This is a genomic window from Ruegeria sp. CH6, from assembly GCF_056537005.1.
Genome location: NZ_JBQFQS010000010.1, coordinates 1 through 57,671, shown reverse-complemented (window position 1 = coordinate 57,671; position 57,671 = coordinate 1). Strand labels below are relative to the sequence as shown.

42 protein-coding genes and 1 pseudogene (1 of these 43 running past the window's edge) are annotated in these 57,671 nt (G+C 54.8%); 23 read left to right on the top strand and 20 right to left on the bottom strand.

Going from position 1 to position 57,671, the window contains the following annotated elements; all coding sequences use genetic code 11:
• Positions 1–677, bottom strand: the 5' portion of a protein-coding gene (locus tag ACR0CW_RS17455; RefSeq protein WP_480788761.1) for a LysR family transcriptional regulator. Its footprint begins 286 nt before the window's first position; 677 of the gene's 963 nt are visible here — the first part of the coding sequence; it begins with the start codon at positions 675–677; its stop codon lies beyond the left edge, outside the window.
• A gap of 80 nt (positions 678–757) precedes the next feature.
• Here ACR0CW_RS17455 and ACR0CW_RS17450 point away from each other — a divergent pair, with 80 nt between their 5' ends.
• Positions 758–2,284 carry a trimethylamine methyltransferase family protein gene (locus ACR0CW_RS17450; RefSeq protein WP_480788760.1) on the top strand — a complete coding sequence of 509 codons (1,527 nt, stop codon included), beginning with the start codon at positions 758–760 and terminating at the stop codon, positions 2,282–2,284.
• On the opposite strand, the gene ACR0CW_RS17445 is transcribed toward ACR0CW_RS17450, so the two are convergent.
• Positions 2,278–3,021 (bottom strand): sulfotransferase-like domain-containing protein, encoded by a 744-nt coding sequence (locus ACR0CW_RS17445; protein WP_480788759.1) that lies wholly within the window; start codon positions 3,019–3,021, stop codon positions 2,278–2,280. The genes ACR0CW_RS17450 and ACR0CW_RS17445 overlap by 7 nt on opposite strands.
• Positions 3,022–3,068: 47 nt before the next feature.
• Between ACR0CW_RS17445 and ACR0CW_RS17440 the strand changes: the two are divergent.
• From ACR0CW_RS17440 to ACR0CW_RS17425, 4 genes and pseudogenes are all read left to right on the top strand, one after another.
• A pseudogene (locus tag ACR0CW_RS17440) lies at positions 3,069–4,078 on the top strand (NAD(P)/FAD-dependent oxidoreductase); the annotation flags it as partial.
• Positions 4,079–4,081: 3 nt separating this feature from the next.
• Positions 4,082–5,434 (top strand): glycine cleavage T C-terminal barrel domain-containing protein, encoded by a 1,353-nt coding sequence (locus ACR0CW_RS17435; protein ID WP_480788815.1) that lies wholly within the window; start codon positions 4,082–4,084, stop codon positions 5,432–5,434.
• The gene (locus ACR0CW_RS17430; RefSeq protein ID WP_480788758.1) at positions 5,431–7,809 is read left to right on the top strand and encodes a GcvT family protein; all 2,379 of its coding nucleotides are present in this window, start codon (positions 5,431–5,433) and stop codon (positions 7,807–7,809) included. The genes ACR0CW_RS17435 and ACR0CW_RS17430 overlap by 4 nt, the downstream gene beginning before the upstream one ends.
• On the top strand, positions 7,806–9,119 hold the full coding sequence (locus ACR0CW_RS17425; RefSeq protein WP_480788757.1) for an aspartate aminotransferase family protein: 1,314 nt from the start codon (positions 7,806–7,808) through the stop codon (positions 9,117–9,119). Before ACR0CW_RS17430 ends, ACR0CW_RS17425 begins: the two co-directional genes overlap by 4 nt.
• A gap of 188 nt (positions 9,120–9,307) precedes the next feature.
• Here ACR0CW_RS17425 and ACR0CW_RS17420 read toward each other — a convergent pair whose 3' ends face one another.
• The 6 genes from ACR0CW_RS17420 to ACR0CW_RS17395 all read right to left on the bottom strand — a co-directional run bounded on the left by ACR0CW_RS17420 (position 9,308) and on the right by ACR0CW_RS17395 (position 15,969).
• The gene (locus tag ACR0CW_RS17420; protein ID WP_480788756.1) at positions 9,308–9,994 is read right to left on the bottom strand and encodes an ABC transporter ATP-binding protein; all 687 of its coding nucleotides are present in this window, start codon (positions 9,992–9,994) and stop codon (positions 9,308–9,310) included.
• Positions 9,991–10,740, bottom strand: coding sequence for an ABC transporter ATP-binding protein (locus ACR0CW_RS17415; protein WP_480788755.1), 750 nt, complete (start codon positions 10,738–10,740; stop codon positions 9,991–9,993). The genes ACR0CW_RS17420 and ACR0CW_RS17415 overlap by 4 nt, the downstream gene beginning before the upstream one ends.
• Positions 10,733–11,719, bottom strand: coding sequence for a branched-chain amino acid ABC transporter permease (locus tag ACR0CW_RS17410; protein WP_480788754.1), 987 nt, complete (start codon positions 11,717–11,719; stop codon positions 10,733–10,735). The genes ACR0CW_RS17415 and ACR0CW_RS17410 overlap by 8 nt, the downstream gene beginning before the upstream one ends.
• Positions 11,716–12,636: a branched-chain amino acid ABC transporter permease gene (locus ACR0CW_RS17405; RefSeq protein WP_480788753.1), complete on the bottom strand. Its 921-nt coding sequence runs from the start codon at positions 12,634–12,636 to the stop codon at positions 11,716–11,718. Before ACR0CW_RS17405 ends, ACR0CW_RS17410 begins: the two co-directional genes overlap by 4 nt.
• A gap of 51 nt (positions 12,637–12,687) precedes the next feature.
• A complete protein-coding gene (locus ACR0CW_RS17400) occupies positions 12,688–13,818 on the bottom strand; it encodes an ABC transporter substrate-binding protein (RefSeq protein WP_155147650.1) in 1,131 nt (376 codons plus the stop codon).
• Positions 13,819–14,373: 555 nt separating this feature from the next.
• Entirely contained in the window at positions 14,374–15,969 is a 1,596-nt protein-coding gene (locus ACR0CW_RS17395; protein ID WP_155147648.1) for a GMC family oxidoreductase, read from the bottom strand.
• A 109-nt stretch (positions 15,970–16,078) separates the two neighbouring features.
• Here ACR0CW_RS17395 and ACR0CW_RS17390 point away from each other — a divergent pair, with 109 nt between their 5' ends.
• The 4 genes from ACR0CW_RS17390 to ACR0CW_RS17375 all read left to right on the top strand — a co-directional run bounded on the left by ACR0CW_RS17390 (position 16,079) and on the right by ACR0CW_RS17375 (position 20,204).
• Complete coding sequence (locus tag ACR0CW_RS17390; protein ID WP_155147646.1) at positions 16,079–17,317, top strand: TRAP transporter substrate-binding protein; 1,239 nt, start codon at positions 16,079–16,081, stop codon at positions 17,315–17,317.
• Positions 17,318–17,383: 66 nt separating this feature from the next.
• Entirely contained in the window at positions 17,384–18,049 is a 666-nt protein-coding gene (locus ACR0CW_RS17385) for a TRAP transporter small permease (protein ID WP_155147644.1), read from the top strand.
• Positions 18,049–19,407 carry a TRAP transporter large permease gene (locus ACR0CW_RS17380; protein WP_480788752.1) on the top strand — a complete coding sequence of 453 codons (1,359 nt, stop codon included), beginning with the start codon at positions 18,049–18,051 and terminating at the stop codon, positions 19,405–19,407. Before ACR0CW_RS17385 ends, ACR0CW_RS17380 begins: the two co-directional genes overlap by 1 nt.
• Before the next feature lie 11 nt (positions 19,408–19,418).
• Complete coding sequence (locus ACR0CW_RS17375; protein ID WP_480788751.1) at positions 19,419–20,204, top strand: IclR family transcriptional regulator; 786 nt, start codon at positions 19,419–19,421, stop codon at positions 20,202–20,204.
• A gap of 279 nt (positions 20,205–20,483) precedes the next feature.
• Here the strand turns inward: ACR0CW_RS17375 and ACR0CW_RS17370 are convergent, their stop codons facing one another.
• From ACR0CW_RS17370 to ACR0CW_RS17360, 3 genes are all read right to left on the bottom strand, one after another.
• On the bottom strand, positions 20,484–22,061 hold the full coding sequence (locus ACR0CW_RS17370; protein ID WP_480788750.1) for a serine hydrolase: 1,578 nt from the start codon (positions 22,059–22,061) through the stop codon (positions 20,484–20,486).
• Positions 22,062–22,397: 336 nt separating this feature from the next.
• Positions 22,398–24,332 (bottom strand): RiPP maturation radical SAM C-methyltransferase, encoded by a 1,935-nt coding sequence (locus ACR0CW_RS17365; protein ID WP_480788749.1) that lies wholly within the window; start codon positions 24,330–24,332, stop codon positions 22,398–22,400.
• Positions 24,333–24,338: 6 nt separating this feature from the next.
• Positions 24,339–24,620 (bottom strand): hypothetical protein, encoded by a 282-nt coding sequence (locus tag ACR0CW_RS17360; RefSeq protein ID WP_155147633.1) that lies wholly within the window; start codon positions 24,618–24,620, stop codon positions 24,339–24,341.
• A gap of 172 nt (positions 24,621–24,792) precedes the next feature.
• Here ACR0CW_RS17360 and ACR0CW_RS17355 point away from each other — a divergent pair, with 172 nt between their 5' ends.
• Entirely contained in the window at positions 24,793–27,699 is a 2,907-nt protein-coding gene (locus ACR0CW_RS17355) for an ATP-binding protein (protein WP_480788748.1), read from the top strand.
• Between the two features lie 448 nt (positions 27,700–28,147).
• Here ACR0CW_RS17355 and ACR0CW_RS17350 read toward each other — a convergent pair whose 3' ends face one another.
• Both ACR0CW_RS17350 and ACR0CW_RS17345 read right to left on the bottom strand, forming a co-directional pair.
• Positions 28,148–29,773 (bottom strand): N,N-dimethylformamidase beta subunit family domain-containing protein, encoded by a 1,626-nt coding sequence (locus ACR0CW_RS17350; RefSeq protein ID WP_480788747.1) that lies wholly within the window; start codon positions 29,771–29,773, stop codon positions 28,148–28,150.
• Between the two features lie 9 nt (positions 29,774–29,782).
• On the bottom strand, positions 29,783–32,257 hold the full coding sequence (locus ACR0CW_RS17345) for a CoA transferase (RefSeq protein WP_480788746.1): 2,475 nt from the start codon (positions 32,255–32,257) through the stop codon (positions 29,783–29,785).
• 124 nt (positions 32,258–32,381) lie between these two features.
• Between ACR0CW_RS17345 and ACR0CW_RS17340 the strand changes: the two genes are divergently transcribed.
• Complete coding sequence (locus ACR0CW_RS17340) at positions 32,382–32,639, top strand: type 1 glutamine amidotransferase family protein (protein ID WP_480788745.1); 258 nt, start codon at positions 32,382–32,384, stop codon at positions 32,637–32,639.
• A 45-nt stretch (positions 32,640–32,684) separates the two neighbouring features.
• The gene (locus ACR0CW_RS17335; RefSeq protein ID WP_480788744.1) at positions 32,685–33,338 is read left to right on the top strand and encodes a GlxA family transcriptional regulator; all 654 of its coding nucleotides are present in this window, start codon (positions 32,685–32,687) and stop codon (positions 33,336–33,338) included.
• Between the two features lie 223 nt (positions 33,339–33,561).
• Here the strand turns inward: ACR0CW_RS17335 and ACR0CW_RS17330 are convergent, their stop codons facing one another.
• Entirely contained in the window at positions 33,562–34,518 is a 957-nt protein-coding gene (locus ACR0CW_RS17330; RefSeq protein WP_480788743.1) for an isopenicillin N synthase family dioxygenase, read from the bottom strand.
• A 335-nt stretch (positions 34,519–34,853) separates the two neighbouring features.
• On the opposite strand from ACR0CW_RS17330, the gene ACR0CW_RS17325 reads away from it, so the two are divergent.
• A complete protein-coding gene (locus ACR0CW_RS17325; protein WP_480788742.1) occupies positions 34,854–35,756 on the top strand; it encodes a LysR family transcriptional regulator in 903 nt (300 codons plus the stop codon).
• Here the strand turns inward: ACR0CW_RS17325 and ACR0CW_RS17320 are convergent.
• The gene (locus tag ACR0CW_RS17320; RefSeq protein WP_480788741.1) at positions 35,753–36,634 is read right to left on the bottom strand and encodes an SDR family oxidoreductase; all 882 of its coding nucleotides are present in this window, start codon (positions 36,632–36,634) and stop codon (positions 35,753–35,755) included. The two genes, ACR0CW_RS17325 and ACR0CW_RS17320, sit on opposite strands and share 4 nt — an antisense overlap.
• 420 nt (positions 36,635–37,054) lie before the next feature.
• Here ACR0CW_RS17320 and ACR0CW_RS17315 point away from each other — a divergent pair, with 420 nt between their 5' ends.
• The 3 genes from ACR0CW_RS17315 (at position 37,055) to ACR0CW_RS17305 (ending at position 40,954) form a co-directional block, all read left to right on the top strand.
• A complete protein-coding gene (locus ACR0CW_RS17315; RefSeq protein ID WP_480788740.1) occupies positions 37,055–38,977 on the top strand; it encodes a DUF3604 domain-containing protein in 1,923 nt (640 codons plus the stop codon).
• A gap of 160 nt (positions 38,978–39,137) precedes the next feature.
• Positions 39,138–39,968: a peptidyl-prolyl cis-trans isomerase gene (locus tag ACR0CW_RS17310; RefSeq protein WP_480788739.1), complete on the top strand. Its 831-nt coding sequence runs from the start codon at positions 39,138–39,140 to the stop codon at positions 39,966–39,968.
• Positions 39,965–40,954, top strand: a complete 990-nt coding sequence (locus ACR0CW_RS17305) for a HupE/UreJ family protein (RefSeq protein WP_480788738.1) — start codon at positions 39,965–39,967, stop codon at positions 40,952–40,954. The genes ACR0CW_RS17310 and ACR0CW_RS17305 overlap by 4 nt, the downstream gene beginning before the upstream one ends.
• A gap of 194 nt (positions 40,955–41,148) precedes the next feature.
• On the opposite strand, the gene ACR0CW_RS17300 is transcribed toward ACR0CW_RS17305, so the two are convergent.
• Positions 41,149–42,051, bottom strand: a complete 903-nt coding sequence (locus tag ACR0CW_RS17300) for a LysR family transcriptional regulator (RefSeq protein ID WP_480788737.1) — start codon at positions 42,049–42,051, stop codon at positions 41,149–41,151.
• Positions 42,052–42,182: 131 nt separating this feature from the next.
• On the opposite strand from ACR0CW_RS17300, the gene ACR0CW_RS17295 reads away from it, so the two are divergent.
• Both ACR0CW_RS17295 and ACR0CW_RS17290 read left to right on the top strand, forming a co-directional pair.
• Positions 42,183–43,046, top strand: a complete 864-nt coding sequence (locus tag ACR0CW_RS17295) for an MBL fold metallo-hydrolase (RefSeq protein WP_480788736.1) — start codon at positions 42,183–42,185, stop codon at positions 43,044–43,046.
• Between the two features lie 567 nt (positions 43,047–43,613).
• Positions 43,614–49,334 carry a beta strand repeat-containing protein gene (locus ACR0CW_RS17290; protein WP_480788735.1) on the top strand — a complete coding sequence of 1,907 codons (5,721 nt, stop codon included), beginning with the start codon at positions 43,614–43,616 and terminating at the stop codon, positions 49,332–49,334.
• Between the two features lie 422 nt (positions 49,335–49,756).
• Here the strand turns inward: ACR0CW_RS17290 and ACR0CW_RS17285 are convergent, their stop codons facing one another.
• Entirely contained in the window at positions 49,757–50,104 is a 348-nt protein-coding gene (locus ACR0CW_RS17285; RefSeq protein ID WP_480788734.1) for a winged helix-turn-helix transcriptional regulator, read from the bottom strand.
• A gap of 59 nt (positions 50,105–50,163) precedes the next feature.
• Between ACR0CW_RS17285 and ACR0CW_RS17280 the strand changes: the two genes are divergently transcribed.
• Complete coding sequence (locus ACR0CW_RS17280) at positions 50,164–51,282, top strand: NAD(P)/FAD-dependent oxidoreductase (RefSeq protein ID WP_480788733.1); 1,119 nt, start codon at positions 50,164–50,166, stop codon at positions 51,280–51,282.
• 72 nt (positions 51,283–51,354) lie between these two features.
• On the opposite strand, the gene ACR0CW_RS17275 is transcribed toward ACR0CW_RS17280, so the two are convergent.
• The 3 genes from ACR0CW_RS17275 to ACR0CW_RS17265 form a co-directional block, all read right to left on the bottom strand.
• Positions 51,355–51,561 carry a dodecin gene (locus tag ACR0CW_RS17275; RefSeq protein WP_155147607.1) on the bottom strand — a complete coding sequence of 69 codons (207 nt, stop codon included), beginning with the start codon at positions 51,559–51,561 and terminating at the stop codon, positions 51,355–51,357.
• Between the two features lie 345 nt (positions 51,562–51,906).
• The gene (locus ACR0CW_RS17270; protein WP_480788732.1) at positions 51,907–53,790 is read right to left on the bottom strand and encodes an amidohydrolase family protein; all 1,884 of its coding nucleotides are present in this window, start codon (positions 53,788–53,790) and stop codon (positions 51,907–51,909) included.
• Between the two features lie 163 nt (positions 53,791–53,953).
• Complete coding sequence (locus ACR0CW_RS17265; protein ID WP_480788731.1) at positions 53,954–54,793, bottom strand: LysR family transcriptional regulator; 840 nt, start codon at positions 54,791–54,793, stop codon at positions 53,954–53,956.
• 103 nt (positions 54,794–54,896) lie between these two features.
• Here ACR0CW_RS17265 and ACR0CW_RS17260 point away from each other — a divergent pair, with 103 nt between their 5' ends.
• From ACR0CW_RS17260 to ACR0CW_RS17245, 4 genes are read left to right on the top strand one after another with little or no spacing between them, the layout of a single operon-like run.
• A complete protein-coding gene (locus tag ACR0CW_RS17260) occupies positions 54,897–55,940 on the top strand; it encodes an LLM class flavin-dependent oxidoreductase (protein ID WP_480788730.1) in 1,044 nt (347 codons plus the stop codon).
• Entirely contained in the window at positions 55,937–56,449 is a 513-nt protein-coding gene (locus tag ACR0CW_RS17255; RefSeq protein ID WP_170335958.1) for a flavin reductase family protein, read from the top strand. Before ACR0CW_RS17260 ends, ACR0CW_RS17255 begins: the two co-directional genes overlap by 4 nt.
• On the top strand, positions 56,440–56,634 hold the full coding sequence (locus tag ACR0CW_RS17250) for a 2-hydroxymuconate tautomerase (protein WP_480788729.1): 195 nt from the start codon (positions 56,440–56,442) through the stop codon (positions 56,632–56,634). Before ACR0CW_RS17255 ends, ACR0CW_RS17250 begins: the two co-directional genes overlap by 10 nt.
• 10 nt (positions 56,635–56,644) lie before the next feature.
• Positions 56,645–57,427: an alpha/beta fold hydrolase gene (locus ACR0CW_RS17245; protein ID WP_480788728.1), complete on the top strand. Its 783-nt coding sequence runs from the start codon at positions 56,645–56,647 to the stop codon at positions 57,425–57,427.
• Positions 57,428–57,671: the final 244 nt, after the last annotated feature.

Sequence of the window (57,671 nt, the reverse complement as noted above, 5' to 3'; positions counted from 1 at the left end):
ACTCTATCCGGTTCAAACCGCAGCCTGCGAAGATGTTGGGCAATCTGGCGGCCCGCGTTTGTTGTATCTCTAAACCGAACCAAAGGTAGCTTTCTTTGGATCGCCTCAAGGCTGCTTGTTGGGCCGTCATAGTCAGCGGGTAGAACCAGCAAGTAGTCTTCTTTCAATATGTGATGCCGCTCCAGCCCGTCCATATCGAGGAACGGGTTCGAGGTTATCGCAAGATCGGCCTGTTTTGTGCGGAGAAGATGCTCGTGATTGCCACTCTGTCCTGCGTGAAGGGTGATGTCCTCGACCCCAAACTCCTGTTGGGCCAGCGTAACCAGCGACGGCGTCAAGGTGGTAGCGATCGAAGCTTGAATACCCACGCGCAGCAGATTGATAGAGCCTTCCCCAATGTGGCGTAGTTCAGATTCCATATCGGAAAGGGCATGCAAAATTTTCTGGGCTCGATTGTGCAGCCGCATTCCGGCGTGGGTCAATCGTGCTGGCCGAACACTGCGATCAATCAGCTGGGTGGCAAAGGCCTTTTCCAACGCGGCTATATGTTGCGAAGCTGCGGGTTGGGACAGGCCCAACAACCGTGCGCCAGAACGCATTTGCCCAGTTTCGGCGACAGCAATAAAGACCTCGAGAGAGCGGATCAGGCCAGGTGATAGAGTTCGACGGTCGGGCATGAGATCATCATTAGTATAAGAATACCTAATACTGTGCGAATATGATTGGAAACTGTCAATCCGGCTGCGACGTTGCGCACATGGAACGTCAACGAAGACATAAGCGCCGAGATGCGAAACGAGCCCCCGCAGCCGAGCCTCGTACTCCGTTTGTCATGCGAAAACTCTCGACGTTCAATGTTCTGAGCGAAGCGGGATTGGAGCAGATTGAAGCCAATGCCGATCGCATTCTGGCAGAGACCGGGATGGAGTTTCAGGACGATCCAGAGATTTTGAAGATTTTTGCCGACGCGGGGTGCGATGTTTCAGGGACAAGGGTGCGTTTCGCCCCGGGGTTCTGCCGCAACAAGATCACAACCACTGCTCCGTCCGAATTTGTTCAGCATGCGCGGAATCCAGCGAACAATGTGCAACTTGGCGGAGACGCAACTGTCTTGTGCCCGTCTTGGGGGCCGCCTTTCGTCCATGATCTGGATCGGGGGCGGCGCTACGCCTCCTTCGATGATTTCACCAATCTTGTGAAACTCCATCACAGCCTGCCGTGGCTTCACCATTCTGGCGGAGTTGTTTGTGAGCCGGTCGACCTGCCAGCCAACAAACGACACTTGGATATGCTGTACGCCCATATCCGATACTCTGACCGGGCATTCATGGGAGCGTTTATCGGAGCCGAACGCGCGGGCCATGCAATTGATATGGCGCGTATTTTGTTCGGCGCAGATTTTGTCGCCGAAAACCCGGTTTTGTATTGCGTTTCAAATACAAACGCTCCGCTGGTGATGGATAGCCATATGTCCGGAGCGTTAAAGACCTATGCGCGAGCGGGACAGCCCGTCGCTTGCACGCCTTGGGTTCTGACCGGGGCGATGTCACCCACAACAGTAGCGGGGACCCTCGCGCAAGTGCTTGCTGAAACCATGGCGGCCATGACGCTGGTTCAGCTTGTCGTGCCGGGCGCGCCCTGCCTGATGGGTAGCTTTGCGTCAACGATGTCGATGAAATCAGGTGCGCCCACATTTGGCACGCCCGAGGCTGGATTAATGGTATTGGCCGCCGGGCAGCTGGCCCGCAGACTGGGCGTGCCATTGCACACTGTCGGAACGCTCAGTTCATCAAAAGTACCAGACGCACAAAGCCAGCAAGAGGCAGCCTGGGGTTTGATGATGTCGATGTTCGCAGGGGCAAACCTGATCAATCATGCCACCGGCTGGCTGGAAGGAGGATTGGTCACGTCCTTCGAAAAAACGATCATCGATCACGATCTTTGCGGTAAGGTAGCGCGTTTCTTTGACGGGATTGACCTGAGTGAAAATGCACAGGCCATGGAAGCAATCGCAGCCACGGGACCGGGGCAGCACTTTCTTGGATCAGAGCACACTCAAGCCAATTTTATGACGGCCCTATTCCGACCCTGGACACCTGACGACAGCTCTTTTGAGCAATGGCAAGCCGACGGATCGAAAGACGCCGCCAAACGCGCCAACACAATCTGGAAGGAACAGCTCCAGAATTACGAAGATCCTAGTCTTGATCCGGATATAGATGCCGCGCTGAAAGACTATATCGCGCAGCGGAAATCGGAAAAACCTGATCAGGATTACTACTGATGGGCCTGCATTTCTGCGATCTCCCGCATCTCTGCATAAAACGGCTCATGATGGGCCGAGATTCCAACGTAAGGCTCGCCAAGCGCGGCAAGCTGGTCTGCGGCATTCGTTTGCGTTGGTTTTCGTATCGCGCCGCTTTGCAAAACTTCGCGATGCCAGCCTTTGACGGCCTCCCATCCTGCAGGTACCCGATCATCCCAGGCAAAAGCGTGGCTGGCGAAATCCAATCCGATATGCGCCCAATAGCGGCGCAGGGTTTTCTCTGGGTCGTCTCGCAATTGATCAGCCGTCAGGACCAGCGGATCCTGCCCCAAAGAAACCAGCGCGTGATACATGCGATGCTGCGCCTCATGTCCCAGTTCGGTCCGTGTGAACGCCGGATCGCGTCGGGCATAGGACAACGCCGCTTCGGTCGGATCACGCAGCAGAAATGCGTGGCTCATCTGTCCGGCAAAGTCCCGATCCTTCGGCAACGTTTCAGCGACATAATACGCCATATCTTTGAAGAACACCGGGCTGGCTTGCGCCTTTTCGCAGATCATCTCACGAATGTCGGCATAGGTGGTTGGATGCCCCGGTTCAGGCGCAAAGTCAGGAAACAACCTGTCCGTGGTGGTCAGATAGTGATGGTACATGAATGGCTCATGCAGCACGGTCAGATCGCCTCGTTCACGCATAATACGTTCGAAGGCCGTGGAGACCGATCGCGGATGACACCAGAGAGCGTGAATTTTCATAAGGCAAAATCTGGAACAAGACGCTGCAGCGGTCAACGGAGTATTGCATGAGCCGCATACTGATCATCGGCGGCGGGGCCATCGGGTTGAGCCTTGGTTATCACCTGACCAAACGTTGCGCGTCTGACGTCACTCTGCTGGAGCGGAACCAGCTGACATCAGGCACATCGTGGCATGCGGCTGGGATCGTCGGGCCGCTGCGCGCCACCCCGAATATGACGAAACTGGCTATGGCAGCGCTGGACGTCGTTCCCGAGCTGGAGGCAGAGACAGGCCTTTCTACAGGTTACAAACGAACCGGCGGATACTGGTTGGCCCGTGAAAAAGCGCGACTGGACGAGTTGCACAGGATTGCAGATCTGGGGATCACTCAGGGCCTTTCGCCCCGTGTGGTCAACGCCTCGGACGTTCCATTGCCAATGCTCGACCTCAAGAATCACGCCGGGGCGCTATACGTCCCGGAAGATGCGAACGTAAACCCGGTCGATCTGTGTATGGCATATGCCCGCGCGGCCGGGATCGGGGTCTGAAAATACGCGAAGGTGTTCAGGTCAAGCGATTGCTGGTCGTAAAAGGTAGGATCAGCAGTGTGGAATTGTCCGACGGATCGCAACTGGCGGCGGATCATGTTGTTCTCGCCACCGGTGCGTGGTCTCGTGAACTCGCCGCAACCGCAGGCGTCGCCCTTCCCCTACAGGCTGTTGAGCACATGTATGTGGTTACTGAGCCCATACCGGATCTACCCAATCCGTTCCCAGTCATCCGGGATCTTGATCGCGGCATATACATCAAGGGAGACGCGGGCAAACTGGTAATCGGTGGTTTCGAACCCAATGCAAAGTGCTGGGATGCCTACGGGCCCGAAGGCGACCGGGCCTTTCTTGAACTCGCTGACGACTGGGATCAGTTTTCCCCGTTCCTCGAAGCTGCGCTGGAGCTTTGTCCGGATTTGGAGAGCGTCGGCATCCAGCATTTCATGAACGGCCCCGAGAGCTTTACTGCCGACACGCGCCCGCTGGTTGGAGAAACATCCGTAGATGGGCTTTATGTTGCTGCCGGAATGAACTCGGTCGGTGTGATGAGCTCCGCTGGCATCGGTCGTGCTTTGGCGGACTGGATCATCGATGGACATCCGTCGATGGACATGTGGGAGGTAGATGTGGCCCGGGTTGACCCCAAAACGGCAACCCCTTCCCATATGGAAGCACGCATGGAAGAGGCTGTTTCTGATCTGTTCGCGCTGCATTGGCCTTACAAACAACCAACGGCCGGGCGGGGGCTACGCAAGACCGCGCTGCATGACAACTGGGCAAAGGCTGGCGCCATGTTTGGCGCTACAGCGGGCTGGGAACGTGGTTTGTGGTACGGCGATCCGCAACCGTATTCGGTTGGTGCTCAGGGTTGGTGGCCCATAGTTCGAGCCGAAGCAGCAGTCATGGCTGAAGGAACAGCTTTGATTGATCTGAGTCCGTTCACCAAGCTCGACATTACCGGGGCTGAAGCGCTCGTGGGATTAAACCGGTTGAGTACGGCGCAGCTGGATGTAGAGTTCGGGCGCTCAGTCTATACTCAGTTGCTGAATGCGCGCGGTGGGATAGAGATGGATGTAACGATCACTCGGATCGGAGCGGAAGCCTTCCATCTTACCTCAGGTGCAGCAACCCGGGCTCGAGACCTGGCCTATTTGCGCCGCAACCTGCCGAATGGTGTCCACATTGCCGATGTCACTGAGCAATTCTGCACCATCGGTGTCATGGGGGCGGGCAGTCGTGACTTGTTGGAAGGACTGGGGAGTTTGCCGGAAACGCCATTCGGCCATTCCCGCAAGGCCTACCTTGCTGATGTAGAATGCCGCGCCACCCGGGTGAGCTTTGTTGGTGAGTTGGGTTGGGAGTTGACGGTTACAAACGCCGAGGCACCAACTCTTTTTAATGCTCTCAAAGAGGCTGGAGGCCATCCGTTGGGGCATTTTGCGCTTGACGGTTGCCGCCTCGAAAAAGGGTTCAGGCATTGGGGCCACGAGTTGGGGCCAGAAGTAACCCCGCTGGAGGCCGGGCTGGGATTCACGATCGACTGGAGCAAAGATTCTATCGGCAAATCAGCTCTGCAGGCGCAACGCGATGATGGTCTTCATCAGCGCCTGATCCTGATGCAGGCCGAGGGTGATGCATTGATGCTGCATGACGAACCTGTGTACGAAGCAGGGCGACATGTCGGGCTGACAACCTCGGCTGCGCGCGGACCCCGTACTGGTCTGAACCTATGTTTTGCAATGGTTCAAACTGCGCCGGGCGAATCTCTGGCCGAGACATGCGCGCGCAGTTTCCGCGTCCGAGTTGCTGGCCGCGACTATCCGGCAATCCCCCTTATCCGGGCTCCGTTTGACCCCAAAGGTGAAAGGATGCGCGCATGACCAAAGCGCAGGTAGTGATTATCGGCGGCGGGGCGATGGGTGTCTCGCTGATGTATCATCTGGTGAAGGCTGGCTGGTCGGATGTGTTGCTGGTCGAAAAAAACGACCTGACCCACGGATCAACCTGGCATGCCGCAGGGCTTTGTACGCATTTTGCGCATAACCCGACGATTCAGGAACTGCGCGCCACCTCGGTCAGGCTCTATCGTGATATCCTGCCTTCAGAGACAGGCAGGGATTGCGGATTTCACAGGTCTGGCGCGATGCGGATCACACGCAATCCTGACCGTATGGACGAATTTCGCCACGTGGCGGGGCTGTCAGAGTTCACTGGATATCCACTTGAGATACTGACCCCTGATCGCATCGCCGAGTTGTTCCCACTAGCAAGGCTCGATGGGTTGCTGGGTGGTATCTACGAACCCGATGATGGCCACGTCGATCCGTCGCTGGCAACAAACGCAATGGCCGAGGTTGCCCGTCGCGGTGGCGCTGCGATCTGGCGCAACTGTCCCGTGACAGATATTCGTCGCGAAGCGGAGGTCTGGAGAGTTGAGACTCCCAAAGGCCCGGTTCACGCCAATCATGTCGTCAACGCGGCCGGCACCTGGGGCTGGGAAATTGGGCACATGATGGGGCTGAACATCCCCTCGGTTCCAGTGCTGCATCAGTATCTGGTGACAGATACCGTTCAGGCAGTCAGTGATCGAATCTCTGCAGGCTTGCCCGAACTCCCAATCATCCGAGATCCGGAAGAAAGCTGGTATGTCCGGCAGGAACGCGATGGCCTGATCCTGGGTCCTTACGAGAAAGAAGCACAGGTATGGTCGGTTGATGGTGTGCCGCCGGAATTCGGGGCGGATCTTATGCCGCCCGATCTGGACCGGGTAGAACACATTATCCTGGCTGCCATGGAACGTATCCCGGCGCTCGAAACCGGGGGCGTAAAATCCGTCATCAACGGCCCGATTACCTTCACACCCGATGCCAATCCGTTGATCGGTCCTGCCCATGGATTGCAGAATGCATGGTTACTGACCGGTTCTTCCATGGGTGTCATGGAGGGTGGAGGCGCTGGCTGGTTCCTCGCCCATTGGATGACCCATGGCGCCCCGCCGATGGATGCGCTGGCGGTGGACAGTCGCCGCTTTGGATCATGGGCGAATCGTGAATACCGCGTCGAGAAAGCGATCGAGTGTTTCGGTCTGCAGTTTGGCGTGCACTACCCGAACGAGGAACGGCCCGCCGGTCGCGGATTGCGGCTGTCACCTTTGCATGAAGTGATGGTTGAACGTGGCGCGGTAATGGGTGCCGCCCATGGGTGGGAACGGCCCAACTGGTTCGCGGATACCCCCGGCACTACAGCAGATGAGACCTTCAGGCGCTCGAACTGGTTTGATCCTGTCGCTGCTGAAGTTGAGGCCGCCTCAAACCATGTCGCCATCGCAGACCTTTCGGTCTTTTCAAAGTTCGATGTAACCGGGCCTGATGTTGTTGAGTTTCTGAAAAGACTCGGAGCCAATCGTGCTCCAAAACCTGGCCGTATTGGCCTGACCCATGCGCTTACTCCGGCGGGTGGGGTGTTGTCAGAATTCACTGTAAGCAGACTTGGGTCTGAACATGCCTACATGACCTCCGCTGCCGCCGCCGAAGAGATCGACTTCGATCTCATTTGCGCCTGCGCCAAAGATCTTGAAGTTCAGGTTTCAAATGTCACAGCGGACTACGCTGTAATCGGTGTCATGGGTCCGAAGGCGGTGCAGGTATTGCCCGACCTGATCGATATGCCCTGGTTGACCGTTCTCGAGACCACGATTGCAGATATCCCGGTTCGCACCCTGCGTGTTTCGTATATCGGCGAAGCTGGCTGGGAACTACATGTGCCTGCCAACAAAGCGGTACAGCTGTTTAACTGGCTGGAACAGGCTGCACTTCCGTTCGGTCGGGGTTTTTATGGCGCTTATGCCGCCAATTCCATGCGGTTGGAAAAGGGTTATCGTGGCTGGGGTAGCGATCTCACGACTGAACGCAGCCCTCTGGAAGCCGGGCTTAAGCCTTTTGTACGACCGGATCTAAGAGAGAGCCTTTCCCGCGAAAACCCTTGGGAAATGGTCCTGCTCGAGATTGAGGCAAAAGATGTTGATCCGTTCTATGCCCACACAATTTGGCAGGATGACAACCCTTTAGGCATCGTCACATCAGGCGCCTATGGCCACCGAACCGGCAAGGTGTTGGCGCTGGGATATCTGCGGAACCCATATACCCGCACTGGGCTGACTGTTTCGATCCTTGGTCAGCACTGTGCCGCGACCATCCTGCCTGAACCACCTTTTGACCCGAATAACACTCGCCTGAAGACCGGAGGCCTTTCATGACCGATCATGCTTTGCACACAGAATGGGATTTTGACGCGACCGCCGCGCGGCGCGATCAGTACTATGCGGCGTCATTGACCCGGTTCACCCCATTTCGTGAACCCATCGTATTTCGCAAGGGCCAAGGTCAATATCTGTGGGACACGGACGGTCGCAAATACACCGACCTACTTGGTATGAACGTCTGCATCTCTGTAGGTCATTCACACCCACGCGTTGTTTCCGCCGCAATGGAACAGGCTCAGGATCTGACCCATTGCACCACGATGTTCTACCATCCTACTCCCGCGCATCTCGCCGAGGAACTGGCCGCCACGATGCCGAAAGGCCATGAGTGGGTTGTGCATTTGACCAACTCCGGGTCCGAGGCGGTTGATCTGGCGATGACCATGGCGCGCACTTACACAGGCAATCTGGATCTGCTGGCTTTGCGAACCGCCTATCATGGCCCGACGGCGGCGGCGCAGTCCATCACAGGCATTGCGGGCTGGCGCCATCCGGGAATGCCAGGCAACGTGGCCTTCGTCCCGGAACCCAACCAGTATCGCGGAATCTTCGGTCCCGGCACGCAGCCCTATCTGGATGAAATCGACCGAACGATAGCCTCGGCAACCTCGGGCCAGATTGCCGGGATGTTCGTTGAAAGCGTACAGGGCTATGGTGGTATCATCGAAATGCCTAAGGGGTATATGTCCGGCGCTGCTGAGCGAGTGCGCGCAGCAGGAGGAGTTTACATCGCCGATGAAGTTCAGTCCGGATTTGGTCGTACTGGAGACAACTTCTGGGGTTTTGAGGCGGATGGCATTGTACCGGACATTGTGGTGATGGCCAAAGGTCTGGGCAACGGCTTTCCCATCGGTGCCGTAGTAGCCAAAAAACACATTGCTGCCCCTATGGCGGAAAAATTCATGTTCCACACATATGGTGCCAACCCAACCTCGGCTGCTGCAGCTCGTGCTGTGCTATCAGTAATGCGAGATGAGGGTCTGCAGGATAACGCCCGTAAAGTGGGAGCTGCCTTGCTGGAACGGTTGCACGATCTCAAAGACAAGCATCAGGCCATTGGAGATGTGCGCGGCAAAGGTCTGATGCTTGCGATCGAAATGGTCAGCGACCGTGGCGACAAAAAACCCGACAAGGAAACGACTACAGAAGTTTTTGAGGCCTGCCGTGATCAGGGGATCATCCTGTCAAAATCGGGACCCTTTCAGTCTTGTCTGCGTATGGTGCCCCCGCTTTGTCTGTCCTTGGAGGACGTGGATCATGTGGCTGAGGGGTTGGATCTGGCGTTTAAAAAAGCAGCGGGCTAACGCTCGCGCCCACCATCACATTGCGCGAAGTAGATGAATGATGAGCCACCGGTTCAGATGATTACCGTTCCCGCGGCGTGCGTAAACTGGTTTTCATTTGGGTTGCCAGCTGAGGTAACAACTCGATTGGTAAATACCGCTCTTCATCGAAGGGTTGGATAGCGCTTTCTGATGAGGTTCAAACCCCATCAGACCCCCACAAATCTCTCGGATATTTCAGGCGTCAGATCCGCCATAGCACCTGCCCAAACCGTCTTACCGCGTTCCAGTATCACTGCTTTGTCCGAGACGGTGGACAGTTCCTTCAGAGATTTGTCGATCAACAGAATAGCTACGCTGGTTTCCTGTTTCAGACGGTGCAGTGCCGCCCAAATCTCTTGCCGGATGATCGGCGCGAGGCCTTCGGTTGCCTCATCAAGGATCAGCAGGCGTGGGTTGGTCATAAGCGCGCGGCCAATTGCAAGCATCTGTTGCTCTCCGCCCGACAAAGATACCGCGCGTTGACCTTCCCGTTCACCAAGCCGGGGAAACAACTCGGTCACCTTGGCCATGTTCCAATCCCCGGGCCGAGCCGCAGCGACAAGATTTTCGCGCACAGTAAGATCGGCAAAACAGCGACGCCCCTCTGGCACAAGACCCACACCCTTGCGAGCAACTTTGTGGCTGGGAAGATCATGCAGATTTAACCCATCCAGGGTAAGTGTCCCTTCGGACCTGATCATCTGACAGATCGCCTTTACGGTTGTCGATTTGCCCATTCCATTTCGCCCCATCAGGGCCGTCACTTCACCCTCGGCCATTGTCAGATCCACTCCGAACAATGCCTGGCTGACACCGTAGGTGGCGGTAAGGTTCTGGACGGTAAGAAAGCTCATGCCTCGTCCCCCAGATAGGCTTCGCGCACTTCTTGACTGCTGCGGATTTCATCAGCAGTTCCTGTGGCGATGACCTTGCCATAGACCAAGACGCTGATCCGATCCGCCAGGGCAAAGACCGCGTCCATATCATGTTCCACCAGCAGGATTGGTGCTTCTTCGCGCAATCCATCCAGAAAACCGGTCAGCCGCTTGGAACCTTCTGCCCCAAGCCCCGCCATCGGTTCATCCATGATGAAAGCCCTTGGTGACAGTGTCAGCGCGACAGCCACCTCCAATTGCCGACGTTGGCCATGGCTTAGGCTGGCACAGCGCGTGTTGCGTTCTTCCGCTAGACCGACGCGGTCCAATGCGGCTTCAGCTCTTTCCAGAAGTGTACTGGTTTTCAAGGCGCTGCGCCAGAACCGCCAGGCGACCCCTTCAGCACCCATCGCACCCAACACTGCGTTTTCCAGCACTGTATCTTCCATGCATAAGTCGGAAATCTGGAAAGTTCGCCCTAATCCAGCGCGCGCTCTGGCTTGGGTGGTTTTGCCGGACACGTCCTGCCCACACAGCACCACTCGCCCTGAATCCGGCCTTAGCCCACCGCAGATCTGCTTGATCAGTGTGGATTTTCCCGCTCCGTTGGGCCCGATGATCGCGTGAATTTCGCGGGGCATTAGATCAATGGAAACGTCGTTGGTTGCCTTGAGCGCGCCAAAGCTTTTGTTCAGTCCATGAGTTGCAAGGATCGGTTCAGACATGCGCCCCCTCCTTGCCGGTCAGAAGACCAATCAACCCGCCGCGTCCGAACAGGACAATGCACAACAGAATAATGCCCAGATAGACATGCCAGAATTCTGTGAGTTCACCCAGAAAATGCTCTAGCGCGACGAATACACAGGCACCAATCACTGGTCCCATCAGACGCCCTACTCCGCCGATAATAATCAAAACGATCAGTTCGCCCGACAATTGCCAGCTGAACATTGTAGGTGAAACAAAGCGGTTCAGATCAGCAAACAGCGCACCCGCAAGCCCCGTGATGGCACCTGAGATGACAAATGCCAGCAGTTTGAGATGCATGGGGTTTAAGCCAACAGTCTCGACCCGCGCATTGGTTTGACGCGCTGCATTCAGTGCCAGACCAAAGGGCGATGACTGAAGTCGTGAAAAGAGACAGAGCACGATGCACAGCAAGGCGAAGCATATGCCGAAGAACTGAATTGGAACCAGCGTGTTCAGGCCAGGGAAACCGTTGCGAACATAAATCGAAAGCCCATCTTCGCCACCGTACTGCGCCCATGAGATTGCGAAGTAGAAGAACATCTGGCCAAAGGCGAGTGTGATCATGATGAAGTAGACACCGGATGTTCGCAGAGACAAAAGGCCAATGAAGAACGCCACGATCGCTGACAATATCATTGCAGCTAGCCAGATAACCGGCATTGAATTGGTGCCATCTGTCTCAAAGAACCCAAGGTCGAGCGCAGTATAGGTCTGGGCATGATAGGCAAGGATACCCATCGCGTAACCGCCAATGCCGAAGAAAACGGCGTGGCCAAAGCTGACCATCCCGCCAATACCCAGAATGAGGTTCAGACCGACCGCTGCCAATGCAAGGATGACTGCACGGGTTACCAGCGTGATCGTGAACGGTTCATCCGCTGCCAACGCCCAAAGTGGCAACACAAGCAACCCGATCAGCACGAGACCGTTGATATAGCGTTCATCAAGCGTCATGCACGTGCTCCGAACAAGCCGGTGGGACGCCAGATCAGAACCAGTCCCATCAGGATGTATATTCCCATGGATGCGATGGCCGAGCCGCTTTTCTGTGCAGCGCCTGTATCCATGAACAGTTTGAACAGTTCGGGCAGAAACACGCCGCCCAATGTATCGGTTAGACCCACCAGAAGCGCCCCGATGAATGCCCCCCGGATCGACCCGATGCCCCCGATCACAATGACGACGAAGGCAAGGATAAGCACAGGCTCACCCATACCGACCTGAACCGATTGAATTGCACCCACCAAGGCTCCGGCCAGACCAGCCAGAGCGGCCCCAAGCGCGAAAACAAGCGTGTAGAGCTTAGAGATATCGACACCCAATGCTGCGATCATTTCACGGTCATTTTCGCCGGCACGAATTTGAATCCCGATCCGTGTACGCTCGATGAGCAGCCAAAGCCCCCCCGCCACAGCCATCCCGATCAAGATCAGAGTCAGACGGTACAGGGGGTATTCGATCCCACCGGGTAAAGTCACGGGACCGGACAGCGCTTCTGGAATGTTCAGGAACAGTGGAAATGATCCGAAAACCCAGCGTGTACCCTCTGAAAAGATCAGGATCAGAGCAAAAGTAGCCAGAACCTGATCAAGATGCGCGGCATCATAGAGTCGCCGGATGACAACGATTTCGATGATTGCACCGGCCAGAGCGGCAGCCGCAAGAGCAGCGATCAAACCCAGAAAGAACGAGCCCGTTACACTTGCCACAGCCGCCGCAGCGAACGCCCCAACCATGTATAACGAGCCGTGGGCAAGATTGATCAGACCCATGACCCCGAAGATCAGAGTTAGGCCGGCAGCCATTAAAAAGAGCATAACGCCGAATTGCAGTCCGTTGAGGATCTGCTCGATAATCAGGATCGAAGACATGGAAACTCCGGGTATCTGCCTGTCCTCGGTCAGAAGGCAGGCAGGGATCGATCACATTTTGCAGTCGGCCGCGTAAGCGTCAGAATGACCTTCCAGCGCTGCACCGATGATCTTGTTCGTGAATACGTCGCCTTCCTTGATCACTTCGCGTGCATAGATCGTCTGCACCGGGTGATGGTTCGGGCCAAAGGCGAAATCCCCGCGTGTGCTGTCGAAGTCAGCGGCCCGCAGTGCTTCGCGGAATGCATCTGCATCGGACGGGTCAGCCTTCTCAAGCGCCGACAGCAACAGGTTTGCAGTGTCAAACCCCTGACTCGCGTAAAGCGATGGCAGACGACCGTACTCGGCCTGGAAGCTTTCGACGAAAGCCGCATTGGTTGGGTTGTCGATGTCCTTGTTCCACTGCGACGTATTCACAACGCCGAGCGCTGCGTCCCCAACGGCCTGAAGGATGCCCTGGTCAAAGCTGAACGCAGGACCAACAACTGGAAGGTCGATACCGCTGTCGGCATATTGCTTGAGGAAGGAAATCCCCATGCCGCCGGGCAAGAAGAAGAACACGCTGTCCGCATCACTTGCCCGGATCTGCGCGATCTCGGCGGCATAGTCCGTCTGGCCAAGCTTGGTATAGACTTCACCGGCCAGATCACCCTTGAAGTACCGCTTGTAGCCGGTCAGAGCGTCAGTGCCCGCCGGATAGTTTGGCGCCATGATAAAGGTCTTTTCATAGCCCGCTTCATTGGCATAAGCCCCTGCGGCCTCGTGCAGATTGTCGTTCTGCCACGCCACGTTGAAATAGTTCTGGTGGCAGCCTTTGCCTGCAAGCGGGGAAGGCCCGGCATTGGGCGACAGGTAGAACACATTCTGGTTCACCGCCGCTGGGACAACCGCCATAGCAAGGTTGGACCAGATGATCCCTGTCATCACATCAACACGCTCGGACTGGATCATTTTATCCGAAAGCTGAACCGCAATATCCGGTTTGCGCTGATCATCTTCGATCACGACCTCAATGTCGTCACGGCCGGACTGTGCAATTGCCAGCATGAAACCATCGCGAACATCAATTCCAAGACCCGCGCCACCACCAGACAGAGTGGTGATCATCCCGACCTTGACCTCAGCCAGTGCGCCTGTTGCGCACAGGGCAGATGCCGCAGCGGCCAATAACAGCTTTTTCATTTGTTTCTCCCTTGTTGGTCTTTCCTATTTCATACAAAACTCGGGCGCTCTGAACACCCGTTCGAGGCCTTATTTTCAGACGAAATTTCAACACGGTGTTGAGATATCCGGGAAACGAGAGTGCACAAGCCATCGAAAGTGCGCTAACGACCCTGTCGGCGACCTCAATTGGAGCTATGCACCTGCCATGCAGATCTAAGGCGGGAAACTCTTGGCCAGATCAACAAAAGGTTGGCTGGTGTCGCAGATCAGTCGAAACCTCACATAACGGAAATGGCTCCAGCGGTTAAAGCTATTTTCGAAACCCCTAGCCAGAGTAATCGGCCAGCGGTTCAACAAGTTAGGAAAGCGGCATGCGTTCATCCGATTTGATCAGGCGACCATCAATCTGAGCTTTTTAACGCTTATTGAACGCAGGAAAATGCAAAGCGACAGCTCGCCCGACATTCTGCTGGTCGCGATGCACTGCATTAACTGTCGCCGCGATGAGCAGAGGAATTCCCTGATCTGCAGCGACAATGCAAACCAGTTCAAGGTAATGTCAGGACGACACACCTAAGCCCTGTCAGAAAGCAGTTCGCTTGCTTTCTCTCCAATCATGATAGCTGGGGCATTGGTGTTCCCACTAACGATTTCCGGCATTATTGAGCAGTCGGCAACCCGCAGGTTTTCGAGTCCGTGCACCTTTAGACTGGAATCTACGACTGATCTGTCGGACGACCCCATCGCACAGGTGCCGGTGGGATGATAAATCGAAACAGAATTAGATCTCGCCCAATCCAGGGTTCCACTGTAGTCGTCAGTGGATAGTTCGGCTGTCGGCCTAAACTCTTCCGAAATTTTTGACGCAAGCGGATTATGACGCGCGATCTTGCGTGCAATATTCACTCCATCAACGATGGTGCGACAGTCAACTTCGGTAGACAGGTAGTTCGGGATAATCTTCACGTGTTGAGTAGGGTCTGGACCATTCAGACGCAACTCTCCCCTGCTCTGGGGGCGAAGCTGACAGACCGACATCGTGAAGGCCGAAAACGGATGCACGCCCTCACCCGGGCTGTCTGCAGACCATGGTTGCACATGAAACTGAATGTCAGGCGTTTCCACCTCAGGTCTGGTCTTCAGAAATCCTGTTGCAAGGCTGGCCGCCATTGTCATCGGACCTGCCCGGAACAATGCGTATTTCAGAGCAATACGAGCCTGATTGAACAGGCTGCGCACTTCGTCATTCAGCGTGGGCTCATTACACTTGAACACCAGACGCGCTTGCAAATGATCCTGCAAACCTTTCCCGACACCGGGCAGCGCGTGCACGGGCTCGATTCCGTTTTCCTTCAGGTGTTCGGGGTCTCCGATGCCGGACAACATCAGGATCTGTGGAGAGTTTATAGCCCCGCCGGACAAGATGATTTCACGACGGACTTTTATCGTTTTCTCATTCCCTGCGCGGTCTCGATACACAAGCCCTGTGGCCTTTTTGCCGTCCAGCACGATGCGACTGACCAAGGCATGTGTCATGATATTCAGGTTTTTCCTGTTTCTAACAGGTTTCAAATAAGCAACGGCGGCACTGCACCTGCGACCGTTTCGCGTAGTTAGCTGAAAGTAGCCAACACCCTCCTGCCTTTCACCGTTGTAGTCAGGATTGAACGGATATCCCGCAGCCTGCGCGGCGGTGACCCACGCGTCACAGATTGGTCGCTGAATCCGCATGTTGGAAACCGAGAGCGGGCCGCCGATTCCATGGAAATCGTCCTCCCCGCGCTCCTGATCTTCGCTACGTTTGAACAGGGGCAACACGTCATCCCAACCCCATCCCGTGTTACCCATTTGGCGCCAACGATCATAATCTTCTTTCTGGCCACGAACATAAAGCAACCCGTTCAGCGAAGATGACCCGCCCAGCACCTTACCACGCGGCCAGTCTATCGATCGTCCGTTTAGACCCGGATCCGGTTCGGTGCGATAACACCAGTCGAGAGAAGGGTTATGCATGGTCTTGAAGTAGCCGACGGGAATGTGAATCCACGGATTGGTGTCCGGTCCTCCTGCCTCAAGCAAGGCGACCGTCGTCTGAGAATCGGCACTCAGTCGGTTGGCGATGACACAGCCCGAAGAACCGGCTCCGACAACTGCATAATCTACCTCCATGATGGTCTCCTCCCAAGGTCACTGAAAAAAACCCTATGCAAATTGCCGGAACTATACTAGCATTTTTTGATACAAAAAGTCTCAATAATTGCGATCAGGGAGGTAAGCAATGGAGATCGGTAAGAAACTAAGCGGTATTTCAAGGCGGGATTTTTTCCGTGTGGCTGGACGCTATGGCATGAGCTCGACGCTGCTGGCCGCAGGTGGATTCGGCGGGGCGATGAGCCTGGCCAATCTCGCGCAAGCAGCTGAATCGACTTACGAAAAACGATTCTCGAAAGAACCAAAGCACACACTCAAATTCGGTGCGTCCGGCTTCAACACCCGAAACCTATTGATCGAGCGGGCGGGCGCTATCGAGTTCGCTCGCGACCTGGAGGAGCGCACCGACGGCGAGATTCGCATCGAGTTCATCGGCGACAACCAGATTTGCGGACAGTTGAGTTGTGTGGAGAAGACGCAGCAGGGAATCGTCGACATCTATGCGGCCTCGACCCAGAACTCGGCTGGTGGCGCGCCTTATCTGAACGTGCTGGACTATGCCTATATGTTCCCCAGCCGTGCAGCTCAGTACCACTTCTTCTATAGCCCGGCGAGCCAGCGCATCCTGCGTGAACCACTTGAGAAACGGCACGGGCTGAAATTCCTGTTCACCCACTGCGAACTGCGCGGTCTGCAAATGGGCTCGACCTTTGCTGACAAGCCGACCGTTACCAAACTGGAAGAGCTATTTGGCACAAAGAACCGCGTGACGGGGACACAGCTTGGCCGGATCGCCATGCAGCTTCTGAACCTGAACCCGGTTCCAGTTGCTTGGGAAGAGACACTGGACGCTCTTAAGACAGGCCTGATCGATGGTGCCGAAACGTGGGCATCAGCCGTTGCCTACGCCAATATGGCGCCTGTGGTTTCGCAGTCAGTAAACCTCAAGTTCTTCTGCGGAACCGAGCATACGTCGATGTCGGCAAAAGTGTTCGATAGCCTCGGAGGTGAACTGCAGGATGCAGTGATGGAATCGTCGTATTTCACACAAGCCCTCATTCAAGGCGCGAACGAAGCTGCGCTTTTGAACACGGTCGGTTTCTCGGAGCCCCAGCTTCCCAACACGATCTTCGCGGAAAACGGCGTTCGTCCGGCCTTCCTGCCCGATGATCAGATCAAACTGGCCGAAGAGATGTGCGCCCCGAACTACAACCCTGAACCGTGGGCACAGTGGCGCGAACGCCTCAACAAGTGGGCCGGTGGTATCGATACCTACCAGGAGATCTACGACATCGCGCGCGAGATCCCCGCAGACACCTTGCCGGAAAATGTTGAACCACGCCGTTGGTGGATGGGCCAAGCCTGATTAATCTGACCGAGCCGGCCTCAAAAGGGCCGGCTCATTCAAACACCGACTGGGAGGACGGGGTTCATGTCATTATGGGCAGATATCGGCGCTATTTTCAGCGCCTTGCTCACTCGCGATTCATTCGAGATTCAAATCGCCTTGGAATCTGATGCCGCTTGGATTGTCGGCACGATTGTTGCAGCCTTGGGCGGCTTTCTGGTGATGCTGATCTATCGCAAGGTGCCCTTTATCGAACGCCATCTTGAGCGTTCGGTTATGGTATATTCCTACCTCGCCATCGCATTGATCATCTTTTGGGGCGTGATCGACCGGTTCGTCTTCAATGATCAGGAACCCTGGTCCACCACCATTCCTCCACTTCTGTTCATGGTGATGGCCTGGTTTGGTGCTTCCTATAATGTTCGTCTGCGTACACACCTCAGTTTCAGCGAATTCCGCACGGCGATGCCGCGAAGCGGGCAGTTGGCCTGCCTGATACTCGATGCCGTCCTGTGGTTCATCTTTGCGGTGATCGTCATTGTGACCACGTCGCGGCTTGTTGCGCTGTCCGCTTCGAATTTTCAGATCGTGCTCGGGACCGACAACATCATGCAGTGGTGGTTCCTGCTGGCCGCCCCGCTTTCATTCTTCCTGATGGTCGGGCGCGTTTTTCAAAACCTAGCTGATGATCTCAACAACTGGAAAACCGGCGAGCCGCTGATCAAGCAGGCCGTGATAGGAGCAGACTGATGACAGACGGTACATGGGTCACTCTGATCTCTCTGGGGGTCACGTTTCTGTTCATGCTGGGCGTGCCGGTGCTGCTGGTTATCGGCTATTGGGTGATCGGTTGCTCATTCGTTTTGGGACTGACACTCGACAACATGGGCGCCGAGCTGCTCAATGTTTTCAACAAAGGATTTGCCCTGCTGGCTATGCCGTTGTTCATCCTGACAGGCGACCTGATCAACAAATCTGGCATTGCCCGACGGCTTAGCGATTTTGCCTATGCCTGTCTGGGCTGGATACGCGGCGGGTTGGCGATGGCTTCGTTGGGGGCCTGCGGGCTGTTTGCTGCGATCTCGGGATCGAACTCTGCGACCACCGCGACAATCGGATCAATGTTGCACCCCGAGATGGTCAAAGGCGGATACGACGAACGCTTCAGTGCCGCAACTGCAGCAGCTGGTGGCACCGTTGGGATCATTATCCCACCGTCGATCATATTCATCGTCTACGGCTTCCTGATGAACCTGCCAATCTCCGAGCTTTTTGTAGCTGGCATCCTGCCCGGTGCACTGATGGTGTTCGGCATGCAGTTTGCATGCTGGATCATCTGCCGGATCAACGGCTGGGGTCATCTGATCCCTTTGCAGCTGAACCGAGTTCTCAAAACTGCTTTCGGTGCCTGGCTTGGTTTCTTTGCGATCGGGCTGGTCTTGTGGGGCATCTACACTGGCAAGTTCTCTCCGACCGAGGCAGCTGGTGTAACTGTCGGGTTTTGCGTGATTGCTGGATTGGTCAGCTATCCGATTAATCGCATTATGGGTGCGCGCGGCGATGTTTCACCCTCTGAAAAGACCTATGCGGAAATGCTGGTCGTCGAAGGTTTCACGATCCCTGAAATCCCCTCGATCGTGATCCGGTCTGCACAAATCACGGGAATTCTAGCCCCCTTGATCGCCATTTCTGTCGTCATGCAGCAAATTCTGTCCCTGCTCGGCGCCCAGCAGACAATTGGCGATTTCGTGACCTCAATGGGCGGCTATCACGCAGTTCTGTTTACATCGATGGTGATTGTATTCTTCTCGGGAATGGTGCTGGAGAGCTTACCTGTCACGATTATCCTTGCACCAATCCTTGCCCCTATTGCGGCCTCTGTCGGGATTGATCCGATTCACTTCTCGGTCATCTTCCTCGTTGGCGCCTCGATCGGGTTCATCACCCCACCATATGGCCTGAATCTCTATGTTGCATCTGGCGTGACGGGTGTGCCGTATTTCCGCTTGCTCAGATACACAGTTCCGTATCTCGCAGCGCTGCTTTCGGTATGGATTTTAGTCTCTTTGGTACCTGATCTGGCCTTGATCCTACTACCAAACAACTAGAATGTAACGGGATGGTATCTACGGACGCATCACAACGTGAAACCCAAATTCCCACGAACTTGCGGTTACTTCTGATCCTGGAAGAAGTGGCAAGGCGCGGTGTTCCCGTCAAACCGGCAGAGCTAGTTGATACGCTCGGTCTTGCAAAACCGACAATTCACAGGCTGCTTCAAACCGCCGAAGCCGAAGGGTTTCTTCAACGCGATCTGGATGGCAGATCCTACGGGCCCGGTCCGCGCTTGCGCCAGCTGTCGGTCAACACGATGTCGGCAGAACACCTGCGCACCGCGCGGCTTGCGATTTTGCGTGGCATTGCCGACGAAGTAGGAGAAACCTGCAACCTCGCCATCCCCGACCGGGAGGGTATGATTTATCTCGACCGGGTCGAAACAAAGTGGCCACTTCGAATTCAGTTGCCAATTGGCACCCAAGTACCTTTTCATTGCACGGCAAGCGGAAAGATGTACCTCTCGACCCTTCGCCAGAAGACGCTTGATGGCTACCTGTCGGCTCGAAAATTACTTCCCCAAACCGACCATACCTTGACGAGGCCCAAAGCGCTGCGAGATGAGATTACCCTTATCTCCAAAAACGGTTACTCCACAGACAACGAAGAGTTCATGCTTGGGATGTCTGCCATTGCAGTTCCAATTCTTGACGCCAATAAACGTCTCGTTGCTACTTTGTCGGTACACGCTCCAACTCAGAGGCATGACGTAGATGGGTTAGTTCTGTTTCTTGGAACTTTGCAGAGAGGGGCAGAGAAACTTTCTAACTTGCTTTCTTTTGATCAATAACAATCGAGCCTCCGGCGATCAGCGTCAACACCGAAAGTCAGAATGTGCAGTCGTTTGGATCAGGGTAGATCGGCCCCGCTCGCGAGTGTTTGCGAAATTCTAGAACGACACTCAAAACCGACCACCAATCTTACAAGTCAATACCACCTAGTGGCCAGTTAGGGTTAGTGCCTGACCAACGAGGAGCGGTCCTTTGCAACATAGGAGCAGAGGTCTGCCTTAAGCCGCTCGATGGGCAGGTATACGACGGACATAAAACAACGCTATCAGGAAACAGAGTCAGACACGGATGAAACGAGAAGGTTCGTGTTCACCAAACAGCTCAACTACGATACTTCCCGCTTTGCCACTCGCTAGATCTTCGAATGTCAGCATTGAGCGCGATCCGGGTGGAGCGTTTTCCGTAACAAAGTCGAAAACCATGGTGGCTCCGTCCCACGGTTGCAGCAGGTAATCCTGCGAATGCGGTCCAACTAACAATACCAGTTGCTCTCCCTTCGCCTGAATCTCCACAGTCCCAAAATATGGGTGGCTGTACTTGCCGACAGCGGTTTCGAAATTCAGAGGAACGGCCGCGTCGACCGGGGGAAAAGCGCCCACAGTATGTCCGAGTGGGTCAAAGAACGGTTTGAACAATTGAGAATAGCCTGCATACCAATCGCGGGTCTGCTTTCCAAACTGAGCCAGATCGGTAAATTCCGCTGCGATGGATTCTACTGCCCCAACCGGCGATGCATTCGACAAAACGACGATGCCGAGATCCAATGAAGGAATGATGGAGAAACAAGTGCCCGTGCCCATTACAAAGGCCCCGGAATGGCTGAGTTTTACCCGCCCAGAAGGTTCGGTGCTGACATTGAAGCCAAATCCATAGAACCCGGCGCGGCTGTCTGGGGATTTCGGTGGTGAAGATACGGTTTGCGGACTGATCGCAGGAAGCAGGGCCTCGGGCGGAATTATCTGATCGTCACCGTAACGGCCATTTGCCAGAATCAACTGCATCCATCTGGCCATATCGTTGGCAGACGAACTGACACCACCTGCTGGCGACTGCGCGTCAGGCATGCGCTGAAACTGCGGGAGAAACACTCCATCGCTGGGCGCATGAGGAACGGCCCGGTCAGAGACCGCCATGTAGTCAGCGAAACGCGAACTTGTGCGCGTCATGCCAAGCGGCTGGTAAATCGCCTGCTCAGACAACGTCGCCCAATCGATACCCGCTTTTTCCGCTACTGCTTCAGCAGCGGCGGTGAGGCCGAAATTGGTGTAGGCGTAAGATGTCCGAAATGGAGCGAGCGGCAGCAACCGCAGATGCTCCAGGATCGTTGCGCGGTCAAAGCCCAGATCTTCCAAATCATCGCCTGCATGATCTGGCAGACCGGACCTGTGACTGTACAGGTCCCCAATGGTCAACAACTTACTTCGCGCCGGGTCCGACAGACGAAACCATGGCAAGAGTTCATGCATGGGGCTGTCCCAGGAAACAACTCCTTGCCCCACTTGCTGCGCAACCACTGTGGCCCCGACTGATTTTGATACGGAAGCGATCTGAAACACGGTGTCCGGATTGATGGTATCCGATACCCCCACGCGACGCAGACCGTAACCGTTGGTCAAAACTGTTTCACCCTTGTGCACGACCGCGACGGAGACGCCGGGGATACCGCTGCGCGCCATGATCTCGGCAACAACATCATCCAATGCCGCGATTGCTGTCGCAATTTGACCAGGCGGTACCGCAACGCCCGCCATTTGAGACGGCGATGGCGTCTGGGCATGCGCAGTCAGAGGCATACCGACCAGCGAGGCGGTCGCAGATCCAAGGAAAAACCGACGGGAAATAGAAAAGGTTTGCATAATAAATCTCGGTTAATTCATACAGGTAACTCTAACCACAGTTTGGTGAACTGCATAGATTCAGGACCATTTGATTTGTTTGCAGTCTGGCCGTCGGCAGCGTTCGCGCTTTCACAGGCTATGTCGCAAATTAGCTGAAAGTCCGGATCGGCGTGATACGGGACGAACTTATCCAGCGATCCCGACAAAAATCCGAAAGTCCGAGGTTATAGCTCAGAAGAACATCTGATCCACAGAGCTTTTGATAGAGGTGTGCAAAAAATTTGGGCAGGCCGTGGCACCTTTAGCACAACATCCCAGCCGCAGTTAGAGAAACCAAAAAATGACACATTCTTATCAAGCAAAATCTTCGCGTCGTTGCACAGCAAAAGCCAGGTGCGGACTGTTCCGAATAACATTCCAATCGGGAGCCCGCGTGAAACCAGGCGTCCTGAGCACAAGCGACAGTAAGGCGTCTTGTTCGACAGTCAGCAGGTTAAGCTGACACAACCGCTCAACCGCTTTGCGCACTGACATCTGGCCGAATTGAGGCGTTACACGCTCCTCCAATTGAGTGGCCCCAACAATAGTGGAGGCATGCGCCAGGACCGCACACTCTGCGGACGAAAGCTGATGCTCAATGCGCTGATCTGGGCACCGTGTGTCAATCACAACATCCTTGTCCAGATACAGCTCAGCAGAACCGGCATCATTCTGCCAAACCGTCAGCGCCTTGAGTGTGGGTTCTGCGCGGTTCTGCGCCGTGGTGTCTGATTTATCGATGATGTCAAAGTGATAGGAAAACTGAGTGAGATCCTCTTTTGGAACATCAAAGATATATTTATAGGGCTTTGCCGGTCGGACCTGAATGCCGTAGGCTTCGGGATAGTCGTAGTAAGGGCTGAAGCGATCAGCCCGGACGGGGCCGACCGAGCCCGGAGGTTGCAGGTGGTGCAGGTGCGGTATCAGTTGCGCCATACGTTCAAAACCTTCGGGATTTTCACCCGGGAATCCGAACAGGAAACACCATTCGACAAACACACCGGCTTCTGCACAAAGTTTCAGGGTCTGAATGTTCTGAATCCCAGACACGCCTTTGCGCATATGTGTCAGGGTTTTCGTATCAAACGTTTCGATCCCTGGCTGAACCTTTCTGACACCTCCGTCTGCCAAAGAGGCAATCACGGCCGGTGAAAGGTTGGATTTGACCTCATAGTGCATCAGAAACGGGCGTTCATCCTGCGCCAATTTTGGAATAAGCGTCCTGAGATAGCGATGGTCCAGAATGTTGTCGACCACAACAAGGTCCGGACCATACAGATCGGCCAGCTCACTAAACTCTGCAAATGCCCGATCAGCAGATTTGCTGCGATAGGTCATGGACTGGCCGTTGAGGCCACAGAATGTGCAATGGTGTTTGGCACCCCACCAGCATCCACGAGAGGTTTCAATTGTCGCCGATGGTTTGAACAGATCCGGCAAACCGGGTGTATTATTGAACCTATCAAAAAACGAGGTGAAGTCCGGGACAGGCAGCGCATCCAGATCGGTGACCAGAGGGGCCGTCGCATCTTTGAGCGGCCGCGTCTTTTGTGATTGCGTCAGTATGCCCGGTACATTTGGCAGATCATCACGCGACTGCAATACACCGAGAAAATCGGGGAATGCTTCATCTCCCTCACCAATGCAGACTGCGTCCAGTTCAGGGTGGGCTTGCAACAGGGCCTGACCGAGCGGCCCTTCGCAATTTGCGCCGCCCATCACGATCACGACATCCTCAGATCGCCGGCGTACAGCCTTGGCGATGGCCAATGAAGACATCACTTGCTGAAACGACGATGTGATGCCAACTACGGTCGGTTTGTCCTGAAGGATTTCTTCGGCACACCTGTCCACAAAGGCACCGACCTGTTCGCGGGCCGAAATGGCGTCTTGCATCACGGTTAGCCATTCCACGCCTGACACGTGATCAGCCAGAACCGTCGTAAGATACTCAAAGGCAACGGCTTCACTCCGGGGATAGATCAGGTCACTGAAAACCCATTCGCCCAAAAGCGCCTGATAAAACCTTCCGTCCGATAAAAGCGAATAGCGATCCAGCCCAATGAGTTCTGCGAAATCAAAGCTAAAGAACTTCTCGCTTGTACGAGCACCTGCTCTGCGGGCCAATTGTGCAAGCAACGCCAGCCCTAAGCCAGGATGCTGAAGCGATGAAAACGGCATCGACACCAGACACAGACGATGATGTTCTGCGCCTGCATCAAGTGTCGGGCTGAGTGCCGTTTCTGTCATTGCGCGTCAGGCGCAGCGAGGCCGGATCACACCGTCCGAAGACACTTCGTATGCTTTCCTGATATCGGACATGGCAGCCTGTACATCAGCGCGACCATCGAAGACAGCACTGATCGCTTTCAGCAGGTCAACCGCGCTACCGTCCTCATCAACAGAGATGCCCAGACGTTTGACGACGTCTTCTGGGTCAGCAATAAATTCCTTACGAAAAGATTCATCAAGAACGCCTCGACCAATGATCATCTGAACATCTTCAAGCGTTAATCCGTGTTTATGTTTGTCTGTCACGTCAATCCCTCTTATTAATATTTGTATACGGCTAGTCCATTAACCATGACGTTTCAATTAATTTCAATCGTCAGGTTTATCGAAAGGCCTGCGGGCCAAATCTTTAAGGTGCTATAATCTACAAGAATTTTTAACGTAGCGAAGTTGTACATTTTAACAGGACTTTGACAGAATGGCAGGCAACGTTCAGATAGAACCGACAGAGCGCAAAATGTGCACTGTCATGTTCGCTGACATAGTCAAATCTACGATGATGATCGGCTCTCTCGATCCCGAAGATGCTGTTGACCACCTTGGACCAGCAATCGAGCTGATGATGTCGACCTGTGAGAGTCATGGCGCGACGACACTATTTACCGGTGATGGAGCCCTGGCAGTTTTTGGGGCGCCTGATGCAGACGAAGATCATGCGATCAAGGCAATCGCAAGCGCCCTGGAAATCATCCAAAACCTGTCGAAAATGGACGGCGTGCAGCCAGATATTCGGATTGGGCTGCACTGTGGCGAACTGTTGGTGAGTCATCTCCAGCATACGCTGGGTGAAGAGCAAGCATTCCTTGGCCCAGTCATGAATATTGCCAGCACGATCGAAAGCCGCGCCCGTCACAACGTAGTTACTGTTTCCGGTGCAGTGATCGAACACGCGGGTGGGGTATTCGAACACGAACCTGTCGGCGAGCTTGAACTTGGCAATCTGGCGGAACCCATTAGATTGTACGAGATACGGGCGCGTAAAAAACAGGTCTCGCGGTGGCGTTCACGTATCCGAAGGGGCCGGTCGCCGTTTGTCGGCAGAGCACAAGAACTGGAACGTATGTTCGACGCCTGGAACACGATCCGTTCCGGTCAGGGCAATGCAGCTTTGCTCATAGGAACCGCGGGAATTGGAAAGTCCCGATTGTTGCATGAGTTCGCCGACAGCGCTTTCCTTGGCAAACACGAAACGCTGGAATTCAATTGTACATCACTGGATCAGGAAGCTGCGTTTCTGCCGATTACGCGCGCAATTACGACCTATCTTCAATACTCTGATCCCACATCCAAAATCGGGCTAGAAGCCAGACTGTCTAACGTGTTGGCAAGCCTTCATGATCTCGGCGAAGCAACAAGACAAGAGCTGTTTTCGTTATTCACGCGAGTTCAGCCCCAATCCGAGATAGGTGTGGCCGACCATTTGCACCGCAGAAAGCTTCTGGTCGATGCGCTTGCGCGGCTCGTTTTGGCTCTGGGTTCCGGGGCGCCAATGGTGCTGATTGTTGAAGATCTGCACTGGGCCGACAAAGGTACGCTGGACGTAGTAGACACTCTGCTGGACAAAATTGCGGCACAGCGCGTCCTGATCCTTTTGACGTCGCGCAATGCAGATTTCATTTCATCCGGGCCAAAACCTTTGTTGGACGTCATCCACGTCCCCCCATTGGAAGCTGCGGCTTGCAAAAACCTGATCAGATTGCTGCTTGATAACAGTGGCGTCGATCAGCTTGTCGCCGGATACATCGAGGAATTGAGTGACCGAACTCCGCTGTTTGTCGAAGAGTTTGTGTACAATATCCGCGACCGCCTGGACGATGATAAACATCCCAACAAGCTTCCCGATACTGTGGATGAGTTCGATATCCCCATAAGAGTGCAGCCATTGATTGCCTCACGTATCGATGCACTTGATCTTGAAGATCGAAAGGCGTTGCAGATCGTTGCTGTTGGCGGAATGCAATGGAACCGGGACGTATTGTTCAACACCCTTCAAAGTGAATTCCAAGATGCGCAGGCCCGGGTCTATAGCCTAATTGAACAGGGTCTGCTCGAGTTTGCGGTGGGGGGCAATGCTCAAACCATTCGGTTCCGCCACGCACTGATCCAGAAAGTAGGCTATCGCAGTGTTCCCAGGCTGCGGCGGTACAAACACCACCGGACCATTTTCTCAACCTTGAACAAGGATGGGGATACCGACAATCTCGACCACATGCAGTCGGTCGCCCGTCATGCGGATGGTGGTGAACTCTGGCTGGACGCCGCAAATGCCTATAACCACTGTGGTGAGTTGTCGATCAAGCTCTATTCGTTTGAGGCAGCCGTATCATTCTTTGAACACGCTCTACGCTGCATCGATAAGATCCGTCACGAGGCTGATGCGTTTTCGGTGGCCAAGCTGGGGCTGCAAGCGCGCAGGGGCTTGCGTGTATCTTTGGTGGCCAGCGGGGACTTCGAACGTATCCTGAGCATTTCGCGCGAGGCTGAGGACTTGTGCAAAAAGATCGGAGATACATCGTCCCGTATCGCCTCGCAAATTGACCAGGGGATCATGCTTTCGGTCCTTTCGGACGTACGGGATGCTATAAGAGTGTCGCAGTTTGCATTGATAAACGCCGAAACGTCTGGCGATACGATGCTGCAAGCCAAGGCTGCCTTTGCTCTGGCCCAGGCCGCTTGGTTTCACGGGGATTATCTCAGCTCGGTATCTGCAATCGATCGTCACGAAAACCTCTTTGCAGAGACCTTTCGTACAGTGGACATAGGTACCACGGGTTCGATCTCGGTTTTGGGCATTGCGACGCGGGCCAATGCTTACAGTATGGCCGGGCGGTTCACTGAAAGTGAAAAGGATATTCGCACTGCGCTTAGCATCGCCGAGGAAACCGGGAAAGCCTATGACCAAAGCTTTGCGCTTGTCGCCCGAGGAATACAGTCTTGCATGAAGCGCGAGCTGGACACCGGAATAGCCGCTCTCAAACAAGCACTTCGAACGTCGGATTCGGCCGGAATCGATGTGCTGTGCTGTTTTTCCGCTGCTCCTTTGGCTCGATTGCTTGCGCTAAAACACGAATTCAATGAAGCACGGACTGTCCTCAACAAGGGTCTTAATCTGGCTCAGTTGATGAAAATGGATGCGTTTGAAGCCTGGCTGCTGACGGCAGAGGTCCATGTTTTGCTGGAGGAATCCCGACATTCTGAAGCAAGAGAATTGGCAATCGACTTGTTAGATCTTTGCAGCCGAAACGGATATTCCGGTTTCCGGAACGAGCTAAAGATTTGCATTGAAATGCCCGAGTTCGGTGATCACGGATTTGCCACGAAGTAATAGCGGCTGTGCATAGGCTCTTTCACCGCGCAAAAGTAAGTATCGAGGATCGGGCAAGGTGTATGAATATTTGATCGCCCTCGCCAATTGTGTGATGCTCATCGATCCGAACAGTTATGGGTTGGCTTTGAAACGCAGCACTTAAGTATAATAGTGTTTCCGCCCCGTGTGCTTCAACGCGTTCGACACGGGCAGGAACATCCGCGCCTTCGGGATCAGAACGGCTGAGATGTTCGAGGCAAACGCTAATTATTGCCGGACCACGAAGTGCCGAAGACTCATCCGCTCCGCAGTTTCGCGCCAGAGCTTGCAGTTCTCCATCACAATGGGCCTTCCAGGGATATCAAGAGCTTTTCTGGCGATACCGCTGTTACCTAACGTCTGGTCATCACAGGCGGTTTCCTCTCAACACTTCGCTTCGACGGCACCTACTGAGGGATATTCAAGATCACCCAAACCTTTCCAACACGTTACGGGTGACTTGCTCAACTTGCCAATCCCGGCGGGTCAGTCCCATGACCCATTCACAGGTCGCCGCATTGAACACCTCGCCTTTGCCACGTACCCAATGAACGATCACGCCATTGCCGCGAGCGCTGCGATCCATGGTCTCGGGCGTGACTTTACCAAACACGGCCTGTGCCTTGAAATGCGCGTCACTGTCACCGATATAGGCCGTCTCGCCCCACACCCCATGTGATGGCTCCACGTTAGTTGCGAGCCCCAGCGCCAGTATCTGTATCGCCTGATCAGCCCCATCGCTGCCGGTAGCAAAGGGCAAACCGTCCTCCATCCGGTAATCAACGCCGTCCACCTCATAGCCAAAGATGCGTGATCCTGCGCCCAGTTGATCGCCATACCCTAGCTCTGTGTTCCGGAAGGCCCAATGCTGCGGTCGATAGACGGTGTAACCGCCGCTGCCCTGCCCCACGCAGCGGCCCAGACCAGCATAGACACCTTTCAGTCCGCTTGCACCGAATGTCCTGGTGCCCGGCCAATTCACCGGGGCGACTTCCCAGGCCGCAGTGACCAGATGCGCCTGATCCGTCCCCACCAGAGGATCGCGGTCTGCTGTATATTTGTAACAGATTTGGGTCCTACCCTCGTCTTCGATCCGCGTCTGCCAAAGGAAGTTGCCGCCAAATCGAGCAACCCGCCCTCCACCATCGACGTAGCGATCCACCGCATGGCGCATATTGGCGCTCCAGTACTCATCATGGCCGACAAAGATCACGCATTTATGGCGGCGCAACAACTCCGGATCGGCCTCTAGATCGTGCTGTGTGGCAAAGTCCAGCGCAAACCCCTGCACCTCTGCCCAACGGGCGAAATGCCGTTCATAGCTGGCCCAACCAGCCGAGGCGTATTTCTTGGAATAGCCATAGGCGTATGCCCACTCCATATATGGGTAACGCACCATTCCGCCGGGGACATGGGCACCCTCTGGCACAGCGCGAGGGGCACCCTCCGGCAGTTTGCAGAACCCCCGCGTCCATGGGCGTTGGGTTGAGACGATCGGGGAGAACGCGTTGCCTTTGGGTCCGGCAATCCCTTCGTAGTGGTTTGATCCACCCCAACAATTGTAGGCCAGCCAGGTTCCGGTGGCGCAAACCAGTAAGTAAGGCGTCGGTGGCTTTAAGGGTGCTCGGCGCAGTAGTATCAGGTGGTGTTCCTCGATCCTGTCTCCGCCACACTCAGCGCTGAAAGTGATCAGGTAACCACCCTCGCGCCAGTCGTCGGGGATGGTGAATTCGTATGCGATATCCCAGTCACACCCCTTTACCGAACAGTCGGGCGGCGTGTCTTGGTGTATTCCCGCAAGCCCCGACTCGCGCAGCGGCGGCTCATAGCGTTGTCCGTCCCGGCCAATTTCCAAATCCCAGGTTTCCGCAGTTGTTGACACTCGCAGCGCCACCCGGTCACCCGGGGCATAGGTCATCCGGTCAGTATATCCCCAAATCTCGAGCACCGCGTCATTACGCGACGGGCCGATGTAGTAGTTATCGAGGATATGCCGCGCCTTGGCACGCGTGCGGGGCGTCGTGGCAGGACCTGAAGTTTCCGAGTGGGTCATCTCGACATCCTATTCCGGCAAGTACTTTGTGGACCAGCTTTCCGCTATCGCACCGGAGGCGATCATGGCGTCGATCTGATTACGGGAAAAGCCGATTTCGCCCAGAACCAGGCGAGTGTCGGCTCCATATTTGGGCATCGGCCCGGGGATGGTAATGGCCGCACGCGCGGGACGGACCGCATTGGGTGCCACAAGATCACACCAGCGGCCCATAGGGTGCTGGTCATGCCGGATCACACTGAAGGTTCCCCGGGTCAGATCGATCCGGTCACCACTTCCCGGCTGCAGAACTGCATCACGTGTGTCGTGCAGCGAACCCAGTGGCATCACGGTGCTAGAAGTTCCGGCAAATGCCTGCGACCAGTAGGCTACGTTGCGCGTGGCGAACTGTTGTGAAATTGCAGCCACCATTTCTGCCTTGGGCATCGCGTCCAGATCAGCAAATTCCGGCAGGCGCGCCAGCGCCTCCCTCCCTTCGGATGGCGCAGCAAAGAACATCCAACCATCCGCCGCGCGGTAGCAGTGATAAAACGGCCCCCAACCCAGGGCCTCGCGCCCCGCAGGCTCATCGAAGGCTGCGCGCCCGTCGAAGTCATACATCAACTGGGCCTGAATCAGATTTCCTGCCCCAGCCAGCGCTGCACGCGCGATACCACCTTTGCCAGTTTTCTCGAGTCGCAGCAGCGCCGAGCCAAGTGCCACACAGGCACAGAATCCGGTCAGGACGTCGATGGTTCCGAAATGCGCATGTTCTTCGGGCGTTTGCATACCACCGCCAAAGCGCACCATGACCCCGGTCGCCGCCTGCGCCAGATCGTCATATCCCAGATGATCAGATTTAGGCCCGCGCGCCGGCCCCCCAAAGGCGTCGAGCTGCACCAAGATCAGCCGCGGGTTGATAGCCGCCAGCTGCGCTTCGCTCAATCCCAAGGCGTCACGCTGTTCGTCGGTACCGTTCATTGTTATCACATCCGACGCTTCGATCAGCCGCCGTAAAGCAAGCTGACCGTCGTCCGAGCGCAGATTCAGCAGAACACTCTTTTTTCCGCGATGCGCGTGCAGGCCAAAGACCACCGTATTCCAAGGATCAACCGAAGGATCCACTGGCTGAACCGAGGTCACCTGCGCTCCATACCGGGCAAGAGTTGACCCGATGGTCGGGCCGGCAATCACGTTAGTCAGGTCCAGCACCTTTAGTCCATCGAGCCACCCGCCCTCTCCGTCGCCACCTGCGGCTGTTCGGGGAACCTCGGCCAGGATGTCGGATAGAGGGGCGCTGTCCGGTTCAGGCCCGGGGCTTTTTTGCAAAGCCCCCGCATCCCCGGCGAGCCAGGCCACGTTCCCCATCTGCCTCATCTTACCATGGCGCGGGTCATCGACCTCAAGCACCAGACCCGAGGCCAGCGCGTGGGGGTCTGCCAGCCATTCCTTTGAAAACCGCTGCGCCGTGGCCGGTGCCTTGGCCGCTCCGAACAGTGCTTCCCATTCAAATGAAGGCTTGTTCAGGAAAGCAGCCTTCATTGCCGACGACACCCGCTCTCTGTCACGATCGCCAACGGGATAGTTTCGCAGCGACCATTCATCGGGCCAATCACGTGTATCCAGATAGGCATCGAAATCGGGCAGTTCGTCGGCGAGCTTTTTCAGCCCCAAGGTCTCCAACACCCGGCGCGGGTGCGTCTTGACGCTTCCTGCCACCACATAGAACCCCCGCCCGTCGGCACAGGTATAAGTGCGATAGAATGGATCCAGGAACTCTTCCAGTTCGCTAAATCCGAGGTTCATGGGCAGGCCCGCGGCCGTTCGCCGGTCGAGCTCTACTTCGCGTGGGGATTTGTAACGTTCGGGGTAATCCTCGATCTGTTCGCAGTTGTAGACGAGCCCTTCAAGCAAGGAAGATGCCAGTGGGACCTCGATATGCTCGCCGCCATTGCGGTCCCGTGCAAGCAGGGCGAACTGCACAGCCATCGCGCCAAATGCTGCGCCATAGGCAGAGGCCAGAGTGAGTGGAGTGAAAGAAGGGTTGATCCCCATCAGCCGCCGGTTCAACCCCATGTCGGTGAACTGCCCGGTGCGCGCGGCAATCACTGCCTCCCACGCAGGCAGATCGGCCAGCGCCGGATCGGTCGAGGCGAAGCCCGGCAAAGACAGCGACACGATGCGCGGATTGATTTCCCGCAAAGCCTTCGGCCCCAGGCCCAACCGCTCCATCACCCCGGGTCGGAAGTTTTCGATCACCACATCGGCCCGGGCAACCAAATCCCGCGCCGTGGCAAGGCCCGCTTCGTTTTTCAGATCTAAGGTCAGCGCAGACTTGCCACGTGACAGCATGTCAGTGGCTGGTTCTTTTAGCCTTGGGCCTCCGGGAGGATCAATGCGGATCACCTCAGCCCCCATATCAGCCAGCATCATTCCGACCAGGGGGCCCGCCAGATACTGGCCGAAATCAAGCACGCGAATATGATCAAGGGGCCGTGTTGTCATGAAAACGTGTCTCCTGTCGGGCTGCTGACATGTTGCCGCGCTTTGGGGCATTGAACTGACGTTAGGATTGTGTCCCGATGCCGAACGAACCAATATTGCCGAAAAATGTGCGGATTCTGCCAAAGTGACACAGCTCACCGTTTCGATTCTGTTGTCGGAGAGTTTTTCCAACATTGTTCTGGCGTGCCTGCTGGAACCGCTGCGGGTCGTTCGTGACAATCGTGGTGCAGATATCCGGTGGACAATCCTGACTGCGAGTGACGCCCCAGTGACCAGTTCCAGCGGCATCCGTGTTGCGCCTGACAGATCGCTTCAGGGCATGAGTGCGGCCGACCTGACCCTGATCGTGGGTGGTGACGAGTTCCGCGCGGAAGCTGTGTAGAAACCACTCTCGCGCCATTTGAATCCCCTATTGCGATCGGGAGTGGTGATCGGGGCAGACACGGGTTCCTGGCTGATGGCGGCCCTGGGCCTATTGGATGGGCGCCGTGCCACCATCCACTGGCAACTCCACGACGAGTTTGCCGAGAGCTTTCTGGCCACCGTCGTAGAACCGGACCGTTTCGTGCAGGATGGGCGGTTCTGGACTTGCGGCAGCGCCGCTACAGCGCTGGATCTGATCTTGGAATTCATCACCAGTCGTTACGGTGCAGTAGCAGCGCAAGAGGCAGCGGCCATGTTCCTGCAGGACAGCGCCAGTGCGCAACTTTCTGGTTCCGGGGCACGCGGGCTTCGCATCCATGGCTCAGAACAGCTGCGTATGCTGATTACCCGTATGGCTGACACTTTGGAAACACCGCTTTCGCTGGCCGAACTCGCAGCTTTCGCCAACATGTCAGAACGCAGTCTGGCCCGTCTGTTCAAGCAGGAGCTTGGTGTTTCTCCCGGGCGTCATTACCAGGCGCTTCGTCTGGCACGTGCGCGCGACCTCAGCACACATACCAGACTGAGTGTCGAGGAGATCGCCCTGCGTTGCGGCTTTTCTTCAGCATCTGGGCTGCGCAGGGCGTTTCGCCAACAATATGGCCAACCAGTTCGCAGAAGAACCCAAAGGCAGGGTGATCAGTCCAACCCCTCTTGACGCGCGTTTGCCTCGCTCAAGGTTGCCTTGCTCCTTTTATCAAAGATGAATTTCGAACAGTCACGTAATCCATCGCCACGCTGCGGCGATAAAGGCGACCTGTTCCAAGTAGTAATCTGTTGCCGCAGGCACCCCCTGCAAATTGTGCAGTATAATTAACCGTAGCACTGTTACTTCCATCGATGACGGGAGAGCAAATTTTTCTCAAGAACAATAGCACGCTCTAAGTTTCTGACTGGTCTGCTTGATGTGCATCATAGCTGGCTTCGAGTTCATTTCTGAGAAACTCGCCAAAGTTCAAAGGCTCAAACCTAGCGATGCCTGTTTCCGGGAGGGGCGCGATTACGGCAGAGACATGTGGGTCAAAGAAGAACGGCACGGAATAGCGCTCTCGTCCGCTCGCATTGATCACCCGATGCGGCGTGGACAACAACCTTCCATTGGACAAGCGATGTAGCATGTCGCCGACATTAACTACGAAAGCACCCTCGATTGGCGGCGCATCCACCCAGTGGCCTGCCGGTGTCTGAACTTGCAAGCCACCAACATCATCTTGCGCCAGCAATGTCAGAAATCCAAAGTCCTTATGGGGGGCTGAACCGAACAGATCATCCGGCGCTTGCGGAGGTTGCGGTGGATAGTGAAGCAGACGAAGCCATATAGTCGGCGTTTCGAATGCAGCAAGAATTGAACGATCCTCGACACCAACTGCATCCAGTGCCAACCTCAACAGTTTGTTGCCCAATTCGGTCATTGCATGAGCATAGGCCTCACAAGCCTCTCGAAACCCATCCAGGTCTGGCCACTGGTTTGGTCCGGACAGATAGACATCAGGGTCTCTCTCCGGGTCCTCGCGCATCATCATGAACGAAGCAGATTGGTTCGGCTTTGTCACTTTGGCCAAATCGGAATTTACGTCCGTCGAGGTGTTTATGGCTATGTACCCACGATGGCATTCATCCAGCGTAATTGCCTGCTTTTCAGTCTCTCGCAACGCGTGAAACTTCTTTGAGGCCGCGAACACGGCGGCGCGCAATGCAGGATCCACTCCATGATTTATGACATAGCCGAACCCGGTCTTGCCGTATGCATCTAGGAACTCCAGGGCCAGGTCGGATGTATCTTCGCCATCGATCAATGGTGAAAGATCAAGCACAGGAATAGTATTGAATTCAGTCATCTGAGATCTCCGAAAAAAAGTTTCGCCAAGCAGAGAGCCAAACGAGGAATCGCTATCCGGCGAAACGCTTTCGGCGGTGAGCGCTGTGGCGCTCTAAGACGACCAGGAAATCAAATTCAGACATACGTGGTACGCTATGGTGGACGAAGGCACTGATCAACCAAAAACACCGTCGACCCGAGCCCGCCGTTCGGCGATGTCAGCAGATACCTCAACGCGATCCATCAGCGCGGACATTCGCTGCCAGCGGTGTCTCCTTGGTCAAATTGATCTGTTGTTACAATCTATTAAGCCCGGTACCATACTACAAACAGATAGTTAGCGGAGAACTCCCGATGCGTGCATCGTTCGAACAATTGGAGGCATTCGTCACCACTCACAGCGAAGGGTCTTTTTCTGCAGCAGCGCGAAAGTGCAACAAAGCACAGTCGGTGATCAGCACTTTGGTCGCCAACCTCGAGGTCGATCTGAACGTCGAGCTTTTTGATCGCGGCCGAAGATATCCGACCCTCACCGATGCGGGAGAGATGTTGATCTCGCAGGCCGAAATTCTACTGGAGCGTCGCAGCCGGTTTCTGGCGATTGCCGATGCCCTATCCATGACCCTGGAGAACCGCATAACGCTCGCCATGGCACCACACATCAAACTGGCCAATCTGGGAGAGATCATCCGAACATTCAGCGCTGACTTTCCATCTGTTGACGTTGAGATCCAGTCATTCGCCGCGGGAGATATCCAGCGACTGGTTGTTCAAGGCGAAGTGGATCTCGGCATTATTCTGGAACCCGAGGGCATCCCTCAATCGCTTGACTTCCGCTCTTTGGGCTCACTCAAGCTGGTTTGCGTCAGCCATCCAGAAAGCCTGCTTGCACATACACCCTCGGTCTCGTGGGAGGAGTTGCGCCTACATCGCCAGATCTTGTTGAAAGAAGCAGACAACCCTAACAGTGCAATTCTCAAGGCCTCGCCGTCGATCTGGCAGGTGAGCACTGCAACTGAGGCTATCGATCTTGTGAGGGCCGACCTGGGGTGGTCGGCGCTGCCATTGCATGCTGTGGACATCTTTGTTCAGACCGGTGCCCTGAAAATCCTGCCGCTGCAATTCGAGACCAAACCCTATGCCGAACGTTCGGTGGATATGGTTTGGTCTTTTGAAAAGCCGATGGGTCAGGCCACTGCCAAGCTGTGCGAGCTACTGGCTGAAAACGCCGTTATTCAGAACTCCACTATGGCTTAGGCTTCTTCGCGAAGCTCCTTTGCGAAAGATGCAATGGTGTGTTTTGGTTTTCCAAGAACTTCCCACGTTTCGCCAGCGACCAACTCTTCCCGCAGTTGCTGCACGAAGGTGAGCAAATGCTCCATGAAGACCGCCTGCTCTTCCGGCAGTCCCATCTGGCCGATCGCCTCCATTGGTAACTGAATGACTTCTGCCTCAGGTGCATAAGTTTTCAAAAATTCGGTCGCTCCCTCGGTGTAGGTCTTGGCCTGCCAGCCCTGAACGGCGAACTCTTTGTTTTTTGCCGCATCATTGCCAATGGCATTCAAAACGAGTTCAGCCAGGTCGCTGGAATTGGTGAACCGGATTGGATGAACGTAATTACCGATGACGGCAAACTGGTTATCCATCAAGAACTTTGGCAGCGAATCCAGGAAGAACGAACAATAGAAGAAGGTGTAGGGGATGCCGGACGCCTTGATGGCATCGATCCCGCCCTGACGGATCGCATTGGTACCATAAGCCATCCCTTCGGTAGAAAAATCAGGGTATGCGGTGTCAACGCCTGCAATTTGCATGATGTGCTGAACCCCTGTCTCTTTTACCGCCGCGACGACGTTAATCACACCTTCCCGCTCGGTGTGGAATGGCGCGGCGGTGTTCAACGTCTCGGTATTCAGCGTGATGTACAGCGTCTCGGTTCCCCGCAAAGCTGAAAGCAGACTGGCCGGGTCTGACACATCACCCTGAACGAGCCGAACCCCAGCAGGCAGAGCAGCTTTAGCCGCCTCTGGGTCTCGCACGAGGGCGGTCACCTCAACGCCTTTCTCGACGAGTTTTTTGGTCACACGATGCCCCAGATGGCCTGTGGCACCGATGATTGTGATCTTCTTGGTCATATTGATAACTCCTGTTTCAGCGACGCTTCTACAGGTTGGGCCCCAATGTCTTTAGTGATGATCCATCTGGTTGATAGATACTTTGCTGTGCGAATAGTTGATCTTGCCTCGCAGTTTAGACGAACACGTGAGCTATGACCGCCAAAGTGCCCGGTCGCACACCAAGCGGTAGAACCGCTTTAGGCTAAGCGCACACCTCAGCTGGGCTAAGCCACAAATCGATGGGAATGCAGGTCATATTGTTTTCGACCCATTCTGAGCGCCCGTCGGCCAAAGCACTCAATTGCATCTTTGCAGCAAATCAGAGTTCCAAAATTTTTCTCAATTAGGCAACTCACTATGATATAGAGAAATACGAATATCACTTTGTTGCGATGTAATTCATCGAAACCGCCGGGCTAAGTTGATTGGGAGGTCATAATGCTTCGTATATTGGTGTGCTTTATATCACTTGGACTGGCGCCGACGAATATCTTGGCCGACGCTGTCCCAAGCGAACAGGCTGCTGAAGGTTTGTTCTCAGATCGACCTTATTCGCCATATGCGAACCGGAGTTTTCCTGAACGCCCGCTGTGGGGAGACACGCACCTTCACACAGGGCTTTCACTGGACGCCGGCGCCTTTGGGAACACACTACTGCCAGACGACGCCTGGCGTTTTGCAAAAGGTGAGCAGGTTATTTCTTCCACAGGTCAACCCGTGAGGCTGGCCCGGCCACTGGATTGGATGGTCCTCACAGATCACACTGATCTGATGGGGTTTGCACCGGACCTGCAAGCCGGAAAGCCTGGCGTTCTTGCTGATCCAAAAGGATTGGAGTGGTATGAGGGTTACAAAGCGGGTGGTGAAGAAGCCGGAAAAACGGCCTTTGATATCATTACCAATTTCTCGCAAATGACCCTGCCCGAGATCCTACTCGAGTCTTACAGCCCCGGTGCGGATGCTTTTGCCTTTACTTGGGAAAGCATTGTATTGGCGGCCGAGCAGCACAACGACCCCGGAAACTTTACGGCGTTCATCGGCTTCGAGTGGACATCGGTTCCCAAGGGTTTCAATCTGCATCGCAATGTCATGCTCCGCGATGGGCCGATCCGGGCCCTGCAGATGGTTCCCCCGGTTACACAACCACCTTATGGCGATACAGACCCTAAATCGTTGTATGCCTGGCTTGAAGAATATGAAGAAAAAACGGGTGGCCGCGCGGTAGCCTTTGCCCACAACGGCAACCTGTCGAACGGGTGGATGTTCCCAACCGACGACACATACCATGGCGGCAAGGTCGACGAGGATTATGTAGCCGCCCGAGCAAAGTGGGAGCCGCATTATGAGGTCACGCAGATCAAGGGTGATGGTGAAGCACATCCATTCCTGAGCCCGGACGATGAATTCGCGGACTACGAAAACTGGGACGTAGGCAATCTCGATATCACAGAATTGAAGACCGACGATATGCTGGCTGGTGAATACGCCCGCGAAGCGCTGAAGCGCGGTTTGATGCTGGAAGAAAAGTTCGGCGTGAACCCCTATAAGTTCGGGATGGGTGGTGCTACGGACAGCCATACCTCTCTGGCCACAGCCGAAGAAGACAACTTCTTTGGAAAGTCCGTCAGCGTTGAACCTTCGGCCTCGCGGATCGAACATCCCTTCATCGCCAATGATCTTGGTGAAATCCCCGGCGACCTCCTTGTTGCCTCGGGATATACCGCCGTTTGGGCGACTGAGAACACACGTGCCGCTATCTTCGATGCGTTCAAACGCAGAGAGACCTATGCAACCACCGGACCCCGAATTGGCCTGCGGTTCTTTGGCGGATGGGATTTCAATGACGCTGACGTTGAAACCCGCTTCCTTGCAGATGTTGGCTACACCAAGGGTGTTCCGATGGGTTCTGACCTGCGTCCTCGCGAAGGCGATGGTGCGCCTGCATTCCTTATCGCGGCGCTTCGTGACCCGATCGGCGCCAATCTGGATCGCGTGCAAGTGATAAAAGGCTGGCTCGACTCCGAAGGGACCTTGCAGGAAAAAGTCTACGACGTGGCGTGGTCGGATAACCGCGTTGCTGATCAAAACGGCAAGATCCCAGCGGTTGGAAACACCGTGGATTTGGAAACCGCCAGCTGGACCAACACAATCGGCACCGCCGAGTTGGTAACCGTTTGGTCTGATCCTGATTTCGACCCGAACGCGCGGGCGTTTTATTATGTGCGTGCCATCGAAATCCCGACGCCGCGTTGGGTGCTGTATGACAAATTGAGGTTCGGCACCGAATTGCCAAAAGATGCGATACACACACATCAGGAGCGCGCATATTCGTCCCCGATTTGGTATACGCCGACAGAGTGACACGCTCTGTGCAGGAGATGAGAGCCCGAGGTAGCAGCCCTACCTCGGAGCTTCAACCAAACATCTAAAGCGCGCGGAGCATTCATTAACTTGCATAATCAATTTGTCTGATGCCAGCATCGAAACATAAAATCTGATCGCGTTTCACGCAGGAGCCTTCATGCGATTACTAAAAGAACCTCTGTTCCATTTCTTCTTGATTGGAGCGGCAATCTTTTTTTGGTTCCAAATAGTTTCAACAGATAGCGAGACAGTCGAAGACCTCGAGACTATCACGATCAGCGAAAGCGATGTCGCTCTGTTAGCTTCCCAGTTTGAAGCGATGCGGAAACGCTCTCCAAACAGCGCTGAACTACAAGCTTTGGTGAATGCATCAATTCGTGAGGAGATTCTGGTCAGGGAAGCGAAAAAGCTTGGCTTGGATCGCGGAGATACCGTGATCAGGTCTCGGCTCAGCCAGAAAATGGATTTTCTAACCGAAGCTATCGCTACCTCAGTTGTTCCGGAGAACGAAGAACTAGAGGCGTTTCTTCAACAAAACCCCGAACGCTACGCTACGCCCACCAAGGTGGCTTTCACTCAGGTCTTTCTGGGTGAAGATCCAAGCGATGCCGAAATTGAACAGGCGTTGACGGCACTGCGCACAGATCAAGATGTCACAGCTGTCGGTGCCTCCACACTGCTACCTGCCTCAATGCCCTTGACCCCGACCCGAACAGTTGACTCGGTCTTTGGTGCTGGATTTTCGAAAGATTTCGAGGAGGTTGAAACAGATCAGTGGACGGGACCGATCCAGTCTGGTTATGGGGTCCATCTGGTTCAGATATTGGCAATCGAGCCTAGTCAAATACCTCCCCTGTCAGAAATTCACAGCGTGGTGCTGCGGGATTGGCGCCGTGCGATGAGTGAAGATCTGGCGCTAGCGCAGTTTAACGCTCTTGCAGAGAACTACGAAATTGTAACGCCTGATCTTTCAGGTCGGCTCAAATGAAACTCATCGTCTGCTTATTGCTAGCCCTGCTGTTTGCGTGCTCCACAAGTGATGCTGATGCGCATGCGCTTGATCCGGGATACTTGGAAATTCGGCAAATCGCCTCTGACACCTGGAGCGTTCATTGGCGAAAGCCCGATGTGAATGGTCAGCCGATGGCGATTGATGCTGTATTGCCAGAGGGTTGTACACCGGCACGTGGGCCTGATCCGATTTCCGATAGCAGAGCGTGGGTTTCTTCCTGGGTTGTCGATTGCCGCACGGGCATTGCGGGGCAACCCATCAAGATTGAAGGATTAGAGACGCAACAGAACGATGTATTGGTGCGGCTACTCCCCCTAGAATCCTCACCCGCAACACTTCGCTTCACATCAGATGCTATCGTCCAGAACATACCTTCTGAACAGACAACATGGTCGGTTTTCATCGCCTACTTCCAGTTGGGTTTTGAACACATATTGGAAGGCTGGGACCACCTTCTGTTTGTTTTCGCGTTGTTCATTCTGGTCCGCGATCCATGGAGACTGGTTGGGGCAGTAACGGCTTTCACACTTGCGCATTCCATAACATTGGCGCTTGCCACGTTTGGTATATTGAACGTTCCAGGTCCGCCGGTAGAAGCCGTTATCGCACTGTCCATCGTTTTTCTGGCTATGGAGATTGTAAAGGGCAGAGAAGGTCGGTTCCGACTGTCAAAACAAAAACCTTGGATCGTTTGTTTCGGGTTTGGGCTTTTACATGGCCTTGGTTTTGCAGGGGCTTTGGCTGACATCGGACTGCCCGCGGATGATATTCCTGCAGCCCTGCTTGCGTTTAACCTGGGCGTTGAAGCCGGGCAGCTTTGTTTTATCAGCGTCTTGGCTCTCTTGGTGACAACCTGGCGCCTGATTGCGGCTCCAATCAGCCAAGGGGCTACAGTAGTTGCCGCCTACGGCATCGGTTCAGTGTCGATGTACTGGCTCATAGAGCGTATCAGCGGTTTTTGAAGTGCCATCAACTTCTCACAGTAGAGGCAATCGGCTGCCCCAAAGGGCGATGTGATTGCAAACTATAATGCTGCGATACAACGGCACCGAATTGAGCGTGACAATCGTGGTTCGCCCAATGTGAAGAAACGCAGAAGGCATCTATGCAGGTTTTCGCAACTCAAATAGTCAGTGATTGGTTCCCAAATTGCTTCTTATGCCAGTTCTTTGCCCATGTTCTCGGCGAACAATTTCGAAAACCGCTGCGTAGCGCTCGATCTATACTGTGTCGGCGGATAAACTGCATAAATTCCTCCGGACGGGAGCGTCCAGTCCGGGAGTAGCTGGATCAGAGATTTATCCGCAAGCTCTTTGCGAACGTAGAAATCCGGAAGGATTGAGATACCTGCCCCGTCAAGTGTCATCGCCTTGATTGCCGGCGTCACGTCAGCCGACAGGGCGCGCTTCATCTCAACATCGATTGTTTCGCCAGTTTGACCGGAAAAACGCCAGCGGAGCGGATTCGATAGTGCCCGGTGCTCGATAAACGGAAAATTCGACAAGTCACTAGGTGTATCAGGATCGCCCAACTCATTGATGACCTCTGCAGAGGCAACGACGATCTGCCTGAACTCTCCCAACTTGCGGGCGATATTCGCAGAATCAGACAGCCAGCCAACACGATAGGCAATGTCGAATCGTGCTTCGACCGGATCAATCCGCACGTCACTCAATGTCAGCTCGATGGTTACTGCGGGGTGCATTCTACGAAACTCCGCAACGACTGGAGCAACATAGTCAGCACCCAGATCAAGTGGTGCAGTGATGCGCAGTGTTCCGGAAGGTTCGGCATTACCACGCCTCACCATCGCGTAGGCTTCTTCGGCCTGTGCAACAGAGGCCTGCGCAGCCGCATAAAAAGACTGACCGATTTCCGTCAGGTTCAGATGGCGAGAATTTCGAACAATCAATGTCGCCCCAAGCTCTTCTTCAAGAAGCTGCAATTGCTTGCTGACAACGGCCTTACTGACACGCATACGATCTGCCGCCGCCGTGATAGTTCCGGCCTCAGCTATTGCCACAAAATACTCGAGCCGGTTCAGGTTCGATTTTGCCATTAATCGTCATCTTTTTGCTGACACTAAGTCCATATAATGCGTATTTAGCTGACAACGTCGACTCCCTATTTGTCACGCGTAAGGCAACCGCGACGGCCATAGATGGTTGCCCTCTGACAAAGGAGATGACTATGAAAGCAATCCTGACCGCTACAGCAGCAATGATGATTTCAACGGCTGCAATGGCTGCCGACCTAAAAATCACCCACTTCACTCCCAACGAAGGCAGCCTGTTCCCGGTGTCTTCAAATCTGGTCGAAGGACCCAGCGAAGTGCTGCTGGTCGATGCGCAGTTTGAAAAGGATGATGCCGAACAACTGGTCAGCATGATCCAGGCGACCGGCAAACCGCTTACGACCGTTTTCATCAGCCACAAAGACCCCGATTTCTATTTCGGGCTGGATACGATCCGCGCAGCCTATCCCGATGTCAAAATTGTCGCCACGCCAGAAACCGTGAAAGGGATCGAGAAGACGATCCAGCTCAAATATGATTTCTGGGGGCCGATCCTGAAGGAAAATGCGCCGACCGAGTTGATCATCCCGGACGTTCTGGAGGGCGACAGCCTCACCGTGGATGGAGAAACCATTCAGGTTGTCGGTTTGGACGGCCATGACCCCGTTCACACCTTCCTCTGGGCACCGACCGAGAAAACCGTTCTGGGCGGTGTGGTTCTTTATGAAAACGTCCATGTTTGGCTTGCAGACAACCAAACACCCAAAAGCCGCGACCACTGGCGTGCAACATTGGAGCAGATCACCGCGCTCAACCCCGAGCGTATCATTCCCGGGCATGTCATCGGCGATAGTGCCGAGGATGAAAGCATCGTTGATTTCACCAAAGAATACGTCGCTACGTTCGAAGCAGCGTCGGAAGAAGCTGAAAACTCTGCCGCGTTGATCGCGGCAATGCAGGAAGCCTATCCAACCTTCGAGAATGTTGGCGATCTTGAACTCAGCGCACAAGTTATCGAGGGCGAACGCTCCTGGCCTTGAAGAATAACTGAGCATCAGATTGTGCGACTGCCGAGAGTTGCCATACTAACGATCAGAGAGCCGGTTCTTTCGATCCGGTTCTCTGCATTTAAACTGTTCAGGCGTTGAAACCCGGATGAGCATGCCTCTATTCCCCGATTTGGGGACAGTCGTTTTGCATTTCCTAATTTCGATATCTTGGTGCTCAAACCTGCACCAAAATTGCAGCGTAAGAACGTGATCGTAGACCTCATACTCCGGGGGGTCACCCCCACACCTTAACTGTATTTATATTGCAGCAATCGAGTCATAGCAGGCGCGATCAGTCCAGTTGTTTTTCCTGGAGTTTAGCGGCGCGTCATGGCGATGAGTACCGTACAAGCTCCACTCAAAAGTGCTCGCCTACCAATGAAGTTGCTAACTGAATTTACCAATTAATATCATATTGATACGTGGCGAATGCCAAATGCAGACCTGTTCGGAAAAGCATGATGCAGACCTTCGAAGTTTGCCACAATTACGCCGATATTTGTTTCTAGGCCAAGCATAGACAAATCATAAAAAAAGACCTTTTTTGGGGGAACATCAGTGAATACAACCGGATTGCGGCGGTCCGTGCAGGCGCACGTGGCTAAGGGTGGGCGCGTTGTCAAATGGAAAGGCAAGATTGCCAGTATCGCACCTTCGGTCTTTCTTGCAGCAGCATCGATAGGCGCATTACCGACAGGCGAGGCCCAAGCAGAAGTGATCGCCGCATCACAAACAGCGCCGGTAGTATTTGCGAGTGACGAAGACAACAGCATTACATCACCAACTTCGGTAACCGTTTCTGCACCCACGGCGCGCGCTGTCGAATTGGACACGGATTATTCCAGCGTCCTCACCAACGGCGGTTCTATCTCTGCAACAGCAAACTCGCTGGCGGTAGGTCTTCAGGCGAACAACCAGTTGCTGCCCTCGGGTCAGATCATCAACACCGGCGCAATAAGCGCTTCCATAACCGGAGGTGCAGCCAACGTTACGGCCTATGGCTTCCTAGCCAATGACGAGTTCGGCGGGGCATTCTCAAACACAGGAACATTGTCGGCCAGCGCATCCACGGTCGCGGACAATGCTGTCGCCACTGGCGGCAGGTTTGAAAATGGTATTCAATCCACAGGATCCGTCATGAATGCAGGAGCTGTTTCAGCGGTCGCTGCGGCAGGATCATCGAATGCCTCGGCTACGGCTTTGATGTTTGGGGACGACGTCAGCACAACCATCAGGAACACCGGAACTCTCAGCGCCACCACAACAAGCGGTGCTTCGGCTTCAGTCGCCGGTATCAATATCGATGGTGCGCTGAACGGCAGCATTATCAGTTCCAACACAATTACTGTCTCCACTAACACCGGAGCCGAAACGGCAGAGGCCGTTGCTGTCAGAGTCGCTGACGGCATGACGGGCGACTTTCTGAACTCCGGCAACATTTCGGTTTCCGCTCAAGGCAGCAGAGAAGAAACCAACGCCGATGCCTTTTATGTTAGCGGCGGAATGACGGGGAGTATCACCAATTCCAGCAGCGTTACGGTCAACGCATCGGGCAATTCGTCGGTCGATGCTGACGCCTTTTATGTCAGTAGCGGCCTGACCGGGAGCTTCCTGAATTCCGGTAGCATCATGGTCAAAGCCGATAGCGACGCGAGCGAAGCAGATGCTGACGGATTCTACATCAGTAGTGGAATGACCGGTGACATAACGAACAATGGCACCGTCACCATAGAAGCGACCGGCGCGTCGCGGGCTGATGCTGACGCGTTCTACGTCTCTAGCGGGTTTACCGGAAGCTACTCGAATTCTGGCATGGTATCAGTCAGAGCAAGCGGTGCTTCGGATCGTGCATCCGCATCGGCATTGCACGTTGCGGGCGGAATGGATGGAAACCTGTTGAACTCGGGCACGGTCACCGTTTCCGCCTCAGGGTCTTCCTCGGTGCGTGCGGATGGGTTCGATGTCAGCAGTGGCCTGACTGGTACTATCAACAATAGCGGCACGATTGCCGTGAAGGCAGATGGCAACGGCGAAGTTCGGGTCAACGGGATCGACATCGCCGGCGGATTGACAGGTCATATCCTGAACAGCGGAACAGTTAGGGCCGAGGCCGATGCTGATGGTACCAGCGGACGTGCCAGTGGTATCGACATCACAAGTGGCATGACGGGCAATATCTCTAATTCGGGCAGTATCACCGCCATTGCGCATGCAGGCTCCGACACAGCAAACGCCGCCAGCATACGTATCGGTGGGGGTCTGACGGGCAGTTTCCTGAATTCCGGTACCATAGCAGTTGATGCTCAAGGCGGCATCGATAGAACGGATGCCGATGCTTTCTATGTCAGCGGCGGAATGACAGGCGACATCACCAACACCAGTACTGTCGCGGTCAATGCTGCGGGGGGCACGTCGGTTTACGCAAGCACGTTTTACGTCAGCAGCGGTCTGACCGGAAATTTCCTCAACTCGGGAAGCTTTACCGTCAAGGCTGATAGTGACTCGGGCGAAGCGGATGCGGATGGACTTTATGTCAGCAGCGGCTTAACCGGTGACATAGCGAACAGTGGGTCTGTGTCAATCGAGGCCATCAGCTCGTCTGAGGCAGATGCCAACGCTTTCTACGTCACCAGTGGATTTGATGGAAACTTCTCAAACACCGGTGTCGTTGCGGTTACTGCGAAAGGTGGCTCTAGCCAGGTTCAGGCGGAGGCCCTGCATGTATCCGGAGGTATGACTGGAAATCTGTCGAATTCTGGTACGGTTATAGTCAACGCATCAGGATCAACATCCGTCCGCGCGGACGGTGTTGATGTCAGCAGCGGACTGACGGGGACAGTCTCAAATAGCGGTACGATTGTTGTTAACGCTAAGGGGTCCGATGAAGTTTCGGCTAATGGTATCGACATTGCCGGCGGACTGATTGGTGACTTCAACAATCTGGGCGGTATCTCGGTCATGGCCGATGCCAGTGGGTCCAGCGCGCGTGCCAGCGGTGTGGACATTACCAGTGGCATGACTGGCAATGTGGCCAACTCAGGCAGTATCAGAGCTGTCGCACGTGCGGGTTCCGATGCCGCGAATGTCGCGGGTTTACGCGTCGGTGGCGGCTTGACCGGTGGCATAACGAACAACGGATCAATCCGTGCAGAGGCCGTCGCATCTTCGTCAGATGCATTTGCTTACGGCATGATCTCTTATGGTGACGTGACCGGGAACATTACCAATGGTGGCTCGGTATTCGTATCGGCATCCGGTGAGGATACGGCCACGGCATCGGGCTTTCGCGTCGATGGTAAGCTGACAGGTACGTTCTTCAATTCTGGCAGCGTAGCAGTTACGGCGACTGCCACGGGTGCGTCTCATGAAGATGTCATGGCGAAGGGTCTGGATGTCACGGGTCACATCCAGGGTGGTTTCAACAATTCGGGTGTCCTGTCGGTCAAGGCGATCGGAGAGAACAAACAAGCATATGCCTATGGTCTCTACGCTCAAGATGGCGTGACCGGAGATGTTCTGAACAGCGGGCTTATTCGCAGCGAAGTTGACAGTGGAACGTCCGCAGATGTCTACGGCATTCGGATTGACGAAGGACTGGATGGCGCCTTCTCCAATACGGGCACGATTCAAGTTCTCGGCCGGATCGATGAAGATGACTTGGACGCCTATGGTCTCTATATCAGCGGCGGTGTCACCAAGGATGTCAGTAACAGCGGTACGATAGCGCTACAGGCCGTCGCCGAAGATGAAGCCGAGGCGATTGGGCTGAGACTGTCCGGTGAGGTTGGCGCAAACATCATGAACTCGGGCAATATCTTCATCGTCACGCAAAGCACGGCCAATGACGCACTTGGGTATGGCATTTCCGTTGTGTCGGGGCTGGAAGGTAACATCGTCAACTCGGGCGCGATTTCGGTTCAGGGTATCGGTGCGACCGAAGCCACCGTTGCGGGCGTCTATATCAACCGGGAGTGGACTGGCGCGCTGAACAATTCCGGGACGATCCGGGCCATTGCTGACGCGGGAACGAAACACGCCGAGGCCTATGGGCTGCTAACCAGAAATGATCAGGTTGACGCGGATATCGAAAACTCCGGGTCTTTCGCGGTGCAAGCCAGTTCTGATGATGAATATGCCTACGCCTATGCGCTCTACTTTGACCATGAAGAAGCAGTCAGCACCCTGAACAACACCGGATCAATGACGGTTCGGGCTGCAGCACAGAAGGAAGCGCGGGCTGCAGCACTGTATGCACAGGACGGATTGAAAGGTGATTTCCGGAATCAGGGTGCCATTTCCATCCGGGCCAAATCGTCAGACAGTGTTGCCAAAGCCTATGGTTTGCATGTGGGCAGCGCGGGCGACGATGACCATTTGAACGGCAGCATCGCCAATGAGGGCTCGGTATTTGTGTCGGCAACTGCGCAAGACGAAGCTGAAGCCTATGGCTTCAACATCGATGAGCAACTCAATGGCGGCTTCTCGAATTCTGGATCAGTCATCGCACAGGCCACATCGCAGGAAACCGAAGCGCAAGCCTATGGGATCTATGTAGGAAGCAAGGTCAGTGGTGATGTCACAAACAGCGGCACTGTTTCAGTTCGCGCAGAAGGTCACAGCGCAAATGTGGCCGGGGTCTTCGTTCGCGATGGGCAAGAGGGCAAGCTAACGAACTCGGGAACGATCACCGCGCAGAGCTTTTCGGCCACCGAAGAATCCAGTGCACGCGGAATTTACGTGCGCGGTAGTACCAGTGATACGGTTCAAAATCAGGGCAATATCACAGCTTTTGCCCAGGGGGTCGAACGCGCACGCGCTCAGGCCGTTCTGTTGTACGATACGATGGCAGGCGACGTCGCAAACACAGGGACAGTTACGGCTACTGCCAGATTGGTCAATGCAACGAACAATGCCGACGGCACCGCCGCTGGGTTCTACATCGAGGACATGCAGGGCAACTTCTCCAACAGCGGCGTCATTCGGGCCGATGCGGCAGGCGGTGACAGGGTCAACGCCTACGGCCTGCACTTCGGGAACTTTGACGGTGTAATCACCGCCGTTGGCGATATCTCCGCGACGTCCGCCTCGGGGGACGCCTATGCGATATATCTGGGAACCGGCGCAGGGACGCTAAACCTTGTCACCCAGGACAAAGTCGGGGGGCTGATCCGGGTACAGGAACATAATGTAAATCTGAATGCCGTCGGTGGCAGCGCGGTGTTTCGGTTCCAAGACGCTGCAACGGGCTCAGGCACATTTGCCACAACAGCCTCTGATGGCCGGTCAGCGTGGTTTGTCCAAGATGAAGGTGGCGCAGCACCGATTTATGCCAGCGTCGATTCCGCCGAACTGCTGAACTCAGCCGACGTGACGGCCTTCTACGGCGGAGTGGTCAATGGCTCCATGGGCACACTGAACTACGGAGGGCAGGCTCAGGTTACGCGCAATTCGGCAACCGGCCGTGTTTCGGGTGTCAGCTTCGGACCCTTCCGCCCCTATGTGATTGTAGATGCTGCGAGTCGCCGTTTCGAAAACGTGCCCGGAGTTGATACCGACGTCACAGTATTCAATGGCAGTGTTGGGTACTCCGGACAACTGGATAATGGTTTGGCGCTGGCGCTTGGGCTGGGTGTCCTCCGCTCGAACGGTGATACCGATACGACAGATTTTGACACAAATGGTGTGTATCTGGACGCGTCTTTGGGACGTCAGATTGGATCTTTCACAATTGAGGCCGGGCTAGGCTATGGCTGGTTGTCGACCAAGCGCTCACGCCAAATTGCCGGCAGCGCCAACGCAAGCGCCGACTACAACAGCACTCTCGCAACGGCCTATCTGGGTGTTGAGCGATCATTTGACGTCAGCGACGCGTTTGCATTGCTGGGTTTCGGCAGTGTTCGTTATACCCGTCAAGATGATGACAGTTATACCGAGACCGGTTCATCTGCCAACGCAACGGTCGGAGCCGCAACCACCGAAGTCATCGAAGCCCGCTTGGGTGTCGAAGCCGAATATGCGCTGAACAGCGGCGGTGTCCTGATCGGCCAACTGTCGGGTGTCCTACGACGTGATCTGGGCAATACCGATGCGAGCGTTACAGTATTTTCCACAACACAAGACCTTTCGTTCGCATCGACAGATTTCACCGGAGCCAGCGTGCTGCTCGGATACGAGCACGACTTTGCCCGCAACATGACGTTTGAAGCAAATGCCGAACAGGAGTTTGGAAGCGACGCCCAGGGACCGTTCTTTAAGGCCGGTCTGAGGTGGTCGTTCTGATCAGTAGCAACAATAGGCAAGCGTTTATGTAGGTTGTAGATACAAATCGCTCGGGGCCTGTGGCAGCAAGCAACTCATCCAAATCTGGTCAAACGTCAGATAGTAATCGAGTGCACTTTCAAGGACCGGCTGGAACGCTAGGCGCGGTTCTGAACCCGCCTATGGTCCATTTATGCTTACGGCTCGGCCTGCGGAGCCTTCAATCATGTTGTTGTTCGGGCGCTCGTGCGAACTGCAATCCACCTCCGGTGATGGCCCTTGATTGAAGGAGACAGCGCAAATACGGATTCTTTCATCCCGCTGCGCGTGATGTTCACATGCACCGATGCCAGTAGTTCGCGATGATCCGAGCGATTAATTCCACAAGAGAAACAGGCTGCGATCATTTAGCTATTCCATTCAACCAAATTTGGTTGACCAAGCTAGCCTGGACGGGTCTTTGTCTTCGGTAGTTTATCCGCGTTCTGCGCTGCCCATTCGTGCATTTCATACAACAGTGGGATCAGGCTTTGGCCCAAAGGCGTGAGGCTGTATTCGACGTGTGGCGGTATGGTCCGAAAATCTTTGCGAGAGACAAACCCCGTCTCCTGCAACTCGCTGAGTTGCCGCGTCAATGTGCGATGGGTAATGGACCCCAAGTTGCGTTGGAGTTGATTGAAACGGCAGCTGCCTTGCGCCAACCAATAGATAACCAGCAGTTTCCAACGTCCTGAAATGGCTGAGATCAGTGCTTCAATCTGGCAGTGTTCTTCAAGTTCGTCCGATTTCATTACAGTATCCCAAATGACCGTACTTGTTGGATCGATCGTACAAAGCTAGCTAAACATCAATGCAACGTGCCGCAATGGAGAACCCGATGACCAAAAAGAAGATCGTGATCGTGGGTGGAGGCTATGTCGGGTTTGAGGTCGCCAAGAAACTGGACGCTTATGCGGATGTCACCCTGATTGAGCAACGCGAAGCCTTCGTGCAGCCGCCTGCCGCGATCCGTGCGCTAGTTGAACCCACATTATTGGACAAGATCATCCTCCCCTACGACAACTTACTGGAGTCAGGAAAAGTTGTGCGGGGTCGTGCAGTTTCAGTTTCCCAAACCCAGGTTAACCTGGACTCTGGAGCCGTTTTCCCGGCGGATTTTATCGTGATCGCAACTGGATCGTCTTATGCTGCCCCATTCAAACCGTCGGGCGACAGCATCGCTGACTTCCGTCAAGCCAGCATGGATGTCAGTGGACGGCTAGCACGGGCGACTTCTGTAGCAATCGTCGGCGCGGGCGCCGTGGGAACTGAACTTGCGGGCGAGATCTCGGCGGCGCAGCCGGGAAAGACCATCACCTTGATTTCTTCCGATGACACCTTGTTTCCAAAATACCCGGCTGGATTTGGTACACAGCTCAAACGCAAACTCGAACGCCTCGGCGTCACTGTCATTCTTGGCCAAAGGGTGCAGGACTTACGTCATTTGGATCGGCCTTACGAAGGATCTGTGACTCTGGCTGATGGCAGCGTGATTACCGCTGATCTTGTGTTTCCGGTGATTGGCTCGAAACCTCAAACATCATTGGTCCAAAGTCTTCCGGGTGTGACCTCAGACACTGCAGGCCGTGTTGAGACCGACAAGTGGTTGCGGCCGTCGGACTACCCGAATGTCTTCGTAGCCGGTGACATTGCCAACGTTGGCGACGGAATGACAATTGTCGCGACGACCCGACAAAATCCATGGCTCATCAAGACGCTTAAGAAAGTGATAGATGGTGCATCCGTCGAAAAGCAGAAGCCTTACGTGCCATGGAAAAGAGCTCCCATTCTGGTGCCACTCGGCCCTGTCATCGGAAATAGCTGGCTCTTTGCAACCTTCGGCGACTGGATCACCCGCATGATGAAAGGGAAAGCGCTCTTCATTCCCAAATATCGCAGGGCGTTCGGGTTTACCGACGCTGACAAATAGACCTGCTTCTCTGGAAAGAACTATTTGCGCTCTTCTACAGTAACGCCTGTTGAGCTCAGGGTACGTGTTACCCTAGTCGAGCCTGAACCCGATTTTCATAGCGACCTGAAAGTGAGCAACCTCACCATTCTCTATGTGACCTCGAATTTCTGAAACTTCGAACCAATCAAGGTTTTTTACAGTCTCAGCCGCCTTTGAGATTCCCGACTTGATAGCGGCATCGACAGATTCCGTTGACGTGCCGACGACATCGATCTTCTTGTAGGTTGCGTTGGTCATTTTCGCTCTCCCTAGGCTGAAATGGGTGATTGAACGTAAGTCTTATGGCTCCTCTGAAATTACTCTTACGGTCCTTCATCTCTGCAAAGAGATCAACTGGATTGCTCCTTGCAGGTCCACGCCTCGCTGAATGCGGGCACCTGAGCGCCTCAGAGAAGACTGATTAGCAGTTGGAAACGCTGATTTCCATATTTTGCACGCAACGTGCGCGTTTTTTCCACCTATCATTGGGCCATTGGATTTCAGGGTTAACCGAATGCTACTCACGGTCTGATAGCTACAGTAGTAGTGGTCCACTTCCCAAAGCGGGCTTTTTTGTATTGAGGTGGGGCGCAATTTAGCGAGTTAGTTTGCTATGCCCCGCCCCGGCTGTTTAGGACCAATTTCGCCCGTTTTGGACATCATGGCCTTCGCATAGTCACGTCTTGCTGTTGAGCGATCTTCAAATCGAGCGTGTACGACACAAAAGAACAGGGCACCATCATCTAGGCCATTGCGAGGTGTAAACCAATCATAGGCGTCGGTTGGCTCTACCGACGCAAATTGTTTAGGCGATGGCGCTACCGGTACTACATTGGCTTCACTATTCGTGATGTCATCAAGCAGCGTTGGGCGCGCTGTGCCCGTATCGGGCGTGAGAATACCCATGATCTGTTCGCGACCAGCCGGAACGAAACGCCCGTTTTCCTCGACTGGAAACCGGATCGGCTGTCCCGCATATACATCTCGTTGAACTTCGCTGTTCTTAACAACAATCGTTCCATTAACGAGCACATAGGGAATACCTTGCGACGGAAGGCCTTGTTGACCCAGTGTATAGTTTGCCTTTTCGGTCACTGTCTGGGGATCAAAAATCGTTATATCGGCGACCATACCTTCCTGCATCCGCCCGCGCACCTGCATTGATCGCAAACCGGTATCACCCAATCGCTTTGCATGAATGTAGCTTAACTGAGTGAGCGTAAGCATTAGTGGCACATTTGCTTCACGTGCCAACCTCAAGACAAGCGCATGACTACCGGCAGACCTCGGGTGCCCTGCGTAATCTTCGTAGGGCGCATCCCAACTCATCAGATTGCCCTCAATGTCCAACCCGGCCATCCCGTCACCAGAGATGCCGTACCCTGCGATTGTTATCCAATCATTGAGCCACTGCTCTCTTGGCGGACTAAAAACAATAGCGGTTCGTCCGGGCTCATTCTCCGCAAAGTTCAAGAACTCGTCTTTGGTTACGAAGCGGTCAAGTTGCGGATCAAAGATTGTCTCTTCGTATTTGTACCCCATCGAGCCTTCCCAGTTTTCCGGGGCGATAATGGAGGCTCCGTAGTTTCCCGATCCGGCGGTCCAGGGATAGTAACTGGACCAGACGTTGTAACCCTGGTCGCGGGCCATCTGTAGTTTTTCCTGATTTTCCCACCAGCCATAATCGTTGTCATGATGAATGTGCAGTGGTGCGCCAAGCACCATCGCGTTGACGAGGATTTCATTAACCCCCGTTTGTGTCTCAGTCGGCGTAGAAGCACTGGGGTGAAACCGGTGATGTACAGAGGTCACCCGCCCGTAACGGGCTGCTGCACGTTGCGCTTCGAACATCTCATACGTGGTGATACCTTCACGGGCATACCCGATGGTCGATCCAACGCCGAGCGCTCCAAGACGCAGGCCCTCATCAAGTTGCGCCGTGATTTCGTTCATCTGCTCACGATTGCTTGGAACCGAAGACCATCCTTCGACACCATCTTCCACCGATTGTGCCCGAAGAGCGAAGAAGTTGCGGAAATCGATGTCTCCTCCCTCAAGTGCAAGACCGTCATGAACCCGCATCCGTGCGAACTCTTGCCCAATGACAGTACCGTAATTGGCCTGCGTAACACCCTCGCGCGCGTCATACCACTCATCTATGTTCGCGGCCCCGACCTCGAAATCCATTTGGGTTGTGACGCCGTCACGAAGATTTACCTTGATGCCCCACGGGTCCAGACCGTGTTGCTCAAGGTCGATGAAGCCTGCGGCTACAACATGCCCTGTCGCATCGATGGTCTCAGCGCCTTCAATAGCGTCTTCGGTAATCGACGTAATCCAACCATTGCTTATTCCCACATTAGCGATTTGATCAAATCCGGTTTCCGGATCCATCACACGACCATTGAGAATTACAATGTCGTAAGTTTGCGCGGCGCATAGCGTCGCAACAACAGACAAGGTGCCTGCCAGAAACACAGTTCGCATAGACGAAGCCTCCCTTTGATCTGCAGGATAGCGGAAAGCGGCATCCAATCAACAAAACGGCATATATCGATGTCTTGGGGCAACATGTTCGCGAATGAGCGACTGAGTTCGCTAAGCTCACACGGGGACCAGATTCAGATCGGCACAACTGTCCCTTTGTAGCTTAGTATTCTTTCGGATTTACACCCGAAGATGCAAGCCAAGGGAAGTTATCTTCTTGACCCTTGCGCCAAGAGAGAAATGTCCGTCGTTCGAATACGACAGCGTTTTCAACGCTAAACAAAGCGCCTTCTGCAATTAGATCGGCAACCATACGTTGGGGAAGATAGGCGGAGCCGCCTTCAGAAAGCAGATGCGCAAGCGCCCAATCCGGACTACTGAAGGCAACAGATGCGGTTTCGTCGGTTGGCCAGGCTTCGGCGTGTTGCGCCCTAAATGTGGCACCGTAGTCCACATAAATGTAGTCAGGATCCCACCGCACTGCCTCGCGCTGTCTCGTAGCGACCTGGATCAAACTGTCGGTGGTGAATTCACGACTGTCAAAATCCGTCCCGACAAGAGGTTCGGTCAGCAGTGCTGCATCGCTCATCCCGCTCTGCAACCAGGATTGAGCATTTCCAGTCAGCCCGGACCAGATCTCAATGGCTGTTTCTGGATGGTCGTCCCGAATTCGCCTGATCCAATTTTGACCTAAGCCAGTCCACAGTCCCGGATCACAAACGAAACTGAAAAGGCGTATCACGCCTTGGGGCAAGTTGGCACGCGAGCGCGCGTTTTCCCAGGTGCGAGCAATCACTTCTGCCTGTTCCAGAAACGCAAAGCCCGCTTTGGTCAACATCGCGCCCTTACGGGACCGAACGAGCAATCGGGTCCCCAAGGCTTGATCCAATGCGTCGAGCCGGGCGGTCACCGCAGACTGCGTGATGTTTAGCTCCTCAGCCGCCCGATTTAGATTTCGAGTACGAACGACGCTGAGAAACGTCTGAATTGCGGCTATGTTCATAAATAGATAATGCAGATTTTTCGATGTAATTGATAGAATAATTCCGTTTTATAGAATTTCCTTTTTCTGGCACCGTAGCGTGGACAGACAAAGGAGGCTTATCATGGAATTCAGCATCCAACTTTCTGCAGATTACCCTGATAAATCCTATGGCGGCGATCGAGTCTATGCCGACATGCTGGATCAGGCGATCCTCGCGGACCGGCTAGGTTTTGATGCCGTGTCGGTAACCGAACACCACCTGCTCAACTGCTTGATGATGCCAGCCCCGCTGCAGTTTGCGGTCAAAATTGCGGCGCATACAACCCGCGTCAAGATCATGACCTCAATCGTCGCGCTGCCACTACACGACATGCGCACCTATGCAGGCGAAGTGGTCGTTGCCGATATCTTCACCGAAGGGCGACTGATGCTGGGTGTGGGTCGCGGGGCCTTCAAATACGAGATGGAGCGACTGGGAGTGCCGATGGAGGAAACCCAAGCCCGGTTCAATGAATCGCTGGCCGTTTTGCAGGCGCTTCTGTCCGAAGAAGAAGTAAGTTGGGATGGTGACTTCTATCAGTTCGACCCGATCACCATCATGCCACGTCCTCTACGTCCCGGTGGGCCGCAAATGATGATGGCGGTGCTGAACCCCGAAGGTATTTATCACTGCACCAAACGCGGCTTCCACATTCAGACGACACCGCTTGCGGGAAACCAGCAACTGTTGTTGGAACAAGTCGATGGCTTCAGTCGCGCCAAAGGCGAGATGGGCGAAGCTGGGCGCGATCTGACCCTGTCGCTATCTCGGGTTGGCTTTGTAACCCAAAACGAAACTGACCGACAAAACAAGATCGCGGCTGCGAACAGGTACTACAGCCGTTTCGACAACGTGTTTACCGGGCCGGGTGTCGTGGATAAGGGAATGATCCGCGAGCTTCCGCGCATGCAAACTGTCGATGAACTAGCCGAAAGCCTGCTCATCGGCACGCCGCAGGAAATGATCGACAAACTCGGTCCTTATTCCGAGCTCGGCATCGACAGGGTAATCCTGAACCCCAATTTCGGGTGCAACGCTCAAGAAACGCTGGATGGGCTGCAGTGTTTCGCCGAAGAGGTCATGCCTCATTTCACCAGTCGTACTGTCACCGAGGCGGCGGAATGACCGTAAGCCGTGACATGTTTATTTCGGCTATGCGTCAGGTTGCCAGTTCAGTCACCATTGTCACAACCGATGGGTCTGCCGGGCGGGCGGGCGCGACCGTGAGTGCATTTACCTCGCTTTCCGCTGATCCCCCGTCGGTACTGGTCTGCCTGAGAAGCGACAGTCGGATTGCCCGGACAGTCGCCGCAAACGGTGCTTTCAGTGTTAATGTCTTGCCCGAGGATGCCTCACACCTCGCTCAAAAATTTTCCGGGATGTTCGATCACGCCCAAAGGGACCCGTTTCAGGGCATAGAAATGTCAGAGGCGCCTTCGGGTGCGGTCCTTGCCGGAGCCACATCTTTCAACTGTACAGTTGAACAGACAATGACCCATGGAACTCATTCGGTTGTCGTGGGCAGCGTCAGTACAGTGAGTGAAGCGGGTATGAGACCCCTGGCCTACATGGCGGGCGCATACCACGTTGTTCGCCCTCAGAACGACCCAACAGGAGAACCGCAATGCCAATAATTCGTGTCGAAATGTTTACAGGACGCACCCCAGAGCAGAAGCGGGCACTTGTCCGAGAGCTGACGGATGCCTTTGTCAACGCAGCAGGAGGGACGCCGCAAAGTGTGCACGTGGTGATAACAGATGTGGATAAAGGCGATTGGGGTTCCGGCGGACAACTCTGCTCGGAAAAGTTTCCGGATTGAGGGCTGATAGATGGCAGATGTGATCGACTGCGAATTCTCCGTACAGGGCGACGGCCCACCGCTCTTTTTGATTCATGGAATCGGGGCGGCGCGCAATACCTGGGCCAAGTCTCTGCCGATTTTGACCGACCATTTCACCGTCGTGACCTATGACCTTCGCGGACACGGGACCTCGCCGCTGCCGGAAGGACCATTTGGTCTGGACGAGTTGGTCACCGATCTGGAGCGGGTGCGAGAGAAGACAGGGTTTGAATGCGCACATTTCGCCGGGCATTCCCTAGGTGGCATGATCGGGCCAGCTTATGCATTGAAGTACCCGAACCGCGTCAGCTCGCTGGGGCTTCTGTCTACTGCCGCTTTTCGCACCAAGGAAGACAGCGCGAAGGTCTGGGGGGTCGTGCATGCGATGGAAGAAAAGGGCATCCCGCAGGTTTTGGAAACCCTGACCGCCCGCTGGTTCACCGATGAATTCATCGCGACACATCCGGAAGTGGTTGAAAACCGGCTGAAGCAGGTGATCGGAACGGATCCGGATGTTTTCCTGAATGTCTTTCGAATCTATGCGGGCACAGAAATGGCATCTTGGCTGCAGCGCGTCACGGTCCCGTCCCTGGTGCTCACCGGTGAGAATGACGGGGGCTGCAATCCGCGCCTGAATCGCCTGATAGATCAGGCGCTGCCGAACTCGGAACTGTTGATCCTGCCAAAGCTAAAGCACTCGATCCTGTTGGAGGCGGGCGACCGTGTTGCTGAACATCTCCGTCGGTTTGTTGCCGACAACCCCGTGGAGTAATTGCTTCCCGGACAGTATTTTGCTCGACACGTCTTCTTGTCTGTGACCCCAACTTCATATTGGGGTCACAGGTGGGTTATCGAAAACTACTCCGCAGGTATTGTAGAGCTTTCCGGATCTATGGTCGAAGCGACGCCTGCAGCTTCGCGCCTGCCGTCGTTCCAGATGGCCTTGATCAGCGCGATGCACATTAGTGCCATGACGATCGAGAATGGCAGCGCCCCGATGACCATCGCGGTCTGGA

Bases quoted from the DNA above. Each gene is read 5' to 3' on its own strand.
- ACR0CW_RS17450 (WP_480788760.1), top strand. From the start codon at position 758: ATGGAACGTCAACGAAGACATAAGCGCCGAGATGCGAAACGAGCCCCC.
- ACR0CW_RS17445 (WP_480788759.1), bottom strand. From the start codon at position 3,021: ATGAAAATTCACGCTCTCTGGTGTCATCCGCGATCGGTCTCCACGGCC.
- ACR0CW_RS17435 (WP_480788815.1), top strand. From the start codon at position 4,082: ATGAACTCGGTCGGTGTGATGAGCTCCGCTGGCATCGGTCGTGCTTTG.
- ACR0CW_RS17430 (WP_480788758.1), top strand. From the start codon at position 5,431: ATGACCAAAGCGCAGGTAGTGATTATCGGCGGCGGGGCGATGGGTGTC.
- ACR0CW_RS17425 (WP_480788757.1), top strand. From the start codon at position 7,806: ATGACCGATCATGCTTTGCACACAGAATGGGATTTTGACGCGACCGCC.
- ACR0CW_RS17420 (WP_480788756.1), bottom strand. From the start codon at position 9,994: ATGAGCTTTCTTACCGTCCAGAACCTTACCGCCACCTACGGTGTCAGC.
- ACR0CW_RS17415 (WP_480788755.1), bottom strand. From the start codon at position 10,740: ATGTCTGAACCGATCCTTGCAACTCATGGACTGAACAAAAGCTTTGGC.
- ACR0CW_RS17410 (WP_480788754.1), bottom strand. From the start codon at position 11,719: ATGACGCTTGATGAACGCTATATCAACGGTCTCGTGCTGATCGGGTTG.
- ACR0CW_RS17405 (WP_480788753.1), bottom strand. From the start codon at position 12,636: ATGTCTTCGATCCTGATTATCGAGCAGATCCTCAACGGACTGCAATTC.
- ACR0CW_RS17400 (WP_155147650.1), bottom strand. From the start codon at position 13,818: ATGAAAAAGCTGTTATTGGCCGCTGCGGCATCTGCCCTGTGCGCAACA.
- ACR0CW_RS17395 (WP_155147648.1), bottom strand. From the start codon at position 15,969: ATGGAGGTAGATTATGCAGTTGTCGGAGCCGGTTCTTCGGGCTGTGTC.
- ACR0CW_RS17390 (WP_155147646.1), top strand. From the start codon at position 16,079: ATGGAGATCGGTAAGAAACTAAGCGGTATTTCAAGGCGGGATTTTTTC.
- ACR0CW_RS17385 (WP_155147644.1), top strand. From the start codon at position 17,384: ATGTCATTATGGGCAGATATCGGCGCTATTTTCAGCGCCTTGCTCACT.
- ACR0CW_RS17380 (WP_480788752.1), top strand. From the start codon at position 18,049: ATGACAGACGGTACATGGGTCACTCTGATCTCTCTGGGGGTCACGTTT.
- ACR0CW_RS17375 (WP_480788751.1), top strand. From the start codon at position 19,419: ATGGTATCTACGGACGCATCACAACGTGAAACCCAAATTCCCACGAAC.
- ACR0CW_RS17370 (WP_480788750.1), bottom strand. From the start codon at position 22,061: ATGCAAACCTTTTCTATTTCCCGTCGGTTTTTCCTTGGATCTGCGACC.
- ACR0CW_RS17365 (WP_480788749.1), bottom strand. From the start codon at position 24,332: ATGACAGAAACGGCACTCAGCCCGACACTTGATGCAGGCGCAGAACAT.
- ACR0CW_RS17355 (WP_480788748.1), top strand. From the start codon at position 24,793: ATGGCAGGCAACGTTCAGATAGAACCGACAGAGCGCAAAATGTGCACT.
- ACR0CW_RS17350 (WP_480788747.1), bottom strand. From the start codon at position 29,773: ATGACCCACTCGGAAACTTCAGGTCCTGCCACGACGCCCCGCACGCGT.
- ACR0CW_RS17345 (WP_480788746.1), bottom strand. From the start codon at position 32,257: ATGACAACACGGCCCCTTGATCATATTCGCGTGCTTGATTTCGGCCAG.
- ACR0CW_RS17330 (WP_480788743.1), bottom strand. From the start codon at position 34,518: ATGACTGAATTCAATACTATTCCTGTGCTTGATCTTTCACCATTGATC.
- ACR0CW_RS17325 (WP_480788742.1), top strand. From the start codon at position 34,854: ATGCGTGCATCGTTCGAACAATTGGAGGCATTCGTCACCACTCACAGC.
- ACR0CW_RS17320 (WP_480788741.1), bottom strand. From the start codon at position 36,634: ATGACCAAGAAGATCACAATCATCGGTGCCACAGGCCATCTGGGGCAT.
- ACR0CW_RS17315 (WP_480788740.1), top strand. From the start codon at position 37,055: ATGCTTCGTATATTGGTGTGCTTTATATCACTTGGACTGGCGCCGACG.
- ACR0CW_RS17310 (WP_480788739.1), top strand. From the start codon at position 39,138: ATGCGATTACTAAAAGAACCTCTGTTCCATTTCTTCTTGATTGGAGCG.
- ACR0CW_RS17305 (WP_480788738.1), top strand. From the start codon at position 39,965: ATGAAACTCATCGTCTGCTTATTGCTAGCCCTGCTGTTTGCGTGCTCC.
- ACR0CW_RS17300 (WP_480788737.1), bottom strand. From the start codon at position 42,051: ATGGCAAAATCGAACCTGAACCGGCTCGAGTATTTTGTGGCAATAGCT.
- ACR0CW_RS17295 (WP_480788736.1), top strand. From the start codon at position 42,183: ATGAAAGCAATCCTGACCGCTACAGCAGCAATGATGATTTCAACGGCT.
- ACR0CW_RS17285 (WP_480788734.1), bottom strand. From the start codon at position 50,104: ATGAAATCGGACGAACTTGAAGAACACTGCCAGATTGAAGCACTGATC.
- ACR0CW_RS17280 (WP_480788733.1), top strand. From the start codon at position 50,164: ATGCAACGTGCCGCAATGGAGAACCCGATGACCAAAAAGAAGATCGTG.
- ACR0CW_RS17275 (WP_155147607.1), bottom strand. From the start codon at position 51,561: ATGACCAACGCAACCTACAAGAAGATCGATGTCGTCGGCACGTCAACG.
- ACR0CW_RS17270 (WP_480788732.1), bottom strand. From the start codon at position 53,790: ATGCGAACTGTGTTTCTGGCAGGCACCTTGTCTGTTGTTGCGACGCTA.
- ACR0CW_RS17265 (WP_480788731.1), bottom strand. From the start codon at position 54,793: ATGAACATAGCCGCAATTCAGACGTTTCTCAGCGTCGTTCGTACTCGA.
- ACR0CW_RS17260 (WP_480788730.1), top strand. From the start codon at position 54,897: ATGGAATTCAGCATCCAACTTTCTGCAGATTACCCTGATAAATCCTAT.
- ACR0CW_RS17255 (WP_170335958.1), top strand. From the start codon at position 55,937: ATGACCGTAAGCCGTGACATGTTTATTTCGGCTATGCGTCAGGTTGCC.
- ACR0CW_RS17250 (WP_480788729.1), top strand. From the start codon at position 56,440: ATGCCAATAATTCGTGTCGAAATGTTTACAGGACGCACCCCAGAGCAG.
- ACR0CW_RS17245 (WP_480788728.1), top strand. From the start codon at position 56,645: ATGGCAGATGTGATCGACTGCGAATTCTCCGTACAGGGCGACGGCCCA.